Origin of the sequence: Streptomyces sp. NBC_01244, assembly GCF_035987325.1 — a bacterium.
GTDB lineage: Bacteria > Actinomycetota > Actinomycetes > Streptomycetales > Streptomycetaceae > Streptomyces.
Genome location: NZ_CP108488.1, coordinates 8,792,066 through 8,849,736, shown reverse-complemented (window position 1 = coordinate 8,849,736; position 57,671 = coordinate 8,792,066). Strand labels below are relative to the sequence as shown.

46 protein-coding genes, 1 tRNA gene and 1 riboswitch (2 of these 48 running past the window's edge) are annotated in these 57,671 nt (G+C 73.1%); of the genes, 26 read left to right on the top strand and 21 right to left on the bottom strand.

Annotation, left to right across the window (positions count from 1 at the left end; all coding sequences use genetic code 11):
• On the bottom strand, positions 1-441 hold the 5' portion of the coding sequence (locus tag OG247_RS39390; RefSeq protein ID WP_327256759.1) for a helix-turn-helix domain-containing protein. Its footprint begins 222 nt before the window's first position; 441 of the gene's 663 nt are visible here — the first part of the coding sequence; the start codon lies at positions 439-441; its stop codon lies beyond the left edge, outside the window.
• A gap of 64 nt (positions 442-505) precedes the next feature.
• Complete coding sequence (locus OG247_RS39385) at positions 506-2,056, bottom strand: ATP-dependent DNA ligase (protein ID WP_327256758.1); 1,551 nt, start codon at positions 2,054-2,056, stop codon at positions 506-508.
• Between the two features lie 303 nt (positions 2,057-2,359).
• Here OG247_RS39385 and OG247_RS39380 point away from each other — a divergent pair, with 303 nt between their 5' ends.
• The 3 genes from OG247_RS39380 to OG247_RS39370 all read left to right on the top strand — a co-directional run bounded on the left by OG247_RS39380 (position 2,360) and on the right by OG247_RS39370 (position 7,093).
• Positions 2,360-5,083, top strand: coding sequence for an alpha/beta fold hydrolase (locus tag OG247_RS39380; RefSeq protein ID WP_327256757.1), 2,724 nt, complete (start codon positions 2,360-2,362; stop codon positions 5,081-5,083).
• On the top strand, positions 5,080-6,024 hold the full coding sequence (locus tag OG247_RS39375) for an ABC transporter permease (RefSeq protein WP_327256756.1): 945 nt from the start codon (positions 5,080-5,082) through the stop codon (positions 6,022-6,024). The genes OG247_RS39380 and OG247_RS39375 overlap by 4 nt, the downstream gene beginning before the upstream one ends.
• A gap of 127 nt (positions 6,025-6,151) precedes the next feature.
• A complete protein-coding gene (locus OG247_RS39370; RefSeq protein WP_327256755.1) occupies positions 6,152-7,093 on the top strand; it encodes a carbonic anhydrase in 942 nt (313 codons plus the stop codon).
• A 14-nt stretch (positions 7,094-7,107) separates the two neighbouring features.
• On the opposite strand, the gene OG247_RS39365 is transcribed toward OG247_RS39370, so the two are convergent.
• Together OG247_RS39365 and merB are read right to left on the bottom strand one after the other, a co-directional pair.
• Positions 7,108-8,055, bottom strand: coding sequence for an aldo/keto reductase (locus tag OG247_RS39365; RefSeq protein ID WP_327256754.1), 948 nt, complete (start codon positions 8,053-8,055; stop codon positions 7,108-7,110).
• A gap of 127 nt (positions 8,056-8,182) precedes the next feature.
• Entirely contained in the window at positions 8,183-8,803 is a 621-nt protein-coding gene (merB, locus tag OG247_RS39360; protein ID WP_327256753.1) for an organomercurial lyase, read from the bottom strand.
• A gap of 432 nt (positions 8,804-9,235) precedes the next feature.
• On the opposite strand from merB, the gene OG247_RS39355 reads away from it, so the two are divergent.
• Complete coding sequence (locus OG247_RS39355; protein ID WP_327257791.1) at positions 9,236-10,228, top strand: hydroxyacid dehydrogenase; 993 nt, start codon at positions 9,236-9,238, stop codon at positions 10,226-10,228.
• Here the strand turns inward: OG247_RS39355 and OG247_RS39350 are convergent.
• Positions 10,216-11,016: a sugar phosphate isomerase/epimerase family protein gene (locus tag OG247_RS39350; RefSeq protein WP_327256752.1), complete on the bottom strand. Its 801-nt coding sequence runs from the start codon at positions 11,014-11,016 to the stop codon at positions 10,216-10,218. The two genes, OG247_RS39355 and OG247_RS39350, sit on opposite strands and share 13 nt — an antisense overlap.
• Entirely contained in the window at positions 11,013-12,110 is a 1,098-nt protein-coding gene (locus OG247_RS39345) for a LacI family DNA-binding transcriptional regulator (protein ID WP_327256751.1), read from the bottom strand. The genes OG247_RS39350 and OG247_RS39345 overlap by 4 nt, the downstream gene beginning before the upstream one ends.
• A gap of 213 nt (positions 12,111-12,323) precedes the next feature.
• On the opposite strand from OG247_RS39345, the gene OG247_RS39340 reads away from it, so the two are divergent.
• From OG247_RS39340 to OG247_RS39315, 6 genes are all read left to right on the top strand, one after another.
• Positions 12,324-13,475, top strand: coding sequence for a Gfo/Idh/MocA family protein (locus OG247_RS39340; protein WP_327256750.1), 1,152 nt, complete (start codon positions 12,324-12,326; stop codon positions 13,473-13,475).
• On the top strand, positions 13,472-14,629 hold the full coding sequence (locus OG247_RS39335) for a dihydrodipicolinate synthase family protein (protein WP_327256749.1): 1,158 nt from the start codon (positions 13,472-13,474) through the stop codon (positions 14,627-14,629). The genes OG247_RS39340 and OG247_RS39335 overlap by 4 nt, the downstream gene beginning before the upstream one ends.
• The gene (locus OG247_RS39330) at positions 14,626-15,471 is read left to right on the top strand and encodes a sugar phosphate isomerase/epimerase family protein (protein ID WP_327256748.1); all 846 of its coding nucleotides are present in this window, start codon (positions 14,626-14,628) and stop codon (positions 15,469-15,471) included. Before OG247_RS39335 ends, OG247_RS39330 begins: the two co-directional genes overlap by 4 nt.
• Before the next feature lie 80 nt (positions 15,472-15,551).
• Positions 15,552-17,945 (top strand): polysaccharide lyase 8 family protein, encoded by a 2,394-nt coding sequence (locus OG247_RS39325; RefSeq protein ID WP_327256747.1) that lies wholly within the window; start codon positions 15,552-15,554, stop codon positions 17,943-17,945.
• Between the two features lie 114 nt (positions 17,946-18,059).
• The gene (locus tag OG247_RS39320) at positions 18,060-19,676 is read left to right on the top strand and encodes a N,N-dimethylformamidase beta subunit family domain-containing protein (RefSeq protein WP_327256746.1); all 1,617 of its coding nucleotides are present in this window, start codon (positions 18,060-18,062) and stop codon (positions 19,674-19,676) included.
• A gap of 128 nt (positions 19,677-19,804) precedes the next feature.
• Positions 19,805-20,194: a VOC family protein gene (locus OG247_RS39315; protein WP_327256745.1), complete on the top strand. Its 390-nt coding sequence runs from the start codon at positions 19,805-19,807 to the stop codon at positions 20,192-20,194.
• Positions 20,195-20,239: 45 nt separating this feature from the next.
• Here the strand turns inward: OG247_RS39315 and OG247_RS39310 are convergent, their stop codons facing one another.
• The 4 genes from OG247_RS39310 to OG247_RS39295 all read right to left on the bottom strand — a co-directional run bounded on the left by OG247_RS39310 (position 20,240) and on the right by OG247_RS39295 (position 24,327).
• On the bottom strand, positions 20,240-21,043 hold the full coding sequence (locus tag OG247_RS39310) for an ABC transporter ATP-binding protein (RefSeq protein WP_327256744.1): 804 nt from the start codon (positions 21,041-21,043) through the stop codon (positions 20,240-20,242).
• A gap of 71 nt (positions 21,044-21,114) precedes the next feature.
• Entirely contained in the window at positions 21,115-22,170 is a 1,056-nt protein-coding gene (locus OG247_RS39305; RefSeq protein ID WP_442813532.1) for a FecCD family ABC transporter permease, read from the bottom strand.
• Positions 22,167-23,159 carry an ABC transporter substrate-binding protein gene (locus OG247_RS39300; protein ID WP_327256743.1) on the bottom strand — a complete coding sequence of 331 codons (993 nt, stop codon included), beginning with the start codon at positions 23,157-23,159 and terminating at the stop codon, positions 22,167-22,169. The genes OG247_RS39305 and OG247_RS39300 overlap by 4 nt, the downstream gene beginning before the upstream one ends.
• A gap of 57 nt (positions 23,160-23,216) precedes the next feature.
• A riboswitch (cobalamin riboswitch) is annotated at positions 23,217-23,297 on the bottom strand.
• A 49-nt stretch (positions 23,298-23,346) separates the two neighbouring features.
• A complete protein-coding gene (locus tag OG247_RS39295; RefSeq protein WP_327256742.1) occupies positions 23,347-24,327 on the bottom strand; it encodes a helix-turn-helix transcriptional regulator in 981 nt (326 codons plus the stop codon).
• A gap of 242 nt (positions 24,328-24,569) precedes the next feature.
• Between OG247_RS39295 and OG247_RS39290 the strand changes: the two genes are divergently transcribed.
• Together OG247_RS39290 and OG247_RS39285 are read left to right on the top strand one after the other, a co-directional pair.
• Entirely contained in the window at positions 24,570-25,778 is a 1,209-nt protein-coding gene (locus tag OG247_RS39290) for an IS701 family transposase (protein ID WP_327256741.1), read from the top strand.
• 242 nt (positions 25,779-26,020) lie between these two features.
• Positions 26,021-26,479, top strand: coding sequence for a hypothetical protein (locus OG247_RS39285; protein WP_327256740.1), 459 nt, complete (start codon positions 26,021-26,023; stop codon positions 26,477-26,479).
• A gap of 96 nt (positions 26,480-26,575) precedes the next feature.
• On the opposite strand, the gene OG247_RS39280 is transcribed toward OG247_RS39285, so the two are convergent.
• The 3 genes from OG247_RS39280 to OG247_RS39270 form a co-directional block, all read right to left on the bottom strand.
• Positions 26,576-27,496 carry an aldo/keto reductase gene (locus OG247_RS39280; protein WP_327256739.1) on the bottom strand — a complete coding sequence of 307 codons (921 nt, stop codon included), beginning with the start codon at positions 27,494-27,496 and terminating at the stop codon, positions 26,576-26,578.
• Positions 27,497-27,536: 40 nt separating this feature from the next.
• Positions 27,537-28,046: a GNAT family N-acetyltransferase gene (locus OG247_RS39275; RefSeq protein WP_327256738.1), complete on the bottom strand. Its 510-nt coding sequence runs from the start codon at positions 28,044-28,046 to the stop codon at positions 27,537-27,539.
• 90 nt (positions 28,047-28,136) lie between these two features.
• A tRNA-Trp gene (locus OG247_RS39270) sits at positions 28,137-28,212 on the bottom strand.
• Positions 28,213-28,642: 430 nt separating this feature from the next.
• Here OG247_RS39270 and OG247_RS39265 point away from each other — a divergent pair.
• The 5 genes from OG247_RS39265 (at position 28,643) to OG247_RS39245 (ending at position 37,016) form a co-directional block, all read left to right on the top strand.
• Positions 28,643-32,026: a S8 family peptidase gene (locus tag OG247_RS39265; protein WP_327256737.1), complete on the top strand. Its 3,384-nt coding sequence runs from the start codon at positions 28,643-28,645 to the stop codon at positions 32,024-32,026.
• Positions 32,027-32,225: 199 nt separating this feature from the next.
• Positions 32,226-33,557, top strand: coding sequence for a glycoside hydrolase family 18 protein (locus OG247_RS39260; RefSeq protein WP_327256736.1), 1,332 nt, complete (start codon positions 32,226-32,228; stop codon positions 33,555-33,557).
• 81 nt (positions 33,558-33,638) lie between these two features.
• Complete coding sequence (locus OG247_RS39255; protein WP_327256735.1) at positions 33,639-34,883, top strand: serpin family protein; 1,245 nt, start codon at positions 33,639-33,641, stop codon at positions 34,881-34,883.
• Positions 34,884-34,926: 43 nt separating this feature from the next.
• Complete coding sequence (locus OG247_RS39250; RefSeq protein WP_327256734.1) at positions 34,927-36,132, top strand: serpin family protein; 1,206 nt, start codon at positions 34,927-34,929, stop codon at positions 36,130-36,132.
• Positions 36,132-37,016: an aldo/keto reductase gene (locus OG247_RS39245; protein WP_327256733.1), complete on the top strand. Its 885-nt coding sequence runs from the start codon at positions 36,132-36,134 to the stop codon at positions 37,014-37,016. Before OG247_RS39250 ends, OG247_RS39245 begins: the two co-directional genes overlap by 1 nt.
• A 50-nt stretch (positions 37,017-37,066) precedes the next feature.
• Here OG247_RS39245 and OG247_RS39240 read toward each other — a convergent pair whose 3' ends face one another.
• Positions 37,067-38,170 (bottom strand): PfkB family carbohydrate kinase, encoded by a 1,104-nt coding sequence (locus OG247_RS39240; RefSeq protein ID WP_327256732.1) that lies wholly within the window; start codon positions 38,168-38,170, stop codon positions 37,067-37,069.
• Positions 38,167-38,811 (bottom strand): bifunctional 4-hydroxy-2-oxoglutarate aldolase/2-dehydro-3-deoxy-phosphogluconate aldolase, encoded by a 645-nt coding sequence (locus OG247_RS39235; protein ID WP_327256731.1) that lies wholly within the window; start codon positions 38,809-38,811, stop codon positions 38,167-38,169. Before OG247_RS39235 ends, OG247_RS39240 begins: the two co-directional genes overlap by 4 nt.
• A gap of 92 nt (positions 38,812-38,903) precedes the next feature.
• Here OG247_RS39235 and OG247_RS39230 point away from each other — a divergent pair, with 92 nt between their 5' ends.
• Entirely contained in the window at positions 38,904-39,698 is a 795-nt protein-coding gene (locus OG247_RS39230; RefSeq protein ID WP_327256730.1) for an IclR family transcriptional regulator, read from the top strand.
• Between the two features lie 29 nt (positions 39,699-39,727).
• Here the strand turns inward: OG247_RS39230 and OG247_RS39225 are convergent, their stop codons facing one another.
• Together OG247_RS39225 and OG247_RS39220 are read right to left on the bottom strand one after the other, a co-directional pair.
• Entirely contained in the window at positions 39,728-41,878 is a 2,151-nt protein-coding gene (locus OG247_RS39225; protein WP_327256729.1) for a tetratricopeptide repeat protein, read from the bottom strand.
• 176 nt (positions 41,879-42,054) lie between these two features.
• Positions 42,055-43,098 (bottom strand): S66 family peptidase, encoded by a 1,044-nt coding sequence (locus OG247_RS39220; RefSeq protein WP_327256728.1) that lies wholly within the window; start codon positions 43,096-43,098, stop codon positions 42,055-42,057.
• 113 nt (positions 43,099-43,211) lie between these two features.
• On the opposite strand from OG247_RS39220, the gene OG247_RS39215 reads away from it, so the two are divergent.
• From OG247_RS39215 to OG247_RS39200, 4 genes are all read left to right on the top strand, one after another.
• Positions 43,212-43,715 carry a helix-turn-helix domain-containing protein gene (locus OG247_RS39215; protein ID WP_327256727.1) on the top strand — a complete coding sequence of 168 codons (504 nt, stop codon included), beginning with the start codon at positions 43,212-43,214 and terminating at the stop codon, positions 43,713-43,715.
• Entirely contained in the window at positions 43,708-44,178 is a 471-nt protein-coding gene (locus OG247_RS39210; RefSeq protein ID WP_327256726.1) for a DUF4180 domain-containing protein, read from the top strand. Before OG247_RS39215 ends, OG247_RS39210 begins: the two co-directional genes overlap by 8 nt.
• A 76-nt stretch (positions 44,179-44,254) precedes the next feature.
• Positions 44,255-45,946, top strand: a complete 1,692-nt coding sequence (locus OG247_RS39205) for a sigma-70 family RNA polymerase sigma factor (protein WP_327256725.1) — start codon at positions 44,255-44,257, stop codon at positions 45,944-45,946.
• 146 nt (positions 45,947-46,092) lie between these two features.
• Entirely contained in the window at positions 46,093-48,642 is a 2,550-nt protein-coding gene (locus OG247_RS39200) for a Helicase associated domain protein (RefSeq protein ID WP_442813531.1), read from the top strand.
• Positions 48,643-48,677: 35 nt separating this feature from the next.
• On the opposite strand, the gene OG247_RS39195 is transcribed toward OG247_RS39200, so the two are convergent.
• A complete protein-coding gene (locus OG247_RS39195) occupies positions 48,678-50,069 on the bottom strand; it encodes a glutamate decarboxylase (RefSeq protein WP_327256724.1) in 1,392 nt (463 codons plus the stop codon).
• Between the two features lie 309 nt (positions 50,070-50,378).
• Here OG247_RS39195 and melC1 point away from each other — a divergent pair, with 309 nt between their 5' ends.
• Positions 50,379-50,804, top strand: a complete 426-nt coding sequence (gene melC1, locus OG247_RS39190; RefSeq protein ID WP_327256723.1) for an apotyrosinase chaperone MelC1 — start codon at positions 50,379-50,381, stop codon at positions 50,802-50,804.
• Entirely contained in the window at positions 50,801-51,661 is an 861-nt protein-coding gene (melC2, locus tag OG247_RS39185; RefSeq protein ID WP_327256722.1) for a tyrosinase MelC2, read from the top strand. Before melC1 ends, melC2 begins: the two co-directional genes overlap by 4 nt.
• On the opposite strand, the gene OG247_RS39180 is transcribed toward melC2, so the two are convergent.
• Both OG247_RS39180 and OG247_RS39175 read right to left on the bottom strand, forming a co-directional pair.
• On the bottom strand, positions 51,604-52,323 hold the full coding sequence (locus OG247_RS39180; protein ID WP_327256721.1) for a response regulator: 720 nt from the start codon (positions 52,321-52,323) through the stop codon (positions 51,604-51,606). The genes melC2 and OG247_RS39180 overlap by 58 nt on opposite strands.
• Entirely contained in the window at positions 52,320-54,008 is a 1,689-nt protein-coding gene (locus OG247_RS39175; protein ID WP_327256720.1) for a sensor histidine kinase, read from the bottom strand. The genes OG247_RS39180 and OG247_RS39175 overlap by 4 nt, the downstream gene beginning before the upstream one ends.
• A 127-nt stretch (positions 54,009-54,135) precedes the next feature.
• Here OG247_RS39175 and OG247_RS39170 point away from each other — a divergent pair, with 127 nt between their 5' ends.
• Together OG247_RS39170 and OG247_RS39165 are read left to right on the top strand one after the other, a co-directional pair.
• A complete protein-coding gene (locus tag OG247_RS39170; RefSeq protein WP_327256719.1) occupies positions 54,136-55,488 on the top strand; it encodes a cation:dicarboxylate symporter family transporter in 1,353 nt (450 codons plus the stop codon).
• Positions 55,489-55,716: 228 nt separating this feature from the next.
• Positions 55,717-57,522, top strand: a complete 1,806-nt coding sequence (locus OG247_RS39165; protein ID WP_327256718.1) for a S8 family peptidase — start codon at positions 55,717-55,719, stop codon at positions 57,520-57,522.
• Between the two features lie 85 nt (positions 57,523-57,607).
• Here OG247_RS39165 and OG247_RS39160 read toward each other — a convergent pair whose 3' ends face one another.
• A protein-coding gene (locus OG247_RS39160) for a (2Fe-2S)-binding protein (RefSeq protein ID WP_327256717.1) crosses the window boundary here: on the bottom strand, positions 57,608-57,671 show its final stretch. 635 nt of this gene lie beyond the right edge of the window; the window shows 64 of its 699 coding nt (coding positions 636-699); its start codon lies beyond the right edge, outside the window — the gene reads right to left on this strand; its stop codon occupies positions 57,608-57,610.

The following is a 57,671-nucleotide window of genomic DNA, read 5'->3' as shown; positions in this document are numbered from 1 at the left end:
CTCCTCCCCGGGATGTACGCGGACCAGCTCGCCCTGGCCGCGGCCCCGGGGGTCCCTCCCAGCGGTAGCTGGGGGAGGAACGTGCACGCGCAGCGCCTGCATCCCGCGGCCGGAGCCGCCGGCCTGCCAGTACGTCCAGCCGTCCGCCTCGCGGGCGCCGGGGCCGCCGGCCCGTACGATGGGATCGGCGACGGCCGGGGTCTCCCCGAGCAGCTCCGAGACCGTCGTGCCGTACGTGCGGGCGAGCCCGAGCAGCAGCGGCAGCGAGGGCTGGCGGCGGCCGGTCTCCAGCCGCGACAGGTGCGCCGGCGAGAGCCGGGCCCGGGCGGCGGCGGCCTCCAGGGTGAGCCCGGCCCGGCGGCGCAGATCGCGCAGCTGCGGGGCCACGGTGGGCAGCTCGGCTTCCGGGGCGGTGTCGCCGGGGGCAGGACCGGTTGTCATGCCCCGATTGAGCCAGATCCTTACCTCCCTGGCAATCCACGTTGCCTCTGAGGCAAAACTGCTCCTACGCGGCGTCACAGGGTCCGGACGGACCGCCGAGCACCGTCTCCACCGTGTCCGCTTCCTGCGCCCGCTTGTCGGGACGGTGTCGCAGCACGCGCGCGAAGCGCAGGGCGACCCCGGCCGGGTAGCGCGGGGAGCGCTGCAGGCCGTCGTAGGCGATCTCCACCACCAGTTCGGGGCGCACCCGGACCGTGTGGCCGTCGTCCTCGACCGCGAGCTCGCCGAGCCTCTGGGTCTGCCAGCGCAGCATCTCGTCGGTGAGCCCCTTGAAGGTCTTTCCGAGCATCGCGTAGCCGCCGTCGGCGGTCCGGGCGCCCAGGTGCAGATTGGACAGGAGGCCGGTGCGCCGGCCGTGGCCCCGCTCCACGGCGAGCACCACCAGGTCCAGGGTGTGCACCGGTTTCACCTTGAGCCAGTGTTTGCCGCGCCGGCCGGCCGCGTAGGTGGAGTCGAGGGCCTTGAGCATCACGCCCTCGTGCCCCCGGCGCAGGGTCCGCGTCCAGAACTCCTCCGCCTCGGCCGACTGCCCCGCCGGGTCCTCGACCACGAGCCGGCCGACCCGGGACTCCTCGGGAACCAGGGCGGTGAGCGCCGCGTACCGTTCGCGCACCGGCAGGTCGAGGAGTACCCGGTCGCCCTCCGCCAGCACGTCGAAGAAGTAGGGGACGACCGGAAGGGTCCGCCGGGCGGCCTCGACATCGGCGCGGGAGCCGACCCGGCTCGCCACCTCCTGGAACGGCACCGGCCGCCCGTCCGCCGCGGAGCGTCCGATGACCTCCCCGTCGAGGATGAACCGGTCCCCCGGAAAGGACCGAGCCAGCTCGGCAACCTCCGGCAGCCGGTCGGTGATCTCGTCGAGGGAGCGCGTGTACACCCGTACGTCGTCCCCCTCGCGGTGGACCTGCACCCGGATCCCGTCGAGCTTCTCCTCCACCGCACACGGCCCGAGCGCGGCCAGGGCCTCGGCCACCGACTTGGCGGTGTTCGCCAGCATCGGCTGTACGGGCTGCCCCACCCGCAGGGTGACATCGCGCAGGGCCGCCGCCCCGTCGGCGAGCACGGCCGCCGCCACCCGGGGCAGGGACCCGTCGAGCATGGCGGCCCGGCGCAGGTCGGCCGCGGGGACCCCGGCCGCGGCGGCCACCCCCTCCAGGGCCACGGCGTCGAGCGCGCCCTGGCGCACCTCCCCTCCGAGCAGGCTGCGCAGGAACCGCTGCTCGGCCGCGGTGGCGGCGCCGAGCAGACCGTCCAGGATCCGGCGGCGTTCGGCCTGGGCGCCGACTCCGGCCACGGCGGCGAGCCGGGACACGGCCTCGTCGACGGCGGTCACGGTCAGGGTGGGTTCGGCGGCCGGTTCGGTCTCCGCGGCAAGGGCGCGCCAGCCGATCCCGGGACGGCCTTGCGGAAGCCGTCCGGCCAGGTAGGAGACGACCAGGGCCGCTTCCCCGGCGGGCGCGGCGGCGAACAGCTCCGCGAGCAGGGCGGTCTTCCCCGACCGGGCGGAGGTCTCGGCGACCTCCCGGGACACGCGCGCGACCTCGGCGAGCAGCATGCGGCCATCCTCCCGCCGGCCGCCCACCCGCGCAGCCCGGCACCTCCAGCCTCGCCGGCGCTTGAGGCGCGGGGTCCGGGGCGGAGCGCCAGTTTCGAGGGAGGGGCGGGGTGGGGGGAAAATCGTCCCGGCCCGACCTCGCCGGGCTCTCCGGCCCCCGGCCCCCGGCTCCCGGCTCCCGGCTCCCGGCCCGCCGCATACCGCAGGCGCGGTACACCGACCGACCGGCGTAGTCCTTGAGGACGTCCGCAGTTCAGCCTGCGGGAGCGCGGTCACCGGCGGCCTGGCGCTTAGGGTTCCCGTATGAAGCTCCGACTGCCCCGGCGCCGCCGAAGCCGCCTGCTCGCGGGCGCTGCCGCGCTTGCCGCCGTCGCGGGGGCGGGCACCCTCACGGCCACCGCCGCGGCCGGCGACGCCCCGTCCGTGCGCCGCGAGGACAAGGTCCTCGACATGCCCGGCGCCGGGATCGACATCTCGTACTTCACCAGTGGGGACGCGGGGGACAACGGGGCGAAACGTCCCGCCGTGCTCCTCGCCCACGGTTTCGGCGGCAGCAAGGAGGACGTGCGCCCGCAGGCCGAGCGCCTCGCCCGCGACGGCTACGCCGTGCTGACCTGGTCGGCGCGCGGCTTCGGCCGCTCCGGCGGGAAGATCGGGCTGAACGACCCCGCGTACGAGGTCAAGGACGTCTCCCGGCTGATCGACTGGATCGCCGCCCGGCCCGGGGTGCGCCTCGACGCGGCGGGAGATCCGCGCATCGGAGTCGCGGGCGGCTCCTACGGCGGCGCGATCTCGCTGCTCGCGGCGGGCAACGACCCGCGCGTGGACGCCATCGCCCCCTCGATCACCTACTGGAACCTCGCGGACTCCCTCTTCCCCGGCGGCGTCTTCAAGAAGCTGTGGGCGGGCCTCTTCTTCACCACCGGTTCCGCGGGCGGGCTGCAGCCGGGCGCCTCCGCCCAGGCCGCCGCCCCGCAGGCGGCCCCGGCCGCTCCCGGCTGCGGACGCTTCCAGCCGGAGCTGTGCGCCATGTACGAACGGGTCGCGGTGGCCGGGAAGCCCGACCCCGAAGCCCGCGCGCTGCTGGAGCGGCGCAGTCCCTCGGCGGTGGGCGGCGCGATCAAGGTGCCGACGCTGATCACGCAGGGCCAGGACGACTCCCTCTTCCCGCTGGACCAGGCCGATGCCATGGCCCGGGCGATCGCCGCCAACGGCGCGCCCGTCTCCGTGGACTGGGCGGCCGGGGGTCACGACGGGGGCATGCGCGAGGCGGACCGGGTCGAGGACCGGGTGAAGACCTGGTTCGACCGCTACCTCAAGGACGACACGGCCGTGGACACCGGCCCCGCCTTCCGCGTCTCGCGCTCCGGCGGCATCGACTCCACCGACGGCCGGGTCACGCTGCGCGGAGCGAGCGGCTCCGCCTATCCCGGGCTGCTGTCCGGGCCGCGCGAGTTCGCCCTGACCGGCCGGGAGCAGACCTTCGCCAACCCGGCGGGCGGAGCACCGCCTGCCCTGTCCGCGCTGCCGGGCATCGGCGGGCAGCTCGCCGCCCTCGGAGGCGGCCTCTCACTGGACTTCCCCGGGCAGAACGCCCGCTTCGACTCGGAGCCGCTGACCGGGGAAACCCGGATCACCGGGACCCCGACCATCACCCTAAAGGTGAGGTCTACGGCTGAGGACGGTTCGGCCGTCCTGTTCGGCAAGGTGTACGACGTCGGCCCCGACGGGCGACAGCAGGTGCTGCCCAGTCAGCTGGTGGCCCCGGTGCGGGTGGAGGGCGCGCAGCAGGACAAGACCGTCGAGCTGCGGCTGCCCGCGATCGACCACGCGGTCGAGGCCGGGCACCGGCTGCGGCTCGTCGTCGCCGCCACCGATCTCGGCTACGCCTCCCCGGCCGCGCCGGTGTCCTACACCGTCTCGGCGCAGGGTCCGCTGGCCGTGCCCGTCGCGGGCGGGGTGCGCACGGCGTCCTCCGGGCTGCCCGCCTGGACCTGGTGGATGCCGCTCGGGGCCGCGCTGCTGGCCGCGGCGCTGGTGGGGCTCCGCAGGACCGGCCGGGGGCCGGGCGGGGGCCGGGCGGGCGCGGCGCAGCCCGACCCGGCGCTGGCCGCCGTACCACTGGAGATCACGGGGCTGACCAAGCGCTATGCCAAGTCGCAGGACCGCTACGCCGTGCGGGACCTGTCCTTCCGGGTGGAGAAGGGTCAGGTGCTCGGCCTGCTCGGGCCCAACGGCGCGGGCAAGACCACGACCCTGCGGATGCTGATGGGCCTGATCACTCCGGATGCCGGGGAGATCCGGGTCTTCGGGCACCGGGTCCGGGCAGGCGCGCCCGTGCTCTCGCGGGTCGGGGCCTTCGTGGAGGGGGCCGGCTTCCTGCCGCACCTGACGGGGCGCGCCAACCTGGAGCTGTACTGGCAGGCCACGGGCCGCCCCGCCGGGGACTCCCGCATGGAGGAGGCCCTGGAGATCGCCGGGCTCGGCGACGCGCTGGAGCGGGCGGTGCGCACGTACTCGCAGGGCATGCGCCAGCGCCTCGCGATCGCCCAGGCCATGCTCGGCATGCCGGACCTGCTGATCCTCGACGAGCCGACCAACGGTCTGGACCCGCCGCAGATCCGCGAGATGCGCGACGTGATGATCCGGTACGCGGCGGGCGGGCGGACGGTCATCGTCTCCAGCCACCTGCTGTCGGAGGTCGAACAGTCCTGTACGCACCTGGTGGTCATGGACCGCGGCCGGCTCGTCCAGGCGGGCGAGGTCGCCGAGATCACCGGCGGCGGGGACGTCCTGTTGGTGTCGCTGGCGCAGCCGGTGGACGAGACGGTGGTCGGGAAGATCGCCGCGCTGGAGGGAGTGGAGTCCGTGGCGAGCGCCGAGGACGGTCTGCTCGTACGGCTGGACGGTGCGAGCGCCGCCGAGCTGATCGCCGAACTCGTACGGCTGGAGGTGCCGGTGTCGGGAGTGGGACCGCACCGGCGGCTGGAAGACGCGTTCCTCACCCTGATCGGAGGCGCGGCATGAACACCGTGACGGATGTGAACGCGAACGCGAAGGCGAAGGCGGACGCGGAATCGCTCGCGAACGGCGACGTGACCCCGGACGGCATCGGCCGCGAGGTCGCCCACGGCTACAGGGCGAACCGCACGCTGCCGCTGCGCGTGGAGGCGCTGCGGCAGTGGCGCCGGCGGCGGACGCTGGTGATGGGCGGGATCCTGGCCGCGCTGCCCTTCATCCTGATGATCGCCTTCGCGGTCGGCGGCGGACCCGGCAGCCGCGGCGGCGACGACGGCCGGATCACCCTCATCGACACGGCGACGGCCTCGGGCGCGAACTTCGCGGCCACCTGCCTGTTCGTGTCGGCCGGATTCCTGCTGGTGGTGCCGGTGGCGCTGTTCTGCGGGGACACGGTGGCCTCGGAGGCCAGCTGGTCCTCGCTGCGCTACCTGCTGGCCTCGCCCGTGCCCCGGGCCCGCCTGCTGTGGAGCAAGCTGGTGGTGGCGCTCGGGTTCAGCCTGGCAGCGATGGTCCTGCTGCCGCTGGTGGCGCTCGCGGCGGGTACGGCCGCCTACGGGTGGGGGCCGCTGGAACTCCCCGCGGGCGGCTCGCTGCCGGCCGGGGACACGCTCGGGCGGCTCGCCATCGCCGTGGCGTTCGTCTTCGTATCGCAGCTGGTCACGGCCGGTCTGGCGTTCTGGCTGTCGACGCGGACGGACGCGCCGCTGGGCGCGGTGGGCGGGGCGGTCGGGCTGACGATCGTCGGCAATGTACTGGACGCGGTGACGGCGCTGGGGTCCTGGCGGGAGTTCCTGCCGGCGCACTGGCAGTTCGCGTGGGCCGACGCCTTGCAACCGCAGCTCGAGTGGGGCGGGATGATCAAGGGGACGGTGGTTTCGGTGTCGTACGCGGTGGTGCTGTTCGCGCTCGCGTTCCGCGGGTTCGCGCGCAAGGACATCGTGTCCTGAGGCTCGGCCGTCGGGGGCCAACCCGGGCGGATCCGCTTGTGCCTGCCGCCCCGGCTGCACGTACCCCCCAAGAATCGCCTCGGCCAGGACGTACGGACGCGTCCGAACGCACCGAGGGGTACGACCGATGGACAGAGCAGGACTTCCGCCTCGCAGGTGGGTGCTGACCGGGGGCCTCACGGCCGCCGCGGCCCTGATCTCGGGGTGCTCGGCGAAGAGCGCCCCGAAGCGGACGACGGCCGCGCCGGAGCCCCGGCCCAGCACCCCGGAGGGCGCGTACAGCCGTCTGATGGAGGGCAACAAGCGCTGGGTGAGCGGCAGTCTCAACCACCCCGACCGCGATCCGGACCGCCGTGAGCTGGTGGCGCAGGCGCAGGATCCGTACGGCGTGATCCTGGCGTGCATCGATTCCCGGGTGCCGCCGGAGCTGCTCTTCGACACCGGGCTCGGCGACCTGTACGTGCTGCGCACGGGCGGGCAGGCGGTCGGTCCGGTGGTGACGGGGTCGGTGGAGTACGGGCCGATGACGGGGGGCACCCCGCTGATCCTGGTCCTCGGGCACCAGCGTTGCGGGGCCATCGACGCTTCGTACAAGGCCTTGCGGGACGGCGACCCGCTGCCCGGAAACCTGCGGGCGATCGAGAAGGCGCTGGTGCCGGCGTACGAGCTGACGGTCAAGGACCCCGGAGCCGACCCGGTCGACACGATGATCCGCAATCAGATCAAGGTGACGGTGGAGGAGCTGCGGGCCAACGCGGATCTCGCGCCCCTGGTGGCAAAGGGCTCGCTGGCCGTGGTCGGCGCCTACTACTCGCTGGACACCGGTCAGGTGGAGGTGCTGACGGGGGCGCCGACGGGCAGCGCTTCCGCCAGCCCGTCCGCCAGCCCGTCGGCCAGCGCGTCGGCCAGCGCGTCGGCCAGTGCCTCCGGGAGCGCCTCTCCGAGCCCGACGGAGTCGGCGTCCGCATCCGCATCCGCGTCCGCGTCGGGGTCGGGGTCGGCGTCCGCCTCGGCCTCCGCGTCCCGGCCGGAGTCCACTCCCGCCGGTCCGTCGCCCGACGCCTCCTGAGGGCGGGACCCGGGTCAGCCGATGGCCCCCGCGACGGCGTCGACCTCCGCCAGGAGTTCGGCGTCGAGCGGCCGGTCGGCGACGGCCGCGTTGGCCCGTACCTGCTCGGCGGAGGTGGCGCCCGCGATGACGGAGGCGCAGCCGGGCTGGGCGGAGAGCCAACCGACGGCGAGTTCCAGGACGGTGCGCCCGTGCTTGTCGGCGAGCGCCGCCAGGGCTTCCACGACGTCGAGGCGCTCGTCGGTGAGGTAGGCGTCGCGCCCTTCGAGGCGGGAGCCCGCGGGGACGGGGGCGCCCCGGCGGATCTTTCCGGTCAGCAGCCCGTTGGCCAGCGGGAAGTACGGCAGGACGCCGACGCCGTAGTGGCGGGCGGCCGGGACCAGCTCGCGCTCGGCCGACCGCTGGAGCAGCGACCATTCGTTCTGGGCCGATACGAAGGGTGCCGCGCCGGTCTCGCGGGCCACGTGGGCGGCTTCGGCGAGCTGCCAGCCGCTGAAGTTGGAGTGCCCGATGTAGCGGACCTTGCCCTCGGTGACGAGTTCGGTGAGCGCGGCGAGGGTCTCTGCCACGGGAACGGCGGGGTCGGGGCTGTGGAGTTGGTAGAGGTCGATGTGGTCGGTCTGCAGGCGGGTCAGGGACGCTTCGACGGCGCGGCGGATGTAGGCGCGGCCGGCGCGGGAGCCGGCGGCGGGCCCGTAGCCCATGTCCACGCCGTCGTAGCCGAACTTGGTGGCGAGGACGACCTGGTCCCGGCGGCCCTTGAGGGCCTCGCCGAGGTGGGTTTCGGAGCCCCCGGCGCCCCCGTAGATGTCGGCGGTGTCGAGGAGGGTGATGCCCGCGTCGAGGGCGGCGTCGACGACGGTGCGGGTGGCCCGGGCGTCGAGGCGGCCGCCGAAGTTGTTGCAGCCGAGCCCGATCGCCGAGACTTGGAGACCTGAACTGCCCAGGGGGAGATGGCGCATGGTTTTCGTTCCTCCGCACTCGTCCGGCACATGATCGACAGGACGGCAGTGTAGAGCGCCCGCGGCTCCCCGGGACGGGGCGGGGGGGCGGCCCGGACCTCCTCCGGAACGTGCCGGGCCGTCCCCCTCAGAAGAGGTCGGCGAGCCGCTTTCCGATGGCCCAGCCCTCGTCCACGGAGCAGACCGCGAGGTCGGGATCGGCCGCCGCGGCCGCCTCGGCCAGTTCGGGGGTCGCGTAGAAGTTCACACGATCGCAAAAGACTTCGCGGGTGTCAGCGCCGGTGGCCGGGGCCAGGGTGAGCGCGGCGGTCGCGGGAGTGAGGCCGCGGACTCCGTCGGGGGTGACGGTGAGGGAGATCGGGGTACCGGTCGTGACGCAGCGGCCGGTGACGCGGCTGGCCTCCTCCTTGAAGACCACCGGGAACATGAGGACGTCCATGACGCACCAGCCCGTGACGCGCTGCCCCTGGAGTTCCATGGCGTAGGGGCGCTCCTGGTCGAGCGAGACCCCGGCGCCGACGATGTCCCCGCCCGCGCCGGTCTCCAGGTCGAAGTCCATGGCGCGGAACCGCTCGAGGACCTCGTCGGCCGGCCAGCCGAGCAGTTCGCCCGCCGCGGCCGGGGAGAGCGGCCCCCGGGTCAGCAGTCCGCCGACGAGGCCGGCCCCGGCGGCCATGAGCTTCACGCCTTTCGGCGAGGTCCACTTGGCGACCAGCTGATCCGACAGGTCCTGCACACGGGGATTCACGCTTTTCCTCCTTGACTGCGGGCTTTTGTCCCACTTCCAAGCTATCGGACCGCGGAACGACGCGGCAGACGTGACCTGCATCACCTTTCGGTGAACTCGCTCAGTGGTCGATGTCGACCACCGTGGCGGTGTCGTAATGGCCCAGGGCTCTCTTGACGACATGATCGTCCGCGCAAAAGGATGAGGCGTGCGAACAGCTCCGGGGCCGCCTCTTTGGGGAGCGGCGGCCCCGGGCCCATCCGCCCCGCGGGGACCGGCTCGCTGCCGCCCCCGCACTTGTTCCCGCCCCGTGTCGTTCCCGGCGCCGCGGCCGGGGTTTGTGACCATCGGGACTCCGGATCTCACCGCAGGAGCCGTCAAGTGACCCACCCCGCCTCCGACTCCGCCCCCTCCTCTCTCGCCGCGCCCCGCAGGCCGGTCACCGTGCTCGCCATGAGCTCCGGGACCCGGGTCGCCGTCCTCGGTGACCGGATCCTTCCGGAGCTGGTCCGGGTGGCCGATGTGGACCCCGGGCTGCTCGTCACCGACTTCGGCGCCGCCTGCTCCGAGGACGCCGTGCGGCAGCGGCTGGCCGCGGCCGAGGTCCTGTTCACCGGGTGGGGCTGCCCTCCGCTGGACGCGCGGGCGCTGGAGCTGATGCCGGAGCTCCGGGCGGTCGTGCACGCCGCCGGCAGCGTCAAGCACCATGTGACCCCGGCCTGTTGGGAGCGGGGACTACTGGTCTCCAGCTCCGCCGCCGTGAACGCCCTGCCGGTAGCGGAGTACACGCTCGCCGCCATCCTGTTCGCCAACAAGCGGGTACTGGACTCCGCGCACGCCTACCGGGCCGCCCGCGGCCACGTCGACCCCCTGCGGCGCTATCCCGCCGCCGGCAACTACCGCCGTACCGTCGGCCTGGTCGGCGCCTCGCTCATCGGCCGCCGCGTACTGGAGCTGCTGCGCCCCTTCGACCTGCGGGTGCTGGTGCACGATCCGTACGCCGATCCGGCCGAGCTCGCCGCCCTCGGTGCCGAGGCCGTCGCCCTGGACGAACTGCTCTCCCGCAGCGACGTGGTGAGCCTGCACGCTCCCGAGCTGCCGCAGACCCGCCGGCTGCTGGACGCGGCCCGGCTGGCCCTGATGCGGGACGGGGCCACCCTCGTGAACACCGCGCGCGGCTCGCTCGTCGACACCGCGGCCCTGACCGAGGAGCTGGTCTCGGGGCGGCTGCACGCCGTGCTCGACCACACCGAGCCGGAGGTGCTGCCCGCCGATTCCCCGCTGTACGACCTGCCCAACGTGCTGCTCACCCCGCACGTGGCCGGCTCCCTGGGCGGGGAGCTGGACCGGCTGGCGGCCGCGGCCGTCGAGGAACTGGAGCGCTACGCCTCGGGTCTCGGCTTCCGCCACGCCGTCGACCGGGACCGGCTCGGCTACTCGGCCTGACGCTCCGCCTCGCGGACCAGCCGCTCCAAGTACGCCCGGCCCGGCCCGAGCCGCTCGGCCAGCTCGCCGGCGCCGGGATACCAGCGCTTCTCGTACTCCCAGCAGAGCCAGCCCCGCGGTGGAACGAGGGCCACCGCCGCGGCGAGGGGCAGCGCTCCCCCGCCGAGCCCGAGCGGGGTCAGCTCGTGCGCGGACGCCACGTCCTTGACCTGTGTGTAGCCCAGGTGCCGGGCGAGGGTCCGGCTCGACTCGGCCGGCGACTCGCCCCCGAGCCAGGTGTGCAGTACGTCCCACAGCGCGCCCGCGCCCGGATGCGCGACCCGGTCGAGGACCCGGGCCGTGGCGGTCGCGGTGCGGTGCGAGTCGTGGGTCTCCAGCAGGATCCGCACCCCGTGCCGCTCGGCGAAGGGAGCGGCGGCCCGGAGCCTGCGGACCGAGTGTTCGTCGGCTTCGGCCGGGGGCAGTTCACCGCCGCCGGGGAAAACCCGTACGTAGGGGGCTTCGAGGTCGGCGGCGAGGCGGACCAGGGCCTGGATCTCGGCGAGGACCGGCTCGTCGGGGCCGGGCGCGGCGACCCGGGCGTAGCCGGCGATTCCGAGGGCCGTCACGCCGGCGGAGGTCAGGGTGCGCAGGCCTGCCGCGCGGTCGCCCGCGGGGCTGTCGGGATGCAGGGGCTCCTCGGGGTGGGCCCGTAGCTCGAGGCCCGCGTAGCCGTGCGTGGCGGCGAGCTCCGCGCTGCGCTCCAGCGGGGTACCGGGCAGGCCGAGGGTGGAGAAGGCGTACCTCACGGACGGCCCCCATCCGTGGCTGCGGACGGTCCGGCGGCGGGCGGCGGCGCGGTGGAGGCGCGGACCGTCAGCTCGGCGGGCAGCGTGGTGATGCCGCCGGGGGGCAGTGCTCGGCGGCCCGTGACGAGCTGGGCCGCGAGCACCCCGGCCTCGCGCAGCGGCACCCGGACGGTGGTGAGGGCGGGGGCGGTGTCGACGCAGACGGGAAGGTCGTCGAAGCCGGCGACGGAGACGTCCTCGGGTATCCGCAGGCCGGCCTCGCGCAGGGCCGCGGCGACCCCGGTGGCGACGGTGTCGTTGGCGGCGGCCACGGCGGTGAAGGGCGCTCCGCGGCGGATCAGTTCACGGGTGGCGTCGTATCCGGCGGAGCGCTCGAACCCGGCGTGCACGGTGAGGCCGGCGCAGTGCGCGGGCAGTGAGGGGTCGTGGTCGCGCAGGGCGTCCTGGTGTCCGGCGAGGCGCTCCCGGGTGGTGCTGAGTCCGGGTGGACCGGCCACGTAGGCGATGTGCCGGTGGCCGAGCGTCAGCAGGTGCTCGGTGAGCCGGAAGGCGCCGCCCCGGTCGTCGAACATGACGGTGGCGACGGGGAGTCCGGCGGGCATCGGCAGCGGGGGGCGCCCGCACAGCACCACCGGGGCGCCGGTGGCCGCGATGCGGGCGAGGCGGGCGGCGAGCGCCCGGGTGTGCTCCGGCTCCTCCACGGCGCCGCCGGTCAGGACGACCCCGCCGGCCCGCTGGCCCTCCAGGAGGGCGAGGTAGTCCAGCTCGGCTGCCGGGGAGCCCTCGGTGTTGCACACGACGGCGAGCCGGCGCGCGCCGCCCTGTCCGCCGGGGGCCAGGGCGCCCTGCAGGGATCCAGCGAGGATCCCGAAGAAGCTGTCCGCGACATCGTGCACGAGGACGCCGATCAGGTCCGAGGTCGCGGCGGCGAGCGCCCGCGCGGGGCCGTTCGCGATGTAACCGAGGTCCTCGACCGCCCGCTCCACGCGCGTCCTGGTGCCGCCCGCCACCGGGTACCCGCCGTTCAGCACGCGCGAGACCGTGGCGGGCGATACGCCCGCGTGCGCCGCCACTTCGGCGAGTGTGACCGCCATCATCCCCTCCTTCCGATCCGTCCCGGGTCATCGTCTCACCCGGCGTGTGGATCTCCATACTGGCCGATGAAGAAAGCGCTTTCTATCACCCGTAAGAGTCTTGCAGCGCGACCGTTCGCGGCCCTAGCCTGATCGAAGAGAAAGCGCTTTCTACGCAGCTTTCCCGATAGCTCGGCACAAGGAACACGCAACAAGACGAAGGAGGGGGACACCGTGCAGCGCAAGACGATCAAGATCGCCATGAACGGCGTCACCGGGCGGATGGGATATCGCCAGCACCTGGTCCGCTCCCTGCTCGCACTGCGCGAGCAGGGCGGGCTCGACCTCGGCGACGGCACGGTGCTGTGGCCGGAGCCGGTGCTGGTCGGGCGCCGCGAGGAGGCCCTGCGGGCCATCGCGGAGCGGCACGGCCTGGAGCACGTGAGCACGGACCTGGCGGCGGTGCTGGCCGATCCCGAGGTGGAGATCTACTTCGACGCCCAGGTCACCGGCGCCCGCGAGGCGGCCGTGCGGCAGGCCGTGGCGGCCGGCAAGCACGTGTACTGCGAGAAGCCCACCGCCCTCACCTTCGAGTCCTCTCTGGAGATCGCGCGCCTGGCCGACGCGGCCGGGGTCAAACACGGAGTGGTGCAGGACAAGCTGTTCCTGCCGGGGCTGCTGAAGCTCAAGCGGCTCATCGACGGCGGCTTCTTCGGCGAGATCCTTTCCGTCCGCGGGGAGTTCGGCTACTGGGTCTTCGAAGGCGACTGGCAGTCCGCCCAGCGCCCGTCGTGGAACTACCGCTCCCAGGACGGCGGCGGGATCGTCGCCGACATGTTCCCGCACTGGGAGTACCTCCTGCACGAGCTGTTCGGCCGGGTCCGCACGGTGCAGGCCCTGACGCGCACCCACATCGGCCGCCGCTGGGACGAGGACGGCAAGCCGTACGAGGCCACCGCGGACGACGCGGCGTACGGGATCTTCGAGCTGGAGGGGGGCGCCGTCGCGCAGATCAACTCCTCCTGGGCGGTACGGGTCAACCGCGACGAGCTCGTCGAGTTCCAGGTGGACGGGACGCACGGCTCGGCGGTCGCCGGGCTGCGCGGCTGCCGGATCCAGCACCGCGCGGCGACGCCGAAGCCGGTGTGGAACCCGGACCTGCCCCTGACCGAGACGTTCCGCGACCAGTGGCAGGAGGTCCCGGACAACGACCCCGCCGACAACGGCTTCAAGGCCCAGTGGGAGCTGTTCCTGCGCCATGTCGTCCGGGACGAGCCCTGGCAGTGGGACCTGCTCGCCGGGGCCCGCGGGGTACAGCTCGCCGACTTGGGGCTGCGCTCCTCGGCGGAAGGCCGGCGGCTCGTGGTCCCGGAGGTGACGCTGTGAGCATCCGGCTCCCCTCGGCGGACGGCGGGCTGCGCCTCCACACCCCGGTCACCGCTCCGCTGGCGCCCCTCGCCTGCGGCCCGGCCCGCAGCCGGACCTTCTACTCGGCCGCGCACCTGGTGGCCGACCCCCTCGCCGCCTCGGCCGAATCCGGCCCGATGATCGACTGGGGGAGCACGCTGGCCTTCCGGCACACGCTGTGGGCGCAGGGCCTCGGGGTCGCCGAGGCCATGGACACGGCGCAGCGCGGGATGGGCCTGGACTGGCCGCGCGCGGCGGAGCTGATCCGCCGTTCGACCGCCGAGGCCCGGTCAGTGGGCGGCCGGATCGTCTGCGGGGCGGGCACCGACCAGCTGGCTCCGGACACCACGCACTCCGTGGCCGCCGTCACCGCGGCGTACGAGGAGCAGCTGGCGCTGGTCGAGGAGTGCGGGGCGACGGCCGTGCTGATGGCCTCCCGGGCCCTGGTCTCGGCGGCGCGCGGCCCGGAGGACTATCCCGAGGTGTACGGGAGACTGCTGCGGCAGAGCTCCCGGCCGGTGGTCCTGCACTGGCTGGGGCCGATGTTCGACCCGGCGCTGGAGGGGTACTGGGGTCACGCGGACCTGGACGAGGCCACGGACGTCTTCCTGAAGATCATTTCCGAGTATCCGGAGAAGGTCGACGGCATCAAGGTCTCGCTGCTCGACGCGGGGCGCGAGGTGGACATCCGGCGGCGGCTGCCGGCGGGTGTGCGCTGCTACACGGGCGACGACTACCACTATCCGGAGCTGATCGCCGGTGACGGCGAGCTGGCCAGTGACGCCCTTCTGGGCATCTTCGATCCGGTCGCCCCGCTCGCGGCGCGGGCGGCGCTCGCCCTCGACCAGGACGACACGGCCGGATTCCGGGAGCTGCTGGATCCGACGGTGGCGCTGTCCCGGCACCTGTTCGCGCCGCCCACCCGCTACTACAAGACGGGAGTCGTGCTGCTGGCCTGGCTGGCGGGACACCAGGAGCATTTCGCGATGGTGGGCGGGCTGCACTCGGCCCGCTCGCTCCCCCATCTGGCCACCGCGTACGAACTGGCCGACAACCTGGGCCTGTTCCCGGACCCGGAGCTCGCCGAGGCCCGGATGCGACAGCTGCTCGCCCTGCACGGGGTGGCGTCATGAGCCCGGAGACGACGCCGGCGCCGGCCCGGTTCAGCCTGAACCAGGAGACGATCCGCCAGTGGTCGCTCCCCCAGCTGGTGGCCGGATGCACCGCCGCCGGGGTCGGCGCGGTCGGGCTGTGGCGCGATCCCGTACAGCGGTTCGGGGTGCGGGAGACCGCGAAGCTGGTCGCCGATGCCGGACTCCGGGTCAGCTCCCTGTGCCGGGGCGGCTTCTTCACCGCCGCCGATCCGGTGGGGCGTGCGAGCGCCCTCGCGGACAACCGCCGCGCCGTGGAGGAGGCCGCCGAACTGGGCGCCGACGCCCTGGTCCTGGTCTCGGGCGGCCTGCCGGACGGAGACCGTGACCTGGCGGGAGCCCGGCGGCGGATCGTCGACATCCTGGGCGACCTGGTCCCGTACGCCGCCGGGCACGGGGTGCGCCTGGGGATCGAGCCGCTGCACCCGATGTACGCGGCGGACCGCTGCGTGGTCTCCACCCTCGGTCAGGCCCTGGACATCGCCGAGGAGTTCCCGGCGTCGCGGGTGGGGGTGGTCGTCGACTCCTACCACCTGTGGTGGGACGAGCGGCTGCCCTCCGAGGTGCGGCGGGCCGGTGAGGCCGGGCGGATCGTGTCCGTCCAGGTCGCCGACTGGGTGACACCGCTCCCGGAGGGCGTGCTGCTGGGCCGGGGACAGCTGGGCGACGGGTCGATCGACCTGCGGGCCTTCCGGGAGCTGACCGACTCCGCGGGGTACCTGGGGCCGGTCGAGGTGGAGATCTTCCATCCCGGGCTGTGGGCCCGCGATGGCGAAGAGGTGCTGCGGGAGGTGATCGACCGCTACCGCGAGCACGTCGCATGAGGTGAAGGGGGGACGCGAACCGAACACACGGGGGCCGCAGCGTTTCAGGCGAAGCAGCGTTTCAGTCAAAGGAGACTGTGATGACAGATGTGTGGAGCCGCCGTGCCTTCCTCACGGCGGTCGGTGGCAGCGTGGTGCTGCTCGGTACCCCCGTATTCCCGGCCACCGCCGGGACGGTGACCGCCGTGCACGCCGCCATGCGCGCGGTGTGGCAGGGCCTCGTCCTGGGGACCGTGTCCTCCCCCACCGCGGAGCCGTTCCGCACCCGGCTCACCGCGCTGGGCGCACAGGCCGGCCAGTGGCGCTCCTCGATGGCCCCGGCGACCGGTTCGCTCTGGCCCGACCAGGTCTTCACCACCGACCCCGAATGGATGGCGCAGAGCTACTACCGGCTGCGGAGCATGGCGGAGGCCTACCTCAGGCCGGGGACGGGGCTCACCGGCGACGCCGCGCTGCGCACGGCCGTGCTGACCGGGCTGGATCATCTCCACGCCCAGGTCTACAACGCCGGCCGGACGCGGTACGGAAACTGGTGGTGCTGGCAGATCGGCGCCCCCCAGGCGCTGCTCGACACCGTCGTCCTGATGTACGGCCACTTGTCGGCGGCGCAGCTCGCCGGATACTGCGCCGCCGTGGACCACTTCGTGCCGGATTCTTCGGTCGGCTCGTACACCGGGACCAGCACCGGGGCGAACCGGGTGGACCTGTGCCGGGTGCTCGCGCTGCGCGGAGTGGTCGGCGGTGACGACGCGAAGATCGCCCTGGCCCGGGACGCGCTCACGCCGGTGTTCCCGTACGTCACCTCCGGTGACGGGCTCTACCGGGACGGCTCCTTCATCCAGCACACCTATGTCGCGTACACCGGCTCGTACGGTTCGGTCATGCTCGGCGGACTGGGCATGCTGTTCGGCCTGTTGAAGGGGACGGCGTGGGAGGTCACCGACCCCGGATCGCAGATCGTCTTCGACGCGGTGGAGCACGCGTGGGCACCGTTCCTCTACAACGGGCTGATGATGGACGCCGTATCGGGCCGGGCCCCCAGCCGGGGGGTCCAGGTCGCCGATCCCCTCCAGGCGCAACTGGACGACCACACCCGCGGCCATTCCGTCCTCGCCGCGATCCTGCTCCTCGCCGAGGGCGCGAGCACCGCCGAACGGACGCGCTGGCGCGGCCTGGTGAAGGGGTGGACGGCGCGGGACTACTACAGCCCCCCGCCGGCGGACGCCACCCAGAGCTTGTCGGCCCTGGCCCGCCTCTCCGAGGTCTCGGCGGACGCGGCGGTCACGGCCGCGCCCGAGCCGGTGGCGCACCGGCTGTTCCCCTCGATGGACCGGGCCACGCACCGCAGACCGGCCTGGGCGGCCTCCCTGTCCATGGCCTCGAAGCGGATCACCCACTACGAGACGGGCAACGGCGAGAACCTGCGCGGCTGGCACACGGGCAGCGGCATGCTCTCCTGGTGGGGCTCCACCTACGGGAACGGCCAGTACTCGGACGCGTTCTGGCCCACGGTCAATCCGTACCGGCTGCCCGGGATCACCGCCTCCCGCAAGGCGCTGGCCGACGGAGCCGGGGGTGACTGGGGCGCTTCCCGGCCGGACGTCACCTGGGTGGGCGGCTCGACCGACGGGGAGTTCGCCTCGGTGGGCCAGCACCTGAAGGGACTGGGCAGCACCCTCACGGCCCGCAAGGCCTGGTTCTTCCTCGACGACACGGTGGTCTGCCTGGGAGCCGGGATCAGCTCCACCGACGGCGCCGCTGTCGACACGGTCATCGACAACCGGAACCTGGGCGCGACCGGCGCCCACGCCCTGACCGTCGGCGGCACGGTCCAGCCGGCCACGCTGGGCTGGACCGCCTCCTTCCCCGGGCCCGGCTGGGCGCACCTGGCGGGCTTCGGCGGCTATGTGATGTCGGGTTCGGGCACCTTCCGGGCGCTGCGGGAGGCCCGCACCGGCCGGTGGAGCGATATCAACCGGAGCGCCTCCACCACGGTCCTCACCCGGCGCTACCTGACCCTCTGGTACGACCACGGGACGAACCCGGCCGCCGGCAGCTACGTCTACCAGCTGATGCCAGGTGCCTCGGCCGCCCAGACCTCGGCACGCTCGGCCGCCACCGGTTGGCTCACGGTGCTCGCCAACAGCCCGACCGCCCAAGGGGTGACGGTGGGCTCGCTCGGCTTCACCGGGGTCAACTTCTGGCAGCCCGCGACGATCGGCGCCCTGCAGGTGAGCGCGCCGTGTTCGGTCACGGTGCGGGAGCCCGGCGACGGCACGGCCGTGATCTGCGTCTCGGATCCGACCCGCACCCTGTCGGGACTGACCCTCGTGTGGAACCGGCCCGTCACCCAGGTGCTGTCCCAGCCGGCGAGCCTGGTCTCGGCGAGCACCGGGAGCACGCTCCGGCTCGGCTTCGGCAGCCTCACGGCCCTGGAGGGGGCGATCCAGGTGGTGAAGGTGAAGCTGGGGTGATCTCCGGAAGGCCCGCGGGCGATCCCCGGTCGCCCCCGTCCATCCCCCGTCGATCTCCGGACGGCCCGCGAGGCGATAAAAGCCAAGCCCACAGGGTGACATAGCGTGACCCGCATGGATCAGGATCACATATCCGGGGACGGCGAAGGCGCGGGCAGGCGGCGATTCCTCGCCCTGGCGACGGGGGCGGCGGCCACCGCCGCCGGGCTGGGCGCCGTGGCCGGCTGCGCGAACAGGGACGCCGGGGAAGCGGACGGGGCGGGACCCGGCGAGAGCCGGGATCCGTCCGGCCCACCGGAGAAGCGGGAAGGGCCGCGCGCCTTCGACGTCCGGGCGGAGAACGCCCGCCCGGGGAACGCCGACTGGCAGGTCACCAAGGCCGGCCCGGCCCGCGCCATCGAGGGCTTCGCCGACCGGGTCAGCGTGCTGCCCGGCGAGTCCTTCGGCCTGCACGTCTCCACCACCGCGCCCCGGTTCACCGTCTCCGCCTACCGCATGGGCTGGTACGGCGGCTCCCGGGCCCGCCTGATCTGGCGCTCCGAGGCCCTGCCCGGGGTGCGCCAGCCCGACCACACGGTGGAGACCTCGACCCGTATGGTCCGCACCCGGTGGTCCCGCAGCACCACCGTCGAGACCAAGGACTGGCCCGAGGGCTGCTACCTGCTGCGCCTCGACGCGCAAGGCGGCGAGGGCCAGCGGTTCGTCCCCGTCACCGTGCGGTCCGCCGCCACGGCCGGGCGTACCGTCGTGGTCAACGCGGTGGCGACCTGGCAGGCGTACAACCGCTGGGGCGGCTACGGCAGTTACGACGGCCCCAGCGGCGGATACGCCTCGCGCTCGCTCGCCGTGACCTTCGACCGGCCCTACGCGTACGACGACGGCGCGGGCCTCTTCCTCGTGTACGAGGCTCCGCTGCTCGCGCTCGCCGAGCGGCTCGGCATCCCCCTGGCGTACACGACGACCACCGACGTGGCCCGGGAGAAGCGGCTGCTGGAGGGCGCTTCGGCGGTCCTCTCCCCCGGCCACGACGAGTACTGGTCGCCCGAGCAGCGCGCGCACGTCACGGCGGCCCGGGACGCGGGGACCAACATCGCGATCCTGGGCGCGAACTGCTGCTACCGCCGGATCCGGCTGGAGGCCTCCGAGCTCGGACCGGACCGTACGGTGGTCTGCTACAAGTCCTCCTACGAGCAGGATCCCGGCTTCGAGCGCGGGCACCCGGCCACCGTCGACTTCCGTTCCCCGCCCGCCGCCGACCCGGAGAGCACACTGCTCGGCGTGATCTACGACGGCTACCCGGTGGACGCCCCGTACGTGGTGACGCACCCGGGCCACTGGCTCTTCGAGGGCACCGGAGCGAAGGCCGGCGACAGCTTCCCGCACCTGGTCGGCGTGGAGTACGACAAGGTCAACACCGGTTTCACGACCCCGCGCCCGATCGAGATCCTGGCGCACTCCCCCGTGGTCTGCGAGGGCCGCCCCAGCCACCAGGACACGGCGTACTACACGACGCCGAGCGGCGCCGCCGTGTTCGCGACGGGGACGATGCGGTGGGTGGAGGCTCTCGACGCGAAGGGCGACGGCCGCAGCGGAGCCAACCACGGCCTGGACGCACGCTCGGGCGCCCTGACCACCCGGGTGACGGAGAACCTGCTGCGCGCCTTCGCGGCCGGCCCGGCGGGACGGACGCATCCGGCGCAGGACAACGTGAAGGCGGTGTACGGGGGATAGACCCCGCCTCAAACGCACTGGACTCCACCCGTAAGGGGTGTTTAGGATCATGTCGCGGCATCGCGTGTCGGTCACCGGCTGGGTGAGGCATGGAGGTGCCGGGACGTGCCTTTCGGAGGCATCCACTCATGACGGTTCAACTCAACCACACGATCATCCACTCCCGTGACCACCGGGAGTCGGCCGAATTCCTGGCGTACTTCCTCGGCCTGGAGGTCGGAGCCCCCTGGGGCCCCTTCATTCCCGTCGAGACCGCCAACGGCGTCACCCTGGACTTCGCGACCATCCCCGCCGAGTCCATCACCGCACAGCACTACGCGTTCCTCGTCTCCGAGGCCGAGTTCGACGAGGCCTTCGAGAAGATCAAGCGGGCGAGGATCACCTACTTCGCCGACCCGCACGGGCAGCGCCCGGGCGAGATCAACCACAATGACGGCGGCCGCGGTGTCTACTTCCAGGACCCCTCGGGCCACGGCATGGAACTGATCACCGTCCCGTACGGCGGCTTCAAGGAGTAGGACCGGCCCGGCGGCGGGGGCTCGCCCGCCGCCGCCGGGCCGGTCTCAGTACCCCGTTCGGTCCCCGTCCTCCGGAAGGTAGACGATGTTGACCGCGCCCGTCGTGGGGTGGGTTCCGACGCGGGTGCGGACCCCGTAGACCTCGGCCAGCAGGGGCTCCGTCAGTACCTCCGCCGGGGTGCCCGAGGCGGCCACGCGGCCGTCCGCCAGGACGTACAGGCGGTCGCAGTACATCGCCGCCAGGTTGAGGTCGTGCAGGACCAGCAGGGCGGTGGCGGACAGGGCGCGGACCAGCCCGAGGATCTCCAGTTGGTAGCGGATGTCCAGGTGGTTCGTCGGTTCGTCCAGGGCGAGCAGGCCGGGGTCCTGGACGAGGGCGCGGGCCACCAGGGCGCGCTGGCGCTCACCGCCCGAGAGCCCGTCGAAGCGGCGGCCCGCGAGGGCGGCCGCTCCGACGGTGTCCAGGGCCCGCGCGACGCGGCGTACGTCGTCGGGTCCGTCCTGCTCCCAGAACCGTTTGTGCGGGCTGCGCCCCATGGCCACCACCTCGCGCACGGTCAGCCCGAAGGTTCCGGCCGCGTCCTGGGGCACCACCGCCACCCGCCGGGCGCGGTCCTTGACGCCCAGCGAGGCCGCGTCCACACCGTCCAGCAGCAGCCGCCCGCCGGTCGGGCGCAGGGTGCCGTAGACGCAGCGCAGCAGTGTCGTCTTGCCGCTGCCGTTGGGGCCGACGACTCCGACCGTCTCGCCGGGGCGGGCGGTGAGGTCGATCCCGTGCAGCAGCGGCTGCCCGTCGATCTCGTAACGCACGGCCTCGACGGCGAGTTCCGCCGCCCCACGCCCAGACATCGGCCCCGCCTTCGTCCCTGCCTTCGTCCCTGCCAACAACCCTGTCGCCGGCCCCGCCGGCCGTCCCGCCGTCATCCCACGACCCCTTCGGTGCGGGTGGACCTGCGCAGCATCCACAGGAAGAACGGCCCGCCGACGAGCGCCGTGACCACGCCGACCGGAATCTCCTCCGGCGCGGCGGCGGTACGGGCGATCAGATCGGCCAGGGTCAGGAACACCGCCCCGCCCAGCGCGGCCACGGGCAGCAGCGCCCGGTGCCCGGCGCCGACGACCATCCGCGCGGCGTGCGGCACCATCAGCCCCACGAAGCCGATCGCCCCGCTGTAGGCCACCAGCACGCCGATGACGAGCGAGGTGAGGACGAACACGGCGGCCCGGAACCGGCTCGTGTCCAGCCCGAGCGTCTGGGCGCCCTCCTCCCCCGCGAGCAGCAGGTCGAGCGGCCGGGCCAGGGCGATGAGCAGCCCGGTGCCCAGGAGCAGGGCCCCGGCGGGCAGGGCCAGTTCGCCCCAGCGCGCCCCGCCGAGCCCGCCGAGGGTCCAGAACAGCACGCTGCGGATCTGGTCGGGACGGGCGGCCAGCACCAGGATCAGGCTGGTCAGGGCGGACAGGACGTACTGCACGGCGACTCCGGCGAGGATCAGCCGGCCGGTGGTCATGGCTCCGCCGCGCCGGGCCATCGCGTAGACGGCGACGAGCGCGCCCATCGACCCGGCGAACGCCGCGAGCGGTACGGCGGCGGCGCCCGCGAAGCCGAGGAACCCGGCGCCGAAGACGATCACCAGCACGGCTCCGGCCGAGGCCCCGGAGGAGGCTCCGAGCAGGAACGGGTCGGCGAGCGGATTGCGCACGAGGGCCTGGAGCACGGTTCCCGCGACGGCGAGTCCCGCGCCGACGACGGCGCCGAGCAGGACGCGCGGCATCCGGACGTCCCAGACGATCGCTCCGAAGGCGCCCGCTCCCCCGCCGGGTCCCGGTCCGGCGAGCACGATGTCGAGCACCCGGTCCGCAGGGATCCGTACCGGTCCCAGGGCCAGCCCCGCCAGGGCCGACGCGGCCAGCGCGGCGGCGAGCAGGGCCAGTACGACCGGCGTACGGGTGAACGCGCGGGCGGCCCGGAGCCTCACGCGGCGTCGGGGTGGAGCTGGCCGCCCAGCGATTCGACGGCGTCGGCGACGCGTACGCCGAGCACGGCGGAGGACAGCGGCAGCACGACGAACCGCCGGTTCTTGATCGCCGGGACCTGCGCCAGTGCCGGGTCGTTCAACAGGCGCTGCTTCTTGGCTTCGACGGTGGTGCCGCCGTAGTCGTAGATGAGGACGACCTCGGGCTTCCGCTCGATGACCTTCTCCCACGACACGTCGCCGAAGGTGTCGTCGAGGTCGGCGAACACGTTCGTCCCGCCCGCCAGCGAGACGATCTCGTTACCGATGCCGTTGCCGCCGGAGGTGAAGGCGGAGGCCTCGCCCGAGTCGTAGACGAAGACCGCGGGCCTGGCCTTGTCCTTCACGCGTGCGCTGACGGCTCCGACGCGGCGTTGTTCCTCCGCGATGAGCCGCTCGCCGCGCTCGGGCACGCCGAAGGTCCGTGCCACCTCGGTGATTTCGGTCCTGAGCTGGTCGAGGCCGACCTTGCCCTGGGTGCAGTACTCCACGCTGAGGCGGGAGTTGATGCCGGACTTCGCGAGCCCCTCGCGGTCGCGGCCCTGCGCCTTGTCGAAGGCGCTGGAGTAACCCCCGTACACGAAATCGGGGTTGGCGCCGAGGAGGATCTCCTTGGCGGGGTATTCCTTCGCCAGCACCTTGATCTTGTCGTACGCGGGCCGGTAGGCGGGCAGTACGGAGTCGTCCAGGTAGGCCGTCCCGACCGTCTTCCCCTCCAGCCCGAGGGCCAGGAGGATCTCGGTGGCGTGCTGGTTCATGGCGACCGCTCGCTGCGGCGGCGCCTGATAGGTGCTGGTGACACCGCAGTTGGTGACCGTGTACGGGAAGCCGGGGACGGCGCCCGCTCCCGCCTTGGCGTCCTGCGCCGCGGGTACTCCCCCACACGCGGCCAGCGGTATCAGGAGGGGGACGGGCAGGAGCGCGCGCAGCAGCGCACGGGCGTACGAAGACATGGTGAAGCCTCTCCGGGGGATCCGCGTCCCCTGGTCGAACCGAAAGAGGCGGTGCGTCAGTGTCTGACTCCCGGGGCCCCGCGCGGGGGCGTACCGGTCACAGTGGCGGGACCGCACCGGATTCGCACCGGTTTCCTGTCCTGCACCGCCTGGATAACCCGGCCCAGTGTGCCAGAAGGCCGGGGCGTCAGCGCTTCGGGCGCACTCCGTCGGCCGCCCGCACCGTCCTCGCCTCCCGGGAGGCGAGGATCCGCAGCGCCTCCTCGGAGCGTGATCCCGGCTCGGCCGTGTAGAGGTAGAGGGTCTGGTCGGGGTCGTCGGGGAAAGTGAGCGACTCGTACTCCAGGGCCAGTTCACCGACGGCGGGATGCCGGAACCGCTTGGTGCCGTGAGTGTGCTCGAGCACGTCGTGCCCGGCCCACCAGCGCCGGAAGTCTGCGTCCAGCGCCGCCAGTTCATCCACGAGGGGGTTCAGCCCGGGATCGTACGGGTGCCTGCCGGCGTAGAACCGCAGCGCGGCGACGGCTCCGCGCGCGGCGCTCTCCCAGTCGGCGAACAGCCCGCGGGCGGCGGGGTCGAGGAAGAGGAACCGGGCCAGATTGCGCTCGCGTCGGTCCGGCGTGCCCGACTCCGCCGCGTCCGGCTCCGCCGCGTCCGGGTCCGGCGCGCCGAAGCCGGCGTAGAGAGCCTCCGCGAGCCGGTTCGCGGCGAGGACCTCGAGCCGGCGCCCCATGATCATCGCCGGGGTGCCGTCGTCCAGGGCGTCCAGTACCCGGTAGAGGACCGCCCGGACCCGCTGCGGGCCGGCGGTCTCCGCGGGGCCGGGGGGACCGGCCGCCGCGCCGGGGGCGCGCCCGGGCCCGGGGGTCCGCCGCGGCCGGGCCAGGCCGAAGAGGTGGGACCGCTCGGTGGCGTCGAGCCGCAGCGCACGGGCCACGGCGTCGAGGACCTCGTCGGACACGTGCTGGGTGCGGCCCTGCTCCAGCCGGGTGTAGTAGTCCACGCTGACCCCCGCGAGCTGCGCGACCTCCTCGCGCCGGAGCCCGGGCACGCGCCGCCTTCCCGGATGTGCGGCGGCGCCCACCGCCTCGGGGCCGATCCGGGCTCGGCGGGAACGCAGGAAGTCCCGCAGGTCGGACTGGGGCTCGCGCCCGGCGGTGGCGGTCATTCCCCCAGGCTAGGGCCTGTCGTCAAACTCCCGTCGTCGCCCGAAGGGCGGCCTCGCGGCGTCTGGTGCGTGCTCTCGGCGTGCCGGGCGGAAGCCTGCGTACTGGACGTACTTGGCTTCCGTCCGGTGCGGCGAGAGCGCGTGCCAGGCGTCGCGAGGCAGACGGGAGTTTGACGACAGGCTCTAGTAGTGCTTTGTTAGCTGGTCTTGTCACGTTGGGTGTCTGGTAGTTCGCTGGTTGTATGAGGGTTGGGGAGCTTGCTGCGGTTCGGGTCCGGTTGGAGGAGTTCGTCTCCGAGGTGTTCGCGCCGCTGGTGCGGCGGGACCAGCGTGAGAAGGGCTTGCTCTATGTGCGGGGGCTGTTGCTGGACGGCCGGCGGAAGTCGATGCAGCCGATGGCCGAACGCCTCGGCATCGATCATCAGCGGTTGCAGCAGTTCATGACGTCCTCGACCTGGCCGGTCGAGGACGTCCGGGCCCGGCTCGCATGGCGGGCCGTGGCCGCGGTGCGGCCCGAGGTATGGGTCGTGGACGACACCGGCTTCCCGAAGGACGGCACGGCCTCGCCGGGGGTGGCCCGCCAGTACTCGGGCACGCTGGGCAAGGTCGGCAACTGTCAGATCGGCGTCAGTGTCCATGCCGCCACGGACACGGCCTCCTGCCCGTTGTCCTGGCGCCTGTTCCTGCCTGCGAGCTGGGACAGCCCGGAATCCGAGGCCCGCAGGCGAGCCTGCAAGATTCCCGATACCGTGCACCACCGCCCCAAGTGGCAGCTTGCGCTGGACATGCTCGATGAACTCGACGGGATCGGCCTGCGGCCTGCATCACTGGTTGCGGACACCGGCTACGGCGCGAACGCGGACTTCCGCCACGGCCTGGAAGTCCGGGGCCTGGCCTATGTCCTGCAGGTGAAAGCCGAGATGACCGCCCACGGCCATGACGCCGTGCCGTATCAGCCCCCATACAGCGGGCTCGGTCCCAGGCCCCTGCCCCGTTACCGCACCCGGCCCGTCTCCTTACGCGACCATGTGTTGGCCGCCGGCCGACGGGCGGGACGCACGCTGACCTGGCGCAAGGGCTCGAAAGCGGCGATGAGCTCGCACTTCGTGCTCCTGCGCGTCCGCCTCGCGGGCCGCCGGCCCAAACCCGCCGCCGACGGGACGATCCCCCTCGCCTGGCTGATCGCCCAGTGGCCCGAAGGCGAGACGGAGCCGGTGAGGTACTGGATCTCGAACCTGCCCGCCGACATCCCAGCCAAGGACCTGGTCCGTCTCGCGAAGACCCGCTGGCGGATCGAGCACGACTACCGCGAACTGAAAACCGTCCTGGGCCTGGACCACTTCGAGGGCCGCTCGTTCACCGGCTGGCACCGCCACGTCACCCTCGTGACCGCCGCCCACCTCTTCCTCACCGAACAGCGGAGGACCCCAAAAGTCCCTGCCAGGGCCTGACCCTCTACCAGGCCCTGGACCTCCTCCAACACCTCATCGCCACCTGGACCGGCACCTGCCCCACCTGCCGGCAACCCACCCCATGGCAGCCCTACGACAGCACGTAACAAAGCACTACTAGGCCAGGCCAGGCCGTCTCTTTCGGATCCTGCCCGGCCCGCGCCGACCGGCAGTTCGGGGTGCCGTGTCACAGCCCGGTCACAGCGGCCCCGCGGGCGCCGGGCCGGGGCGACCATGGCCCGATGCGCAGACACCACGTGATCATCGCCCTCACCGGCGCCGGACTGCTCGCCCTCACCGGGTGCGGCAGCGATTCCGACGCACCGGCCCCCGGCAAGACCTCCACCCCAGCCCCGGCCTCGACCGTGCCGAGCCCCGGTCAGAGCGGCAGGCCCAGCGCCGATCCGAGCGCGGCCCGCCCCGACAGCGGCCTCCCGCCGAGCCCCGCACCCGCGCAGCGCGCCGCCTACCTGGCCGCGCTGAACACGATCGACCCCGAGATCGTCAACGGCAAGGACGACAAGGCCGTCTCGCGCGGCCTGGACCAGTGCCAGTCCATGAAGGGCGAGAAGGACCCGGCCAAGCGAGTGGCCGGGGCGAACCAGCGCTTCATCGGCCCCAACCACCCCGACGGCTTCGGCCCCGTCAAGTCCGCCCTGATCGTCGCGGCCGTCCAGGCCAACCTCTGCCCGACCTACTGAGTCCCTCCGAGGGCACAGGCGGGGGCCGGAGGCGGGGGCCGGAGGCGGGGGCGGGGGCTAAGGCGGGGGCCAAACCGCGGCAGCCCGGCCACCGCCTCATGCCGTCTCCTCGCTCGCCGCGGCCAGACCGGCGAGTTCACCCTCGGACAGGCTCAGGCAGCCCGCGGCGACGTTCTCGGCGAGGTGACCGAGGTCGCCGGTGCCGGGGATGGCCAGCACGTGGGAGCCCTGGTGCAGGGTCCAGGCCAGCCGGATCTGGGCCGCGCTCACGCCGTGAGAGCGGGCGACGGAGCGGGCGACGGAGTCGACTTCAGCGCTGTGGCCGTTGGTGGCGCCGGCGGTGCGACCGGTTCCGGCGATGGAGTAGAACGGCACGAACGCGATGCCCTGCTCACCACAGATGTCCAGGAGCTCCTTCTGTTCGGGGCCCGCGCCGATGCCGTACATGTTCTGGACGCAGACCACCGGCGCGATGCTCCGGGCCTCGGCGAGGTGGTGGCTGCGGACGTTGGACAGGCCCAGGTGCCGGATGAGCCCGGCCGCACGCAGGTCGGCCAGTGCGCCGAAGCGTTCGGCGATCGAGTCGCTGCCGACGATGCGCAGGTTCACCACGTCGAGGTGGTCGCGGCCGAGCTGGCGCAGGTTCTCTTCGACCTGGCCGCGCAACTGCTCGGGGGTGGCGTGCGGCAGCCACTGGCCGGAGGGATCGCGGCCCGGTCCGACCTTGGTGGTGATGACGAGCTCGTGCGAGTAGGGGGCCAGCGCCCGGTTGATCAGCTCGTTGGCCGAGCGCAACGAGGAGAAATAGAACGCGGCGGTGTCGATGTGGTTCACACCGAGCTCGACCGCGCGGCGCAGTACGGCGATCGCCTGGTCGCGGTCCCGTGGAACGGCCTCGGCCGCGAATGCCTCACCGTGCTGCGTCAGGCGCATCGTGCCGAAGCCCATCCGGTTGACCGTGAGGTCTCCGAGCGTCCACGTGCCGGATGCCGCCGCTGTGATCGTCTGTGAGGTCATGGCGCGATCATGTCCGCGCGCCGGGCCGGCCTGCCATTGATTAAGGCATGCCCGAATCCAACGCGTCTTCTTCGGTCTTGAAGGTCCGGAACCCACGGCGGTGGTAGTTGGGCAGGGCGTTCGCGTTGTCGGCCGAGGACGTGTGCAGCCATACCCGGCGCACGCCCGGCACCAGCTTCCAGCCCTGCCGGATCGCGAGCGTCAGCGCATGCCCGCCGAGCCCCTTCCCGGTGAACTCCGGCAAGAGCCCGAAGGTCCTGATCTCGACGTCGGCGCCCGGGTGGAGGTCGTAACAGACCATGCCGGCGGGCTCGCCCTCCAAAGTCAGCAGCCAGCACGTCCGGTCCGGATGCTCGGCGAACCACGCCTGCCACTCCCGTGGCCCGCGACGGGCGCTGCGCCACTGGTACGGCGCGCCGATCCTGGCCATCAGGTCGGGAACCGGCGACAGGTCGTCGCCGACGGCGACGAGCACCAGTCCCGGGACCGGAGCACCGGGAACGAGCTGACTCGGGTCGGTCATCTCGACATGGGTCACGATCTTCGTCACCCGAGAAAGGCTACGCCCCCGGGGCAAGAGAAAAGGGACTCCAGGAGCGTTCCCCTCGAGTCCCTTTTCCATGACGGAATTGGTCAAACTTGGCAGGGGTGGCAGGGCTCGAACCTACGACAACCGGTTTTGGAGACCGGTGCTCTACCAACTGAGCTACACCCCTTCGGTGAGACCAACCATGTCATGTCGCACGCCGAAGATCCACTGAATTCGGTGATCAACCGCGAGGAATTTCGTCACGGGTCCGGCCGCCGGCGGATCCGAGCCAGCCGACGCACGGGCCGTCTTCGCTGGTCAGGGCGACACCGAGGGGGGCAGGCCGCCGCGGCCCACTCCGGTCTGCGTCCACTCCTTGAGACAACAAGTATTGCGCCGTGGACAGTTGACCTACGCGGCACCCCGAGAAGGCGCTGATGGCTTCCTCCGGCCCCGGAAGCACCGGTTCCTCCCACCAGGGGAGGCGTCCGGCTACACCCTGGGGTGTATTTCTCCGGAACGCGCTCTCCTTCTTGCCCCCGCGGAGAACCGGGTCCCGTCCCGGGTGCGTGCTACCGGCGAACACGCTGGCGCGCACACCGAATTGGGGGAAACGGGTGACATCCAGAACAAGGGCGGGAACGGCGGCGCTGACAGCCGCCGTGGCCGGGACGCTGATCATGGGGACGGCCGCGGCCGGCATCCAGCCGGCACTGGCCGCGAACTCCACCGCACAGGGCACGCAGCAGAACGCGCAGCAGGACACGAAGGGGAGTCCGGTCGGCGCGAAGCCGCCGGCGGACGCGACGGTGACGCTGATCACCGGTGACCGCGTGGTCGTCGGCGGCGGCGACGGCGCCGTCGTCCGGATCACGCGTGGTGCGGGCCGCGAGAAGACCACCTTCTCGGTTCGGCGCGAGGACGGGCACACATACGTCATTCCGATGGACGCCCTGCGCCTGATCGGCGACGGCGTCCTGGACCGGCGGCTGTTCGACGTCGCCCAGTTGGCCAGGGACGGGTACGACGACGCACACCTCGGCGCACTGCCCCTGATCGTCGGCTACCGGAAGGAGGGCGCCCCGGTGGGTGCCTTCGCGACCGGTGACCCGCTCGCCCGGGTCGCGCGCGAGCGCCGTCCGCTGCCGTCCGTGGACGGCGAGGCCTTTGACGTGCCCAAGGCCGAGACCGCGGCCCTGTGGTCGGCGGTCACCGCCGGCGCGGACGCCCGTACGCGGGGATCCGCTCCCACCACGCCCATCGCCCACCTGTGGCTGGACGGCAAGGTCCGCACCTCCCTCGACACGAGCGTGCCGCAGATCGGCGCCCCCGTCATGTGGAAGGCGGGTTACACCGGCAAGGGCGTCAAGGTGGCGGTCCTGGACACGGGCATCGACCAGGACCACCCCGACCTCAAGGGCGTGGAGATCGCCGAGAAGAACTTCAGCGACTCGCCCGACTCCCTCGACCGGCACGGGCACGGCACCCACGTGGCCTCCACCGTCGCCGGGACCGGCGCGCGGTCGGGCGGCCAGTACAAGGGCGTGGCGCCCGGGGTGCGTCTCCTGGACGGCAAGGTCATCAACGACGACGGCTGGGGAACCGAGTCGGGCATCATCAGCGGCATGCAGTGGGCCGTCGACCAGGGCGCGAAGATCGTCAACATGAGTCTCGGGGGCCAGGACGAGCCGGGCGTGGACCCGAAGGAGGCTGCGGTCGCCCGCCTCTCCGCCAAGGCCCTCTTCGTCATCAGCGCGGGCAACTACGGCGACCGGCCCGGAACCATCGCCTCGCCCGGCAGCTCCCCCGCGGCGCTGACGGTCGGCGCGGTCGACAAGCAGGACCGGATCGCGGACTTCTCCAGCCGGGGCCCGACGGCCGACGGAGTGTCCAAGCCGGACATCACCGCTCCGGGCGTCGACATCACCGCCGCCCTGAGCACGCACAGCTGGAACCCCGACGACAAGAGCTACACCACCATGTCGGGCACTTCGATGGCCGCCCCGCACGTCACGGGCGCCGCCGCCCTGGCGCTCCAGCAGCACCCCACCTGGAGCGGAGCCCAGCTCAAGGCGCTGCTCACCGGATCAGCCCGGCCCGACCCGGTGCTCAACGCCTCCGAACAGGGCTCCGGCCGGGTCGACCTGGCGCGGGCCGCCACGGCCGTCGTCGTCTCCGAATCCGGCTCGCTCAACTTCGGTACGCGGCTCTGGCCGCACACCGACGACAAGCCGGTCGGCAGATCCCTCACCTACCGCAACCACGGCACCAAGCCCGTCACCCTCAAGCTGAGCACCACCGCCACCGGCCCGGGGGGCGGCCCGGCCCCGGCGGGGATGTTCACCGTCAAGGACGCCCGGCTCACCGTCCCCGCCGGTGGCACCGCGACCACCACCGTCACCGTCGACACCCGCAAGGGCACGGTCGACGGCACGTTCGGCGGCAGCGTACGGGCCGATGGCGGCGGCCAGTCGGTGCGCACCGGCATGGTGGCCGTCCGCGAGGTGGAGTCGTACGACGTCGTCCTGCGGCACACCGATGTCGACGGTGCGGCTCCGCAGAGCTACTCCAGCGCGCTCGCAAAGATCGGCAGGGAGGTTCCGGGACGCATCGAGTTCCCGATCGTGCCGAGCGGGACCGTCGTGAAGCGGATACCCAAGGGCGACTACCACTTGGAGAGCGTCGTCTTCGGCGCGGGCGGCCGGATGGCCGTCTTCGTCCAGCCGGTCGTGAAGGTGACCGTGAAGACCACGATCACGCTCGACGCCCGCAAGGCCAAGCCGTTGGCCGTCACCGCCCCGGATCCAGCGGCACGGCTGGTCGGCGGCACCCTCGGGTACGTCGACGCGAACGCGCGGGTGGCCGGATCCTGGACCTTCGACGGGCGGACACAGGTCCGCACCGCCGCGCTCGGCACGGCGAGCACCGGTATGCGGGCGCAGTTCAACGGGTTGTGGAAGAACCCCGGTGCGGCCGGCAAGAACGTCGACTACCGGCTCGCCTTCAACCGCACGGGCAGCTTGTTCACCGGCCTCACCAAGACCGTCACCCGGGCCGAGGTCGCCGAGTTGAAACTCGGCTTCGCGGCCTCCGTCACCGGGGCGAAGGGCCTGATCTGGATGACGCCCTACGACGTGACCGGCTCGTCCGCCTTCGGTATGCGCGACCCCATCGAACAGGAGCTGCCCATGTCCGGCACCCAGTACGTCAGCACCATCGGGGTCCGCTGGACCTGGAATGTGTACCAGCTCAACGCGCAGGGTGACACACGCCTGGGCTACGACACCGGCCTCATCACCTACAAGCCGGGCAGCAGCAAGGCCGTAAAGTTCAACTTCGGCGTGGTCGGCCCCAGCATGGAGAACGCGGACACAGAGGTCGGCGGCCACCGGACCGGCGACAACATCTACGCCAACCTCCGGCTGTTCAACGACGGCAGCGGCCACGTGGGCGGCTCGGTCGTCACCGGGGGCTTCACCCGCCTGGAGTCCGGCGGCAAGGTCATCGCCGAGGGGTCGGACACCGGCTGGGTGAGCGCGGACGTTCCGGCCGGCTCGGCGGCGTACCGTCTGAGCGCGGAGTCGAGCCGCTCCCCCAAGGACACCACGACCAGTACGAAGGTGGCCGCGGTCTGGACGTTCACCTCGGCCCGGCCGCCCGCGGACCAGTCGGTGCGACTGCCGCTGTCCACGGTGCGCCTCTCCCCGACGCTGAGCCTGCGCGGGACGGCCCGGGTGGGCGCCGATCTGAAGGTTCCGCTGCACCTGGGCGGGCCGGCCGCGGGGGCCGGGCAGGTCGCCGCGCTGACCGTCCGGGTCTCCTTCGACGAGGGGAAGACCTGGAAGCTCCTCGCGGTGACGACCGACGCGAAGGGGGCCCGCTCGGTGATCGTGCGACACCCGGAGACGGCCAAGTCCGTTTCCTTCCGGGTGGACTTGAGGGACAAGGCCGGCAACACCGTTCGCGAGACGATCACGAACGCCTACCGGCTCGTGCCGTGAGGTGACCGCACCGGTCCGTCCGACCTGACGTGACGTGACCGTGACGAACACGGGTGGGCTCCGCCGGCGGCGGGGCCCACCCGTGTGTGCCCACCACGTTTCACCCCGCCCCCTTGACCCACACTGGTCCAGACCAATAGTTTCCGCATGCACAGCGCACGCGCCCCGGCACCACTCACCGCATCCGCAAAGGAAGCCCATGCGCCGCAGCATGCTCGGCAGGCTGGCCATTGCCGCCTGCTCCCTCTCCCTGCTGACCGCCTTCGCCCCCGCCCACGACGACGCCGGCCGCGGCGACTCCGGGCACGGCCGCTCGTACAAGAAGGTCGGCTACTTCACCCAATGGGGCGTCTACGGAAGGGACTTCCAGGTCCAGGACCTGGAGAAGAACGGCAGCGCGAGCAAGCTCACGCACATCAACTACGCCTTCGGCAACATCAGCGCGGACGGCAAGTGCTTCACCGGCAACATCCCCGGTGAGGCCGACGCGTGGGCCGACTACGTCCGCCCGCTGGACGCCGAGAACTCCGTGGACGGCGTCGCCGACGACTGGGTGCAGCCGCTCGCCGGCAACTTCAACCAGCTCCGCGAGCTCAAGGCCAAGCACCCCGGCCTCAAGGTCCTGATCTCCCTGGGCGGTTGGAGCTGGTCCACGCACTTCTCGGACGCCGCGCTCACCCCGGCCTCGCGCAAGGCCCTCGTATCCTCCTGCATCGACCTCTACATCAAGGGCAACCTCCCGCAGGACGGCAGCCGCGGCGGCGCGGGTTCGGCCGCGGGGCTCTTCGACGGGATCGACCTCGACTGGGAGTGGCCCGGCTCCTCGGGCGACACCGACACCACCTACCGCCCCGAGGACAAGAAGAACTTCACGGCGCTGGTGAGCGAGTTCCGCACCCAGCTCGACGACTACGCCCGCAGCCAGAAGCGGAAGGCGAAGTACGAGCTGTCCGCCTTCGTCCCGACCTCCCCCGCCAAGATCGACGCGGGCTTCGACGTCCGCCGGATCATGCGCGACCTCGACTTCGTGACCCTCCAGGGCTACGACTTCCACGTCTCCGGCGAGGCGACCACCGCCCAGCAGTCCGCGCTGTACGCGAGGAACGACTTCAGCGTCGACGGCACCGTGGACGCCTGGGAGCGGCGCGGCGCGCCCGCGCACAAGCTCGTGATGGGCATGCCGTTCTACGGGCAGGGCTGGACCGGGGTCAGCGGCGGCGGGGACGGCATGGGCCAGCCCGCGACGGGCCCGGCGCCGGCCGCCTGGGCCAACGGATACGCGGACTACAAGGAGCTCAAGCAGCTTGCCGCGTCCGGTACTTACAAGCTCCACCGGGACCGCCGCAACGGCAGCGCCTGGCTCTTCGACGGCACCACCCTGTGGACGTACGACGACCCGCAGGTGCTGCGCACCAAGACCCGGTACATCCGCGAAGAGGGCCTCGGCGGCGCGATGTTCTGGTCACTGGACGCGGACACGGCCGACGGTGAACTGATGACCGCGGTCGACCAGGGCCTGCGCGGCCACTGACGGCCCCGCCCCCGAACAGCGCCGCCGGGCCGTGGAAAAACGACGCGGCCCGGCGGCGCCCCACCCCTTACGCTCCCCCGCATGAAGACGAAGACGGTACGGGCGGTCAACGCGCTCGCCTCCCACTGGGCCGGGCACGCGGCGGCGGACGGCACGGGCACGGTGTTCACGGCCGCCGGGGTCTGGCCGCTGCTGGCCCTGCTCGCCGACGGCGCCGCCGGACCCGCCCGCACCGAACTGGAACAAGCCCTCGGCATACCCGCCGACGCGGCGGCCGAAGCCGCCCGGGAGCTGCTGACCGCCCTGGACGGCGTACGGGGCCTGCGCTGCGTCTCCGGCTTCTGGGCCGCGAGGGACCTCTTCCTGGAGGAGGCGTGGTCGGCCCGGCTTCCCGCCGGGATCCGGTCCACCCTCACCGGTGACGAGGACACCGACCGCAAGGCCCTGGACGCCTGGGCCGCCGAACACACCGACGGCCTCATCGAGAGGATGCCGGTACCCGTCCACGAGGAGACACGCTTCGTGCTCGCCTCCGCGCTCACGCTGCGCACGCGGTGGATCCAGCCCTTCGACGCCTGGACCACCGAGATCGGCGAAGGCCCCTGGGCAGGGCGGACGGTGCAGGGCCTGAGCCGCGGTACGACCCTCCTCGACCGGGTCCGCGTGGCCCGGGCGCCCAGCGGCCCGGTCACCCTGCTGGAGGTGGTGGGCGACGGCGGAGTCGACGTCCACCTCGTCCTGGGCGAGCCGCAGGCCCCGCCGGGCCTGACCCTCCAGGCCGGGATCGCGGCCGTCACCCGGGCGATCCCGTCGACGGGCGCGAGCCTGCTGCCCGAGGGGAACCCGGGGCCTGGCCTGCACATCGCCAGCACCCTCTCGGAACGCCGCGAACACCGGCTCGGCATCAGCACGGTGGCCTTCGAAGTGGAGGCGGACCACGATCTCCTCGACCCGGCCGGGCTGTTCGGTCTGGAGAGCGCCCGCGACACCCGGACCGGCCACTTCCCGGGCATCAGCCGAGAGCCGCTGGCCGTCGGCTCCGCCCGGCAGTCGGCCGTCGCGCGCTTCCACTCCGAGGGATTCGAAGCCGCCGCCGTGACGGCGATCGGGGCTGTCGGCGCCGGCGCGATGCCCCGGCTGAGGTACCGCGTCCGACACGCCCAAGTGGCCTTCCACCGTCCCTTCGGCTTCCTCGCCGTCCACCGGACCTCCCGCCTGGTGCTCGCCGCGGGCTGGGTGGCGGACCCCCTGCCCTACGAGGAAGTGGACCATGCGGCGGAGGAAGCGGAGGCCTGGGCCAAGCTGGATGCCGAGGACTGGGGCTGAGCCGTTCCCGCTCCGCCCGGCCCTGGCCCGTACGCTCCGTCCCATGGACAACTCGACGGTGGAGGCGGTCAACCGCCTGACGGCACGGTGGGCGGCACGAGGGTCGGCACGGTCCGCGGACACGGCCGAAGGCACGGTGTTCACGGCGGCCGGGCTCTGGCCGCTGCTGGCCCTGCTCGCGGACGGCGCCGACGGCCCGGCCCGTACCGAACTGGAGCAGGCCCTCGGCATACCCGCCGACGCGGCGGCCGAAGCCGCCCGGGGGCTGCTGACCGCCCTGGACGGCGTACGGGGCCTGCGCGCGGCCACCGGCGTGTGGGCGCGGCGGGACCTGCCGCTGGAGGCGGCGTGGTCGGACCGGCTCCCGGCCGGGACCCGGTCGGCCCTGACCGGTGACGAGGACACCGACCGCAAGGCCCTGGACGCCTGGGCCGCCGAACGCACCGACGGCCTCATCGAGCAGATGCCGGTGGAGGTCGGCCCGCACGTCGACCTGGTCCTCGCCTCCGCGCTCGCGCTGCACCTGACCTGGGAGAAACCCTTCTCCGAGCGGCAGGTGCGGCCGCACCGCGGCCCGTGGAACGGGCGCTGCCTGCGCGGACTGACCGTCACCCACGCCTTCCCCGAGCGGATCCGGGTGGCTCAGGGTGCCGGCGGCCCGGTCACCCTGCTCTGCGTACCCGGTGCGCCCGGCGCGCACGGCGCGCACGGCGCGGACGTGCACCTGCTGCTCGGAGAGCCCGGGGCAGCGCCCGGGGAGGTCCTGACCACCGGGATCGCCGAGGTCACGGGCGCGCTGGCCTCCTCGACCGCGAGTGAGCTCCCCGACGGCTCCGCGGGCCCCGGGCTGTCGCTGCGCACGGTGGATTCGACCCGCCCCGAACCGGTGGCCCGGATCGCCACGGTGGCCTTCGACATCCGTGCCGAGCACGACCTGCTGCTCCACTCCGAACTGTTCGGCCTCACCTCCGCGGCCGCCCGCCCCGGCCATTTCCCCGGCATCTCCGCCGTCCCGCTGGCCGTCGGCTCGGCCCGCCAGTCCGCCGTGGCCCGCTTCCACGCGGAGGGGTTCGAGGCCGCGGCCGTCACCGCGGTCGGCATGTTCCGCGGGGCCGCGAGGGTGCCCTCGCACCGGGTCCGGCAGGCCGAGTTCGAGGTGGACCGGCCCTTCGGCTTCCTCGCCGTCGACCGGGAGTCCGGTCTCGTGCTGTTCGCGGGCTGGGTCACCGACCCCGATACCCTCGCCTGATGACGTCCGACAAGATCACCGCGGCCGATTCCGGCACCTGGCTCCTCGGCGACCTCCCGGTCCGCCGCATCGGCTTCGGCGCGATGCGGCTCACGCACCTCGCCGACGGCTCCCCCAGCGACCGGGACCGGGTGACCGGGGTGCTGAGGCGGGCGGTCGAGCTGGGGGTCAACCACATCGACACGGCCGCCTTCTACTTCTCCCCGACCCGCTCCGCCAACGAGCTCATCAACCGGGCCCTCGCCCCGTACGCCGACGAGCTGGTCATCACCACCAAGGTCGGCCCGGGCCGCGACGCCGCCGGCGACTGGTGGTGGGCCGCGCCCGGGCAACTGCGCGGGCAGGTCGAGGAGAATCTGCGCCAGCTCGGCCGCGACCACCTGGACGTGGTCAACCTGCGCGTCCCGCGCCAGGCGGAAACCGGTTCGATCGCCGAGCACTTCGGCGCCCTCGCCGAGCTGCGCACCGCCGGGCTGATCCGGCACCTGGGCGTGTCCAACGTACGGCCGGACCACCTCGCCGAAGCGCGGGCCATCGCGCCCGTGGTCTGTGTGCAGAACGCGTACGGGATCGGTTCGCCGGCCGAGGAGCACGCCTTCCTCGACGCGTGCGGTGAACAGGGCATCGCCTTCGTCCCCTTCTTCGCGATCGCGGGCGCGGGCAAGGAGGCCGGAGGGGTCACCGAAGAGGGCCCGGCGGTACGCGATCTCGCGCGGGCCCACGGGGTGTCCCCGGCCCAGCTCCGCCTCGCGTGGACCCTGAGCCGGGGCCCGCACGTACTCGCCATCCCGGGCACCGGCAACCCCGACCACCTGACGGAAAACGTCTCCGCCGGCGCACTGCGGCTGCCGCCCGAGGAGACGGCGCTGCTCGAGGCCGCGTAGCAGCGCCGGGCGCCCCGCCGAGGTGGCGGCGTCCTCCCTGTCCACGATGCTCATGTCGTCGCCCGCTCCCTCCTGAGGGTGTCTTCGCGGTGCGCGGCCGCCAGGGCGGCCGTCTCGGTGAAATCGGGGATGCGGCCGGTGCCGCCGCGGCCGGACACGGAGAGGGAGGCGGCCGCCGTCGCGTACGTGATGGCGGCCGCGAGGGTGTCGCCGAGTGCGAGCCGGGCGGTGGCGGTGCCGGTGAAGCAGTCTCCGGCGCCGGTCGCGTCGACCGGGTCGGGGTTCACCGGGACGGGGAGGTACGCCGCTGCCGTGCCGTCGTCCAGCAGCAGCCGGTCGGCGCCCGCGGTGACCGCGACGGTACGGGCGCCCAGGGCCCGGTAGCGGGCGGCGGCCTCGGCCGGGTCGTCGGTGTCGACCATGGCCAGCGCGTCGGCCGGGCAGGAGGTCTTCAGCAGCCCGGTCAGCGGGGCGATGCGGGCCAGAAGCGTCCGCGCCTCACCTCGACTGGTGAGCCGGGAGCGGAAGTTGGGATCGTAGGAGAGGTGTCCGCCGGCTTCGTGCACGGTCCGGGCGGCGAGCAGTACGGCTTCGCGGCTGTTCGGCGACAGGGCGCCGGCGATACCGCTGGTGATGAGGGCCGTGGAGTTGGTCAGCAACTCCCGCCAGGACTCGACGTGTTCCACCGAGAGGGTGGAACCGGCGCTGCCGGTGCGCCAGTACACGAACTCGCGGTCGCCCTCGGTGTCGGCGCAGAGCAGGTAGGCGCCGTTCGGGCGCGGGGAGCGGCGTACGTGGGAGACGTCCACGCCGAGTGCGGCGGCGCGGGCCAGCAGCGGGACGCTCAGCTCGTCCTCGCCGACGACGGCGAGGAGGGCGGTGCGGGCTCCGGCGGCGACGGCGGCGGCCGCGGCGTTGAGGGCGTCCCCGGAGAAGGAGACGCGGGCGGGGGTACCGTCGGCGGCGTCCCGCAGGGCGGTCTCGGCGTGGATCTCGACGAGGACCTCGCCGAGGACGAGGACGTCGTACCCGTGGGGGACTTCGCACCCCTGGGGGACTTCGTACCTCTGGGGGACTCCGAACCTCTTGGACGCACCCCCGGACCCGGTCGCCGTCGTGGTGGCGCTCCCGGTCGTGTTCCCGGCCCCGGTCACGGTCGCCGCTCCGCGCCCGCGCAGTCGCCGCAGCAGGGCCGGGCGAGGTCGGCGAAGGCGGCGGCCAGTTCGCCCGGGTCCGCGGGCAGGCCGCCGCCTATCCCGACCGCGGCGGCCCCGGCGGCGAGCCAGTCGCCGACCTCGCCGGGCTTGATCCCGCCGGTCGGGACGATCAGGGCGTCGGGGAGGACCGCCTTGAGCGAGCGGATGAACTGCGGGCCGCCGACGTGGGCGGGGAACACCTTCGCCGCGCCGCCGGACCGGACTGCGGAGGCGATCTCGCCGGGGGTGAAGCCGCCTTCGATGAAGGCGGCCCCGCGCTCCCGGGCGACCTCGCGGACCTGGGGGGCCGGGTACGGGGAGATGAGGAAGGCGGCGCCCGCGTCGAGTGCGGTCCGCGCGGCCAGGCCGGTGGTGACGGTGCCGACTCCGATGAGGGCGGGCCGCCCCAGCGCGTCGGTGAGGGGCACGGTGCGGGCCACCGCCTCGGCCCAGCCGGGGGTGGAGGTGGTCAGTTCGACGGCGCGGCAGCCGGCGGCGAGCAGGGCGGTGGTGTGGCGGACGGCCTCGTCGGCGTCGGCGTTGCGCAGGACCGGCAGCAGGCGCTGCGCGGTGATGGCCGCGTACGGATGACAGGACAAGAGACCCTCCATTTGTTCCACGTAATGGAACTTGGTATCGTGTAACGGAACTTCTGGTGCAGACCATACCCACCTCTGGAGATCCCTTGTCCATGGACGGACGACCCGAGAACGCGGAGGCCGAAAGCAGTGCGCGCGGCGGCCGGACCTCCGCCGCGGGTACGGCGCTCGAGAAGTCGATGCGGATCCTGGAGGCCGTGGCCGCGCCCGGAGGCCCGCACCGGCTCACCGATGTCATGGCCGCGGCGGCCGTGCCGAAGTCGAGCACCTTCCGCATCCTGGCCTCGCTGATCGAGCAGGGCTTCGTACGCTCCGAGGGCGAGAGCCGATACGGCGTCGGCCCCCGGCTGCGCGCACTGTCCGCCCTGGTCAGCGGCGGGGAGCCGGCCAGCATCGAGCGGATCCTGCGAGAACTGCAAGAGGCCACCGGGCAGGCCGTCCACCTGGCCCTGCACAGCGGGGAGACGATCACCTACATCCGGAAGCTGGAGAGCGATCAGCCCTTCCGGACCGCCTCGCGGGTCGGCATGCGGATGCCGCTGCACACGACCGCGATCGGCAAGAGCATCCTGGCCCGGCTGCCCGGGGGCGAGGCCCGCGAGCTGGTCGCGGCGGCCGGCCTGCCGCGCCGCACGCCGAACACGCTCACGACGCCGCAGGCTCTGGAGGCGGAGCTGGAGGTCGTGCGGGCACGGGGGTTCGCCCTGGACGACGAGGAGAACGAGGCGACGATCCGCTGCATCGGCGCCGCGATCCTCGACGCCCACGGGCGCCCGATCGGCGGCGTCAGCATCACCACCGTGACCTTCCTGGTCTCCCGCACGGAGATCGAGGCCTACGCGCCCGCCCTGCTCGAAGCCACCCGGGCTCTGGCCCCGCTGCTGTAGCCCGCCGGCCGGGAGGGGGTGCGAGCCGGTCACCCGGGGCCGGAAGCGCCTCGCGAACCCTCGGCCCGGCCGGCCGACGGGCCCGGGCCTGCGGCAGGGTCCCGGCCGGCGACAGGAGCACGGCCTGCGGCAGGGCCCCGGCCGGCAGCAGGGTCCCCGCCGGCGGTCCGGGTCAGCAGTTCCCGGGCCGTCCGCAGGTGGCGGTGGCCCGGTTCCAGGACGGACTCGGCCCGCGCCAGGGCGCCGGTCAGTACCGCGGCCGCCTCGGGGGCCCGGTCCCTGGCGAGCAGCGCGCGGGCCCATTCCAGGCGGGAGTAGAACACGTGCGGGTGGTCCTCGCCGAGCACCCGGGTCCGGTCGGCGGTGAGCTCCGCCCAGGCCTCGGCCGCCTCGGCGGTGCGCCCGGCGCGGGCAGCGAGCGCGGCCAGGCTTCCCCGGATGGCGAGTGTGTGCGGATCGTCGGGCCCGATCCCCCCGGAAGCTTCCGCTTCGGCCAGCAGTCTCCCCAACTCGGCCTCGGCATAGGCGGGTTCGGACGGCCGGAACCAGATCAGGCTGCGCCGGGTCGCCAACACCTGCGGATGGCCGGCGCCGTGGACCCGTAAGCGGTCGGTCAGCAGCACTTCCAACTGGCGTGCCGCCGCGCGGGGATCACCGCCCTCCCCGGTGAAGTAGGCCAGCTGGTGCCGGGCCGCCAGGGTGTCCGGGTGGTCGGGCCCCAGCACCTCCTCCACGTCCGCGAGCAGCTCCGCGAACTGGGATGCGGCGGCCAGGTGGTTCCCTGACTCCCCTACGAAGAAGGCCAGTTGATGCCGCGCCGCCAGGGTGTCGGGGTGCCTGGGCCCGAGCCGCCCGGCGCGCCTGTGGGCGATCCCGGCGAGATCGGCGGCGGCCCGGCGCGGTTTCCCGGAGTCCCCGATGGCGATGGCCAGCGGCAGTTCGGCGCCGGGGACCCCGCCGCGGGAGGCGAGTGCGAGGGCTTCGACGGCCCGCGCGAGACGGCCTTCCTGATGGGCGACGAGCCCCATGTCGTAGGCGTCGGCGGGCTCCACCAGGGGCAGCAGTCCGCGCCACAGGTGATCGGGCACCGGACCGTTGCCCGGTGCGTTCAACAGGTAGTCGAACGCGGTGAATCCGGCCCCGAAGTTGCCGATGAGCAGCCCGCTCGTGGCGTAGGCGGCGGCGCAGGCCCAGTCCATCGCCTCCGCGAACGGTTCGGGCTGGAGGTCGCCGCCGCCCCGGGCCGCCAGGTAGGGGGCGTGCAGCTCGCGCAGCCACGCCCGGCTCACCGGGCGGCGCAGTCCGGCCCGGCGGCAGTCCACCGCCGCCGCGACCACGGCGGCGCCGCGCGGATTGGCCCCCGGGGCCCAGGCGTTCTCCCAGGCCGCCAGGAGCTCCGGACCGGCCGCCAACACCTCGGCCACCCCGAACCGCTCGCCCGCGCGCAGCGCGGCCCCGATGCGCGGATCACCCTGGTGGGCGGCGGCCCGGCCGCGCTCCGCCCTGGACCAGTGCCGGGGCAGCCTGATGACGGCCGCCCGGTGGAGCAGGTCGCGCTGGGCCCGCCAGGCGTCCCGGTCCGAGCCGGTGAGCCGGCTCTCCTCGCGGGCGTCGTAGCGCCGGTATTCCTGGACCCGCATCGTCGCGATGACCACGGCCCTGTCCAGGGAGGCCAGTTGGGCGGCGCCGAGGCCGCCCGCGCCGAGGAAGTCCTCCAGGTCGTCCAGCCAGAGCACGGCGCGCCGCCGCCGCCCGGCGATGCGCAGCGCCTCGGGCAGTGCGGAGCGGGAGAGCGGGCGGACGAAGGCGTGCCGGGGGTACCGGGCGCGGGCCACCTCGTAGGCGAGCCGGGTCTTGCCCGCCGTGGACTCCCCCACCACGAGGACGAAGCGGTTTCGCTCCAGGGCGGCGCGCAGTCCCGGTTCGGCGTCGCGCCGGATGTACGCGGGCGGGGCCGCGGGGGCCTCGGCCGGGTGGGCTCCGGCGAGTTCGGGGCGGTCCACCTGGCGCAGCAGCGGGATCCGGCCCGCCGCCGTACGCAGGAGCTCCCCGGCTGCCCGGGGGTCGGCGGCCTCCCCGGGAGGTCGCATCCGCTCGGCGGCCAGTCCGGACAGCGTGGTGACGGCCGCGCCGATCCCGGCGGCCCAGGGCCCCGAGGTCCACACCGTCGCCAACGCCACCGCACCTGCTCCGAGCCCTACCGAACCGAGGTATCCGGCCCAGCCCCTTGCCCGGCCGGATCCCCTGAAGAGCAACGTCGACATGCCGCCCCCAACACGTCCCGTGGGAGCCCCATTGTCACCCCGGACCCGGCCGGTGGTACCCCAACGGAGGCACACGGAAGGGATGTTGACCGTCAGTAGGTCACGAAGAGGCGGCGGGCCGGCCCGTCCACCCGGATGCGGCCCCCGACGGGGATCACGATCTGCGGGTCGGTGTGTCCGAGGTCCACGTCGAAGACGGCCATCGTGTCGGGGGCGTACTCACCGAGGGCCCGAAGGACCGCCTCGCGCTGCTCGTGGCGGTAGCGCTCCCGCTCCTGGGCGTCGAGGCGCTTCTCGAAGGACCAGCTCTTCGCCCGGCCCATCAGGAGGGCGGGGAACTGCCGCAGCAGTCCGCGCTCCCCCATGCCGCGCAGGATCCAGTAGACGTCCTGGGCGCTCGGCATGTCCTCCGAGGTCTCCAGGAAGAGCACCCCGCCGGCGTATTCCTCCGCGGGCCGCACGGCGCGGTCCGCCATCAGCAGCCAGGAGATGATCTCCAGGTTGCCGCCCCAGCTGTCGCCCTCGACCACCCGGTCGGCGTGGTGCCAGGTCCAGCCCTTGGCCGGCTCCAGTTCCGGTTCGGCGTCGAAGGTGCGGGGGTCGTCCCAGGGGCCGTTCACGTCCCCGCTGGCGTCGGCGGCCGTCAACTCGTACTCGCCGGACGTGAACAGCGCCGCCCGCAGGGACCCGGCGGTCAGCGGGTGCAGGGCGCCGGGCCGTCCGAGCTCGACCATCACCGAGCTCCCGTGATAGCCGACCAGCCCCAGGTCCCTCAGGTGCAGGAGCAGGTTGGTGTTGTCGCTGTAGCCGAAGAAGGGCTTGGGGTGGGCGCGCAGGAGATCGGCGTCGAGGTGCGGGAGCACCGTGATCTGGTCGTCGCCGCCGATGCTGGCGATCACCGCCTTGATCCCCGGGTCGGCGAAGGCGGCGTGGAGGTCGGCGGCCCGCTCCTGCGGGGTCGCGCCCATCTTCCGGGTGGTCGGATACTCCACCGGTACCAGCCCGAATTCCTCCCGGAGCCGGCGCAGCCCCAACTCGTAGGGCTGCGGGAAGAGTGCGGGCAGACCGGCCGAAGGGGAGAGCACCGCGACACGGTCTCCGGGGCGGGGCTTGGCGGGGTAGCGAGGATCCGTCATCCGGCGATCTTAGGAGCGGACCCGGCCGCCACCGAAGCGGTTTTCCCACCCTACCCTTCCCTATCATTCCCCATCAGGCTGCATACGACCTTCCTAGGGTAGGATGCGGAAGTATGAGTGATGAAGGACGCGAGCTGTATTCGGTCGGCGAGGTCGCCGAGCTGCTCGGGCTGCACGTGCGCACCGTCCGGAACTACGTGCGCGACGGCCGGCTGAAAGCCGTCCGGATCGGCAAGCAGTACCGGATCAGCCGGGCGGACTTCGAGGCGCTGACCAGCCTCCCCCTCCCGGCCGCCGAGGATCCCTCCCCCGCGGAGGAGGGGCCGCGGCGGCACCTGGAGGTGTCGAGCATCGTGCAGATCGACGCGATCGGCCCCGATGCGGCGAACCGGCTCGCGAACCTCGTCACGGCGAGCGCGCAGTCCCCCCGGGCCACCCCGGCCGCGCTGCGCGTCCAGACGGTCTACGACAAGGAGCGGGCCCGCATGAAGATCGTGATCCTCGGCGACGCCGCCACCACCGCCGATCTACTGCAGCTGGTCGACGGGGTGCTCGGCCCGGGCAACGGCATGGGGAACGACCTGGACCACGAAGCCGGGGCGGTGCACCGTGGCTGACCTCCTGGTGGAACACCACGGCGTACCGGTCCTGGTCTGCGCCGCCGACGGTCCGCCGGTCGCCACCGAGCAGGACGCGCTCGACCAGCTGATCGGCGGCGCCTTCTACCGGACCGACATCGTCGCCGTCCCGGTGGAACGCCTGGACGCCGGCTTCTTCGACCTGCGCAGCGGACTCGCCGGGGCGATCATGCAGAAGTTCGTGAACTACCGGGTCCGCCTGGTGGTCCTGGGCGACCTCTCGCACCATCTGGGGGCGAGTTCGGCCCTGCGCGATCTCGTACGGGAATCGAACGAGGGCCGCCACATCTGGTTCCTGCCCGATCTCGACGCCCTGGCCGCCCGGCTCGCCCCGGCCCGGGAAACGGGGCCGGAAGCAAAGCCGGGAACAAGGCCGGGAACAAGCCCGGAACCGGGGCATGGCGCTCCGGATTCAGCATCGGCGAAACCGTTCGGCGGATAAGCGTTATCAAAGTCCCCCTCGACGGTCTCCCATGTATTGGGCATCATCGAGCGCCGGTACGGACAGGGACTTTTCTATGAGCACATCGCACACGGCAGCGCTGGTCGCCGCGGCCCGCGCGGGCGATCCCCGCGCACAGGACGACCTGGTCAGCGCCTATCTGCCGCTGGTCTACAACATCGTCGGGCGGGCCCTGAACGGATCCGTCGACGTGGACGACGTGGTCCAGGACACGATGCTGCGGGCACTCGACGGGCTGGGCGGCCTGCGCGACGACCACAGCTTCCGGTCCTGGCTGGTGGCGATCGCCATGAACCGGGTACGCGCCCACTGGCAGGCCCGCCGGAGCGCCCCCGGCGAGAGCGGCCTGGAGGCCGCCTGGGACCTCGCCGATCCCGGCGCCGACTTCGCGGACCTGACCGTCGTACGGCTCCAGCTGGAGGGCCAGCGCCGCGAGACGGCCCGTGCCACGCGCTGGCTGGAGCCGGACGACCGGGCCCTGCTGTCCCTGTGGTGGCTCGAGTGCGCCGGGGAGCTGACGCGCACCGAGATGGCGCAGGCGCTGGAGCTGTCCGCGCAGCACACGGCCGTACGGGTGCAGCGGATGAAGGCGCAGCTGGAGGCGGCCCGGGTGGTGGAGCGGGCACTGGATGCCCAGCCGCCCTGCGAGGACCTGCGGGCGGTGGTCGCGAGCTGGGACGGCCTGCCCTCGGCGCTGTGGCGCAAGCGAATAGCCCGGCACGCCCGCGCGTGCCTGCGGTGCGGCGGGCTGTGGAACGGCCTGCTCCCGGCCGAAGGACTGCTGGCCGGGCTGGCGCTGGTGCCGGTCTCGGCGGCCCTGCTCGCGGGTGTACGGGCGGCCGCGGCCTCCGGCTTCGCGCCCGGCTTCGCGCCCGGCTTCACGTCCGCCTTCACGTCCGCGGGCCCGGCCACCACCGCTTCGGCGTACGGCCCGGACGGGCTCTCCGGCCCGGGGGCCGGCACCACCGCCGACGGCGAGGAGCAATTCGCCGCGGTGGCCGGGCCGGGGGACGGGCGTGCCTCGCTGCGCAAGCAGCGGCGCACGCGCGGCCGGCGCCGGGTGATCGGCGGCGCGGTGCTCGCCGCCTGTGTCGTGGGTGGCGGGCTGACCTACCTGGGCACGCGGCCCGGCACCGCCTCCCCCGAGGCGCCCGCGGCCGCGCTCGTGGCTCCGGAATCGGGGGCCGCGCCGGCCCCGGAGCCGGCCTCCCCCACCCCGAGCCCCTCGGTGTCCGCCTCTGCGAGCGCCTCGCCGAGCCCACGTCCCAGCCCCACCCCCAGCCCGACTCCGCCCCCCACGCCCACCCCGAAGCCGAGCCCCAAGTCCACCCCGCCGAAGAGCCCCGCTCCCGCCCCGCCGGGCGGCAGCACCGCCGCCCAGGTGATATCCCTGGTCAACTCCGAGCGCGCGAAGGCCGGCTGCGGGCCGCTCAAGGACAACGCGCAACTGCGTACGGCCGCCCAGGGCCACTCCGACGACATGGCGCGGCGGGACTTCTTCTCGCACACCAACCCGGACGGCGCGGACCCGGGCAAGCGGACCACCGCCGCCGGGTACCGCTGGTCCACGTACGGGGAGAACATCGCGAAGGGGCAGCGGACCGCGGCTCAGGTCATGGATTCCTGGATGAAGAGCCAGGGCCACCGCGAGAACATCCTCAACTGCTCCTTCAAGGACATCGGCGTGGGCATCCACCAGGGCTCCGGCGGCCCGTGGTGGACACAGAACTTCGGTGCCCGGATGTGACCCTCCCGGCCCGGTTCCCTGCCGCGGCCCGGCCCCCTGATCCCCCCTGCCGGCTCTTGCCGCACTCCGTCGGTGCGATCTCCCCGCATTGATTCAAAATGGGGGCAAGATAGGAGCTGGAAGCAAACGGGCAGATCACGGTGGAGGTGGGACGCATCAGCAGGCAGAAACTCCGTCCGCACCAGCGCGAGGCCGTGGACGCCGCCGTGCGGGCCCTGGAACTGCCCGCAGGGCGCAGGGTCCCACGCACCGGGCTCCGTACGCAGGTGATCATGGCAACGGGCTCCGGCAAGTCGCTGGTCGCCGTGCACACGGCCGAGGAACTGCGGGCCGGCCGGGTCCTGGTGCTCGTACCCTCCCTGGACCTCCTCGTACAGACCGCGGCGTCCTGGCGGGACGGCGGCCGGACCGGCCGCGCCTTCGCCGTGTGCTCGCTGCGCGGCGAGGACGCGGGGATGCCCACCACCACCGACCCGGCCGAACTGGCCGACTGGGCGGGCCCGCCCGTCGACCGGGTCACGGTGTACGCCACGTACGCCTCGCTCGGCCTGGGCACCATCGAGAGCGCGCACCGCGAGGGGCTGCCCGGCTGGGACCTGATCGTGGTCGACGAGGCGCACCGGACCTCGGGGCGCATCGGCAAGCCCTGGGCGGTGGTGCACGACAACCTGCGGATCCCCTCGGTCCGCCGCTTGTACATGACGGCCACGCCCCGGGTCTGGCAGTCCGCCGAGGGTTCCGCGTCCACCGAGGGCGAGGAACCGGCCGAGGGATCCGCCGAGGGATCCGGCCGGCCGGAGGGGGTGCGCGGCCGGGGCGACCTGGTGGCCTCCATGGAGGACGATCCGGACGGCCCGTTCGGCGCGCGCTGCTACACCCTCACCCTCTCGGAGGCCGTCGACCGGGGCATCTGCGCGCCCTACCGGGTGGTCTGCGTGGACGTCAGCGATCCGGAGTTCCAGGCGGCCGTCCTGCTCGGGCCGGACGGCCGCTCCGACGCCGTGCGCGGGGTACGGCTCGCGGCGCTCCAGACGGCGCTGGTGACGGCCGCCGTGCGGCAGGGGTTCCGGCGCACCCTCGTCTTCCACCACCTCACCAAGGAGGCCGAGGCCTTCGCGGCCGGGCTGCCCGCGGTGGCCGCCCGGCTGCGCGCCACGAGCTGGGCCCCGCGGCCGGTGTACCCCCGTACGGTCTGGGCGGACTGGCTGTGCGGTCAGCACACGGCCGCGCACCGGCGGCGGGTGCTGGGCGCCTTCGCGGACGACCGGGTCGCGGACAAGGCCTTCCTGGGCAGTGTGCGGGTGCTGGGCGAGGGCGTGGACACCAAGGAATGCGACTCGGTCTTCTGGGCCGACGTACGGGGTTCCATGCCCGACCTGGTGCAGGCCGTCGGCCGGGCCCTGCGCATCCGACCCGGGGAGGGCAAGGTCGCCTCCCTCGTGGTGCCGGTGCTGCTGGGTCCCGGCGAGTCCCCCGAGACGATGCTGACCTCACGGGCGTACGGGGACCTCGCGCGGCTGCTGGAGGCGCTACGGGCCCACGACACCCGGCTCGTGGAGTCCCTGGCGCAGCCGCAGGCCCCGAGCCGGAGCGGGGCGCGGGGCGCGGGCGGCGCGGAGTCCGTGGGCGGCTCCGGGCTGCGCGGCGGCGCGGAGTCCCTGCTGAGCTTCTCCACCCCCCGCGACCCGGCGCTGCTGGCGGCCTTCGTCCGGCTGCGCGTCCTGCACCCGGAGCACGAGCACTGGCGGCGCGGGGTGGAGGCGGCCCGGATCTATGCCGGGATCGCCGGGGACCTCAAGGTGCCGTTCGCGTTCAAGGTGCCCGGGAACGGCGGAACCGGCGCGGCCGGTGTCGCCTCCGGGGCGGGCGCGGCCGGTGCGGCCCTCGGCTCCGGGGCCCCGTGGCCGCCGGGGCTGGCCCGGTTCCCGCTCGGCCAGTGGATCGCGGATGCCCGGCGCACGTACCGCCGCGGGGCGCTCGGCCGCCTGCGGGTGGCGCAGCTCGACGAACTGGGCATGGTGTGGAGCCACTTCGACGTGGCCTTCGAGGAGGGGCTCGCGGCGGCGAGCGGCTGGGCGGCCGAGCACGGCCATCTGCTGCCTCCGGTGGATGCCACCTGGCGCGGCGCCCCGGTCGGGGTCTGGGTCAAGAACCAGCGGGCGGCGGCCCGCCGGGAAGGTGCCGGAGCCCTGTCCGAGGAGCGCCGGGAGGCCCTGGAGGCCGTCGACGCGTCCTGGTGTCCGGCCTGGGACATCTCCTGGCAGCGGGCCTTCCACCTGACCCGGGTCCACCTGGACGCGGGCGGCCGGCTCCCGGCCCGTCCCGGGGAGGCCGTCGTCCAGGGCGAGGACCTCGGTGTGTGGCTGCGCGGCCAGCGCGCCTCGTGGGAGCGCCTCGCGTGGGCCCAGCGCTGGCTGCTGGAGCACACCCTCGGGGTGACCCCGGCCGAGGGTGCGGACCGGCCGCGGCCCCGGGTCGCCCACGCGGACGCCTGGGCGTCGCACTTGGAGGCCGCCCGGCGGTTCCACGACCGCGAGCGGCACCTGCGGGTGCCCCGTACGCACGTGGAGCGGGTCGGCGACCGGGACCTGCGCCTCGGTTCCTGGATCGCCAACCAGCGCTCCCGCGCCGCGTCCCTGACCCCGGAGCGGACGGCCGCGCTGACGGAACTGGGGATGCGCTGGCCGGCGTCCTGAGCGCTGGGCCCGGCGGTGCGGGCCCGGACGCGCGGTCAGTGGTGGAAGCCGGACCGGGGCGGGGCCGCGGGCACGGGCTGCGGGTGCGCGATCAGGTGTTCCACGGCGCCCCGCAGGTCGGAGACGAGCAGCGCGATCTGGTCCCGGGTCACCCCGTGCCGGATCAGGACCCGTTGGATGACCGTGTCGTCGCGCTCGGCGGGCAGCGGGTACGAGGGCACCTGCCAGCCGCGCATCCGCAGCCGGTCGGAGAGGTCGTAGAGGGTGAAGCCGGCGCCCTGCGGATCGGTGAGCCGGTAGGAGACGGCGGGCAGCGCGCCCTGGCCGTCGTAGAGCAGGGTGAAGGGGCCGACGGTCTCGATCTCGCGGGCCAGGTACTGGGCGGTGTCGGCGCAGGCCTGCTGGACCCGGCGGTAGCCGCCCCGTCCCAGGCGCAGGAACAGGTAGTACTGGGCGATGATCTCGCCGCCCGGCCGGGAGAAGTTGAGGGCGAAGGTGGGCATGTCCCCGCCGAGGTAGTCCACGGAGAAGACGAGGTCGGCCGGGAGCAGATCGGCGGTGCGCCAGACGATCCAGCCGACGCCGAGGGGGGCGAGGCCGTATTTGTGGCCGGAGGTGTTGACGGAGGCCACGCGCGGCAGCCGGAAGTCCCAGACCACGTCGGGGTGGAGGAAGGGGGCCACGAAGCCGCCGCTGGCGGCGTCCACGTGGATCGGGACGTCCCAGCCGTGCTCGGCCTGGATCCGGTCGAGTTCGGCGGCGATCTCGGCGACGGGCTCGTAGACGCAGGTGTAGGTGACGCCGAGGATGGCGACGACGCCGATGGTGTTCTCGTCGACGTGGGCGGCGAGCTGCCCGGGGCGCAGGCCGGTGGCGCCGGGCTCCAGCGGGACCTGGCGGAGCTCGACGTCGAAGTACCGGGCGAACTTCTCCCAGCAGACCTGCACCGGCCCGCACACCAGGTTGGGCCTGTCGGTGGGCAGTCCGGCGGCACGGCGGCGCTCGCGCCAGCGCCACTTGAGGGCGAGGCCGCCGAGCATGGCCGCCTCGCTGGATCCGGTGGTGGAGCAGCCGGTGCCGGTGGTGCCGGCGGGGGCGTTCCACAGATCGGCCAGGATGTTGACGCAGCGGGCCTCGATCTCGGCCGTCTGCGGGTACTCGTCCTTGTCGATCATGTTCTTGTCGAGGCACTCGTTCATCAGCCGGTGGACCCCGTCGTCCGACCAGGTGGTGCAGAAAGTGGCCAGGTTCTGGGCGGCGTTGCCGTCGAGGAGCAGCTCGTTGTGGAGGAGCTGGTAAACCACCTCGGAGGGCGAGTGGTCTTCGGGCATCCGGTACTTGGGGAGGATCTCGCCGCTGAGGGCGGACGCGAACACGTCCGTCTCGGCGTCGCGGGCACGCAGGTCCTTCGTCTCGTGGAGAGCCATATCGGGACTATAACGGGACAGAACCTGACGGATCGCCCCAAACCGGTCTTCAGGTTGCTTCGGGGCGGGAGCAGGAGGGGTCGGTTCCAGCTGCGGCTTCCGGCCTACTCTGCGGTGTGATCCCTTCCATACGCCCTTCGTATGACCGCAGGATTTCCCGTCAGTTAAGCTTTTTCACACAGGTCTTCCCGTCCGGGCCGCTGGAGCCGGTCCGGACGGGAAGATCATCCAACTGGTTCGACGGGCAACTTATCCGCGCATGTCCGGATAGCGGTCCCCTGTTCTCCGCGCCCTGATACCTCTCGGGCCATGAACAAGATCACCCGCCGTCAGGCCTTAGGCACCACTGCCGGCGCACTCAGCGTCCTCGGCCTCGCCGGCGCCACCGCGCACGCGGCCGTCACCCGGTCCCGTCCCGCCACCCCGGCCACCCCCGCCGCACCCGCCACCCCCGCGGGCACCGTCGACGAGGTCTACCAGGGCCGCCGCATCCGAATAGTCCCCGCCTCGGGCGGCGGAGGCGACCACGGCGGCCACCACGGCGGCCATCAGTCCCCCGGTCAGCCGACCGTCCTCATAGACGGCCGCGAACTGCACGTGATGCGGAACGCCGACGGCAGCTGGATCAGCGTCGTCAACCACTACGAGACCTTCTCCGGCCCGCTCCCGCTCGCCCGCGCCGCCGTGCGCGAACTCCAGGGCGCCTCCCTCGTCCTGATGGGCGGCATGCGATGACCATCCGCAAGAACCAGGCCTCGCTGACCTCCGAGGAGAAGCGCGCCTTCGTCGCGGCGCTCCTCGAACTGAAGCGCACCGGCCGCTACGACCGCTTCGTCACCACCCACAACGGCTTCATCATGAGCGACACCGACTCGGGCGACCGCGTCGGCCACCGCTCCCCCTCCTTCCTCCCCTGGCACCGCCGGTTTCTGCTGGAGTTCGAGGCGGCGCTGCAGGCGGTTGATCCGGCGGTGGCCCTTCCGTACTGGGACTGGACGGCCGACCGGACCGCCCGCTCCTCGCTCTGGGCCGCCGACTTCCTCGGCGGCACCGGACGGGCCCGGGACGGGCAGGTGCTCGACGGACCGTTCGCGTACGCGGCGGGCAAGTGGGAGATAGCCGTACGGGTGGACGGGCGCTCCTACCTGCGGCGCGCGCTCGGCACCGGCGTGGCCCAGCTGCCCACCAGGGCCGAGGTGGACTCCGTCCTCGCGATGCCGGTCTACGACGCGGCGCCCTGGAACAGCTCCTCCGGCGGCTTCCGCAACCACCTGGAGGGCTGGCGCGGAGCCAACCTGCACAACAGGGTGCACGTCTGGGTGGGCGGCCAGATGGCGACCGGGGTCTCCCCCAACGACCCGGTGTTCTGGATGCACCACGCCTTCATCGACAAGCTGTGGGCCGACTGGCAGGCGCTGCACCCGCAGTCGGCGTACCTGCCCGCCGCCGGCACCGCCAACGTCGTGGACCTCAATGACACCATGCGGCCGTGGAACGACGTGACACCGGCGGACATGCTGGACCACCGGAAGTTCTACACCTTCGACACCGAGCCGGCCGCGGCCCCGGCCGGAGCCGCCAGCCAGCGGTAGTGCAGTTCGGGGCGGCCGACCTGGCCGTACCGGGGGGTGCGGTCCGCTCGGCCCGTGTCCACCAGGTGCTCCAGGTACCGGCGGGCGGTGATCCGGGAGATCCCCGCCGCCTCGGCCGTCCCGCCCGCGGTCAGCCCCTCGGGGGCGGCCCGCAGCAGCGCGGCGACCCGGTCCAGGGTCGGGCCGCCGATCCCCTTGGGGAGTTCGGCCGGCCGGGGTGAGCGCAGGGCCGCCATGGCACGGTCCACATCGTCCTGGCCGGCCGCCTCGCCCGCCGCCGTCGCGCGGAACTCGGCGTAGCGCAGGAGCCGTTCGCGCAGGGTGGGGAAGGCGAAGGGCTTCAGTACGTACTGCACCACCCCGAGCGAGACGCTCTCGCGGACGACCCCCAGGTCCCGGGCCGAGGTCACCACGATCACGTCGGCGGGGTGGCCGGCGGCCCGCAGGCCGCGGGCGAACCGCAGCCCGTGGCCGTCGGGCAGGGTCAGGTCGAGCAGCAGCAGGTCGATCCGGGTCCGCTCCAGGACGCGGGTGGCCCCGGCGAGGGAGTGGACGACCGCCACGGCGGTGAAGCCCGGCACGCGCCCGACGTACAGCGCGTGCGCGTCGGCGGCCACCGGATCGTCCTCGACGACGAGGACCCGCACCTCGGGCGTGCTCATGCGTCCGCCTCCCCGCGCACCGGCAGCCGTACGGTGAACCGTGCGCCGCCGCCCGGCAGTTGGTCGGCGTCCGCGCTGCCGCCGTGCCGGTGGGCCACCTGACGCACCAGTGCGAGGCCCAGGCCCCGCCCCTCACCCTTGCCCGACCAGCCGCGCCGGAACACGTCCGCGCCCTCGGGAAGTCCGGGGCCGTTGTCGGCCACGCCGATCAGCACCCCCTGCCCGTGGGGTCCGGCCGGGCCGTCGGGGCGGATGGTGACGGAGATCCGCCCGCCGGGCACGCCGGTGAGGGCGTCGACGGCGTTGTCCACGAGGTTCCCGAGCACGGTGACGAGGTCCCGGGCGGACGGACCGCCGGGCCCGGCGCCGATGGCTCCGCTGTCCGGGGTGACGACCAGCTCGACCCCCCGTTCGTGGGCCTGCGCGGCCTTGCCGAGCAGCAGGGCGACGAGCACGGGCTCGCCGACGGCGGCGATCACCTCGTCGGTCAGCGCCTGGGCGAGGGACAGTTCGGCGGTGGCGAAGTCCACCGCTTCCCGGCTGCGGCCGAGTTCGATGAGGGAGACCACGGTGTGCAGCCGGTTGGCCGCCTCGTGGGCCTGCGCGCGCAGCGCCCGGGTGAATCCGCGTTCCTGGTCCAATTCCCCGGTCAGCGAGAGCAGTTCGGTGTGGTCGCGCAGGGTGATCACGGTGCCCCGGCGGCCGCCGCCGGCGACGGGCGCGCTGTTGAGCACGAGCACCCGGTCCGCGGTCAGGTGGACCTCGTCCACCCGGGGCCGGTCGGCGAGCAGTGCCCCGGTGAGCGGGGCGGGCAGGCCGAGGTCGGCGACGCCGGTGCCCTTGATCTCCCCGCGCAGGCCGAGGAGTTCGCGGCCCGCGTCGTTGACGAGGGTGATCCGGCGCCGGCCGTCGAGCATCAGCAGGCCTTCGCGGACCCCGTGCAGGGCGGCCTGGTGGTAGTCGTACATCCGGCTCAGCTCGGCCGCGTTCATCCCGTGGGTGTGGCGGCGCAGCCGGGCATTGACGACGTAGGTTCCCGCCCCGCCCAGGGTGAGGGCCCCGCCGGCCACCCAGGCGAGGGCGGAGAGCCGCTCGGCGAGGCGGGCACTGACCGCGCGGACGGTGATGCCGGCGGCGACCATGCCGATGACCCGGCCGTCGTCGGTGATCGGGGTGACCACGCGGAGGGAAGGGCCGAGGGTGCCGGTGTAGGTCTCGCTGAAGGTCTCGCCCCGCAGGGCGGGGGCGGTGTTGCCGAGGAAGGGTTCGCCGATGCGCATCGGGTCGGGATGGGTCCAGCGCCGTCCGTCCGGAGCCATGATCGTCACGAAGTCCACGCCCGCGTCGACGCGGACCCGCTCCGCGTAGGGCTGCAGGGCCGCGGTGGGCCCGCTGGGGGCTTCGGCCCCGCGCCCGGCTCCCCGTAGGGCCTCCGGGACGGACTGCGCGTCCGGCTCCCGGGCGCCCTCCCGCGCTTCCTCGCGCGCCGCGTCCCGTACCGACGGGGAGTCCGCGACGGCGCGGGCCACCGCCCCGGCCTGGCGTCGGGCGGCCTCCTCGGCCTGGTCGCGGGCGGTCGCGTACGCGAAGACGGCGCAACCGGCGACGACCACGGCGACCAGCACCACCTGCATGGCGAAGAGCTGACCGGCGAGGCTGCGCGGCGGCCGGGGAAAGCGGAACATGGCGCTCAGTGTGCACCCGGGCGTGAACTCAATGAACGCAAGGGTGACCGGGGTCACAGCGGCGGGCGATGGTCCTCCCGGGACGCCTTCGCCATCGGGGAGGCGAAGGGCACTACCAGGAGGCATCGTGGCCGCCAGGCGCGACAAGACGCATTATCTGTACATCGCTGTGATCGGTGCGGTGCTGCTCGGCATCGCCGTCGGGTTCGCCGCGCCCGGCACCGCCGTGGAGCTCAAGCCGCTGGGCACCGGATTCGTCAACCTCATCAAGATGATGATCTCGCCGGTCATCTTCTGCACGATCGTGCTGGGCATCGGCTCGGTGCGCAAGGCCGCCAAGGTCGGCGCGGTGGGCGGGCTGGCGCTCGGCTACTTCATGGTGATGTCCACGGTCGCTCTGGCCATCGGGCTGCTCGTGGGCAACCTGCTGGAGCCCGGCAGTGGGCTGCACCTGACCGAGGCGGCCCGCAGCGCGGGCGAGGCGCAGGCCAAGGCGGGCGGCGCCGAGAGCACGCCGGAGTTCCTGCTGGGGATCATCCCGACCACGCTGGTGTCGGCCTTCACCGGGGGCGAGGTGCTCCAGACGCTGCTCGTGGCGCTGCTGTGCGGGTTCGCGCTCCAGGCCATGGGCGCGGCGGGCGAACCGGTGCTGCGCGGGATCGGGCACGTGCAGAAGCTGGTGTTCCGGGTGCTCGCGATGATCATGTGGGTGGCGCCGGTGGGTGCCTTCGGCGCGATCGCGGCGGTGGTCGGGGCGACCGGAATGGACGCGCTGAAGTCCCTGGCGGTGATCATGATCGGCTTCTACACGACCTGTCTGCTCTTCGTCTTCGTGGTCCTGGGCACGCTGCTGCGGCTGTGTACGGGGATCAGCGTCTTCGCCCTGCTGCGTTACCTGGGCCGGGAGTTCCTGCTGATCCTGTCCACGTCCTCCTCGGAGTCGGCGCTGCCCCGGCTGATCGCGAAGATGGAACACGTGGGCGTCTCGCGGCCGGTGGTCGGCATCACGGTCCCGACGGGCTACTCCTTCAACCTGGACGGGACCGCGATCTATCTGACGATGTCCTCGCTCTTCGTCGCGGAGGCGATGGGCAAGCCCCTGGCGCTGGGCGAGCAGATCTCCCTGCTGCTGTTCATGATCGTGGCCTCGAAGGGTGCGGCCGGGGTCACGGGTGCGGGACTCGCCACGCTGGCCGGAGGACTCCAGTCGCACCGGCCTGAACTCGTCGACGGCGTCGGCCTGATCGTGGGCATCGACCGGTTCATGAGCGAGGCGAGGGCACTGACGAACTTCGCGGGCAACGCGATCGCGACCGTGCTGATCGGTACCTGGACGAAGGAGTTCGACCGGGCCCGGGCCACCGAAGTCCTCGCGGGACGGCTGCCGTTCGACGAGAGCACGCTGACCGACGACGGACACGGGCAGGCCCCGGCCGTACCGGCCCAGCCGGAGGGCGCCAAGGACGGCGTCCCCGCCTGACGGGGACGCCCCGCGGACCGGCCGGGCAGGGCTCGCCCCCACGGTGCCCAGCCCGGCCGGTCCCAACACCTCGAGCGGTAGTCGATTTCCAGCCAAGATCAGATGAACCGTCTAGCTGCAAAAGGTACTTCCATATCGGGGCACGCTTCTGACATCTTGCGTCCACCACTCGTTTCGTACGGACCGGTAGGTGCCACCCGCACCGCAGGACCGTCTTCGGAGGACGCATTGATACCCCACATATCCAGCCGACCTCGACGCACCCTCGTACTGGCGGCCGCCCTGAGCGCCCTGGCCTTCGGAGCACCGGCCGCCCTCGCCGGCACGGCGCCCGTCTCCCCGGCCGGCATTCCCGAAGCCTCCGCACCCGCCAAGGCCCAGGCCCCGGCGCCGACTTCCCAGAGTGCGACCTGGGCTGCCGGCACCCGCGCCTACGTGGTGATCACCGCCGCCGGTGACAGCTCCGCGGTCCGTTCCGCCGTCACGGCGAACGGCGGCACGGTCTTCTCGTACTACGACCAGATCGGCGTGATCGTCGCCCACTCGACCTCCTCGACCTTCGCCGCCACCATGCGCGGGGTCGGCGGGGTCCAGAAGGTCGGCGCGACGCGCACCTCGGACGTACCGGCCGACGCCTACAACCCGGCGCTGCCCGCCAACCCGTCCCAGTCGACGACCCCCGCGGGCGAGCCCGCGCGCGTCGACATGACCCAGATCAAGGCCGACCAGGCCTGGGCCGTGACCACCGGCTCGGCCTCCGTCAAGGTCGGCATCCTGGACACCGGCGTCGACGACCAGCACCAGGACCTGGCGCCGAACTTCAACGCCGCCGACTCCGCCTCCTGCGCCTACGGCAAGCCGGACACCAGGGTCGGCGCCTGGCGCGACGTGGGCACCCACGGCACGCACGTCGCGGGCTCCGTCGCCGCCGCCAAGAACGGCAAGGGCGTCGTCGGCGTGGCCCCGGGCGTGAAGATCTCCTCGGTCCGCGTGGCCGAGCCGGGCACCTCGCTGTTCTTCGCGGAGAACACCATCTGCGCCTTCGTGTGGTCCGGCGACCACGGGTTCAAGGTCACCAACAACAGCTATTACACGGACCCGTGGCAGTTCAACTGCCCGGACAACGTCGACCAGGCCGCGATCATCGAGGGCGTCAAGCGCGCCCAGGAGTACGCGGAGAGCAAGGGCTCGCTCCAGGTCGCCGCGGCGGGCAACGAGAACTACGACCTCGCCAACAAGACCACGGACTCGGCGAGCCCCAACGACTCGACGCCGACCAACCGGACCATCACCAACGCCTGCCTCGACATCCCGACCGAGCTCCCGGGCGTGGTCACGGTCGCGGCCAACGGCACCGGAACCACCAAGGCCTCGTTCTCCAACTTCGGCCAGGGCGTCATCGACGTCGCGGCGCCGGGCAGCAACGTCTACTCCACCGTTCCGGGCGGCGGTTACAGCTCCATGAGCGGTACGTCGATGGCCTCCCCGCACGTCGCGGGCGTAGCGGCGCTCGTCGCCAGCGCCAACCCGACCTTCACCCCGGCGCAGATCCGCACCGCGCTGGCCACCCAGGCCAACGACGTCGCCTGCCCGTCGGACAGCCGCTGCAAGGGGACCACGGCCAACAACGGGTTCTTCGGCGAGGGCCAGGTCGACGCGCTGAAGGCGGTCGGCGGCTCGACCCCGCCCCCCGGCAAGTACTTCGAAAACCTCACCGACGTCGTGATCACCGACAACGCGACCGTGAACAGTGCCATCACCGTCAGCGGAGTGACCGGCAACGCGCCGACCACCCTCAAGGTGGGCGTGGACATCAAGCACACCTACATCGGTGACCTCAAGGTCGACCTCGTGGCTCCGGACGGTTCCGTCTACGTCCTGAGCAACCGGGCCGGCGGCAGCACGGACAACATCGTCCAGACCTTCACCGTCAACGCCTCCACCGAGGTCGCCAACGGTGTCTGGACGCTGCGCGTGAACGACAACGCCAACCAGGACACCGGCAAGATCGACGCCTGGAACTTGACCTTCTGATCCCCGGGCCCTCAGGCCTTGCGATCAGTGGCGCCACGGGGGCCATCGGGGAGCGGTACGCCGCTCCCCGATGGCCCCTGGCCGCTTACTTGGTCCGCAGTACGCAGTCCCCGCAGAGCCCGCCGCCGGGCACCTTGTAATACAGGCAG

Coding starts and splice junctions, on each gene's coding strand:
- OG247_RS39385 (WP_327256758.1), bottom strand. CDS start 2,056: ATGCTGCTCGCCGAGGTCGCGCGCGTGTCCCGGGAGGTCGCCGAGACC.
- OG247_RS39380 (WP_327256757.1), top strand. CDS start 2,360: ATGAAGCTCCGACTGCCCCGGCGCCGCCGAAGCCGCCTGCTCGCGGGC.
- OG247_RS39375 (WP_327256756.1), top strand. CDS start 5,080: ATGAACACCGTGACGGATGTGAACGCGAACGCGAAGGCGAAGGCGGAC.
- OG247_RS39370 (WP_327256755.1), top strand. CDS start 6,152: ATGGACAGAGCAGGACTTCCGCCTCGCAGGTGGGTGCTGACCGGGGGC.
- OG247_RS39365 (WP_327256754.1), bottom strand. CDS start 8,055: ATGCGCCATCTCCCCCTGGGCAGTTCAGGTCTCCAAGTCTCGGCGATC.
- OG247_RS39355 (WP_327257791.1), top strand. CDS start 9,236: ATGAGCTCCGGGACCCGGGTCGCCGTCCTCGGTGACCGGATCCTTCCG.
- OG247_RS39345 (WP_327256751.1), bottom strand. CDS start 12,110: ATGGCGGTCACACTCGCCGAAGTGGCGGCGCACGCGGGCGTATCGCCC.
- OG247_RS39330 (WP_327256748.1), top strand. CDS start 14,626: ATGAGCCCGGAGACGACGCCGGCGCCGGCCCGGTTCAGCCTGAACCAG.
- OG247_RS39325 (WP_327256747.1), top strand. CDS start 15,552: ATGACAGATGTGTGGAGCCGCCGTGCCTTCCTCACGGCGGTCGGTGGC.
- OG247_RS39320 (WP_327256746.1), top strand. CDS start 18,060: ATGGATCAGGATCACATATCCGGGGACGGCGAAGGCGCGGGCAGGCGG.
- OG247_RS39315 (WP_327256745.1), top strand. CDS start 19,805: ATGACGGTTCAACTCAACCACACGATCATCCACTCCCGTGACCACCGG.
- OG247_RS39310 (WP_327256744.1), bottom strand. CDS start 21,043: ATGTCTGGGCGTGGGGCGGCGGAACTCGCCGTCGAGGCCGTGCGTTAC.
- OG247_RS39300 (WP_327256743.1), bottom strand. CDS start 23,159: ATGTCTTCGTACGCCCGTGCGCTGCTGCGCGCGCTCCTGCCCGTCCCC.
- OG247_RS39295 (WP_327256742.1), bottom strand. CDS start 24,327: ATGACCGCCACCGCCGGGCGCGAGCCCCAGTCCGACCTGCGGGACTTC.
- OG247_RS39290 (WP_327256741.1), top strand. CDS start 24,570: ATGAGGGTTGGGGAGCTTGCTGCGGTTCGGGTCCGGTTGGAGGAGTTC.
- OG247_RS39285 (WP_327256740.1), top strand. CDS start 26,021: ATGCGCAGACACCACGTGATCATCGCCCTCACCGGCGCCGGACTGCTC.
- OG247_RS39280 (WP_327256739.1), bottom strand. CDS start 27,496: ATGACCTCACAGACGATCACAGCGGCGGCATCCGGCACGTGGACGCTC.
- OG247_RS39260 (WP_327256736.1), top strand. CDS start 32,226: ATGCGCCGCAGCATGCTCGGCAGGCTGGCCATTGCCGCCTGCTCCCTC.
- OG247_RS39255 (WP_327256735.1), top strand. CDS start 33,639: ATGAAGACGAAGACGGTACGGGCGGTCAACGCGCTCGCCTCCCACTGG.
- OG247_RS39250 (WP_327256734.1), top strand. CDS start 34,927: ATGGACAACTCGACGGTGGAGGCGGTCAACCGCCTGACGGCACGGTGG.
- OG247_RS39245 (WP_327256733.1), top strand. CDS start 36,132: ATGACGTCCGACAAGATCACCGCGGCCGATTCCGGCACCTGGCTCCTC.
- OG247_RS39230 (WP_327256730.1), top strand. CDS start 38,904: ATGGACGGACGACCCGAGAACGCGGAGGCCGAAAGCAGTGCGCGCGGC.
- OG247_RS39220 (WP_327256728.1), bottom strand. CDS start 43,098: ATGACGGATCCTCGCTACCCCGCCAAGCCCCGCCCCGGAGACCGTGTC.
- OG247_RS39215 (WP_327256727.1), top strand. CDS start 43,212: ATGAGTGATGAAGGACGCGAGCTGTATTCGGTCGGCGAGGTCGCCGAG.
- OG247_RS39205 (WP_327256725.1), top strand. CDS start 44,255: ATGAGCACATCGCACACGGCAGCGCTGGTCGCCGCGGCCCGCGCGGGC.
- OG247_RS39195 (WP_327256724.1), bottom strand. CDS start 50,069: ATGGCTCTCCACGAGACGAAGGACCTGCGTGCCCGCGACGCCGAGACG.
- melC1 (WP_327256723.1), top strand. CDS start 50,379: ATGAACAAGATCACCCGCCGTCAGGCCTTAGGCACCACTGCCGGCGCA.
- melC2 (WP_327256722.1), top strand. CDS start 50,801: ATGACCATCCGCAAGAACCAGGCCTCGCTGACCTCCGAGGAGAAGCGC.
- OG247_RS39180 (WP_327256721.1), bottom strand. CDS start 52,323: ATGAGCACGCCCGAGGTGCGGGTCCTCGTCGTCGAGGACGATCCGGTG.
- OG247_RS39175 (WP_327256720.1), bottom strand. CDS start 54,008: ATGTTCCGCTTTCCCCGGCCGCCGCGCAGCCTCGCCGGTCAGCTCTTC.